The organism is Micromonospora sp. DSM 43699, assembly GCF_055517075.1.
In genome coordinates, this window is the sequence record NZ_JBTMMT010000034.1 from 1 (window position 1) to 57,671 (window position 57,671).

47 protein-coding genes and 5 pseudogenes (1 of these 52 running past the window's edge) are annotated in these 57,671 nt (G+C 72.1%); 30 read left to right on the top strand and 22 right to left on the bottom strand.

Going from position 1 to position 57,671, the window contains the following annotated elements; all coding sequences use genetic code 11:
• The first annotated feature begins 367 nt into the window (after positions 1–367).
• The 4 genes from tsaB to AC0AIB_RS17665 are packed head-to-tail and all read left to right on the top strand — an operon-like array spanning position 368 to position 2,944.
• Positions 368–1,162, top strand: a complete 795-nt coding sequence (gene tsaB, locus AC0AIB_RS17650; protein WP_465097091.1) for a tRNA (adenosine(37)-N6)-threonylcarbamoyltransferase complex dimerization subunit type 1 TsaB — start codon at positions 368–370, stop codon at positions 1,160–1,162.
• On the top strand, positions 1,159–1,635 hold the full coding sequence (gene rimI / locus AC0AIB_RS17655) for a ribosomal protein S18-alanine N-acetyltransferase (protein ID WP_328342962.1): 477 nt from the start codon (positions 1,159–1,161) through the stop codon (positions 1,633–1,635). Before tsaB ends, rimI begins: the two co-directional genes overlap by 4 nt.
• Positions 1,628–2,674 (top strand): tRNA (adenosine(37)-N6)-threonylcarbamoyltransferase complex transferase subunit TsaD, encoded by a 1,047-nt coding sequence (gene tsaD / locus AC0AIB_RS17660; RefSeq protein WP_328342963.1) that lies wholly within the window; start codon positions 1,628–1,630, stop codon positions 2,672–2,674. The genes rimI and tsaD overlap by 8 nt, the downstream gene beginning before the upstream one ends.
• Before the next feature lie 15 nt (positions 2,675–2,689).
• Entirely contained in the window at positions 2,690–2,944 is a 255-nt protein-coding gene (locus tag AC0AIB_RS17665; RefSeq protein WP_328342964.1) for a hypothetical protein, read from the top strand.
• An 88-nt stretch (positions 2,945–3,032) separates the two neighbouring features.
• On the opposite strand, the gene AC0AIB_RS17670 is transcribed toward AC0AIB_RS17665, so the two are convergent.
• From AC0AIB_RS17670 to AC0AIB_RS17705, 8 genes and pseudogenes are all read right to left on the bottom strand, one after another.
• Positions 3,033–3,773 carry a DUF4142 domain-containing protein gene (locus tag AC0AIB_RS17670; RefSeq protein WP_328342965.1) on the bottom strand — a complete coding sequence of 247 codons (741 nt, stop codon included), beginning with the start codon at positions 3,771–3,773 and terminating at the stop codon, positions 3,033–3,035.
• A gap of 155 nt (positions 3,774–3,928) precedes the next feature.
• Entirely contained in the window at positions 3,929–5,110 is a 1,182-nt protein-coding gene (locus AC0AIB_RS17675; RefSeq protein ID WP_328342967.1) for an ROK family protein, read from the bottom strand.
• Between the two features lie 40 nt (positions 5,111–5,150).
• Positions 5,151–6,410 carry a sugar ABC transporter permease gene (locus tag AC0AIB_RS17680; RefSeq protein ID WP_465097092.1) on the bottom strand — a complete coding sequence of 420 codons (1,260 nt, stop codon included), beginning with the start codon at positions 6,408–6,410 and terminating at the stop codon, positions 5,151–5,153.
• Positions 6,407–7,231, bottom strand: a complete 825-nt coding sequence (locus tag AC0AIB_RS17685; RefSeq protein WP_328342970.1) for an ATP-binding cassette domain-containing protein — start codon at positions 7,229–7,231, stop codon at positions 6,407–6,409. Before AC0AIB_RS17685 ends, AC0AIB_RS17680 begins: the two co-directional genes overlap by 4 nt.
• Before the next feature lie 119 nt (positions 7,232–7,350).
• Positions 7,351–8,451, bottom strand: a complete 1,101-nt coding sequence (locus AC0AIB_RS17690; protein ID WP_328342971.1) for a sugar ABC transporter substrate-binding protein — start codon at positions 8,449–8,451, stop codon at positions 7,351–7,353.
• A 222-nt stretch (positions 8,452–8,673) separates the two neighbouring features.
• Positions 8,674–9,153: a Cys-tRNA(Pro) deacylase gene (ybaK, locus tag AC0AIB_RS17695; protein ID WP_328342973.1), complete on the bottom strand. Its 480-nt coding sequence runs from the start codon at positions 9,151–9,153 to the stop codon at positions 8,674–8,676.
• Between the two features lie 10 nt (positions 9,154–9,163).
• Positions 9,164–9,604: pseudogene (locus tag AC0AIB_RS17700) on the bottom strand (THUMP-like domain-containing protein); the annotation flags it as partial.
• Positions 9,605–9,669: 65 nt separating this feature from the next.
• A pseudogene (locus AC0AIB_RS17705) lies at positions 9,670–10,432 on the bottom strand (methyltransferase domain-containing protein); the annotation flags it as partial.
• A gap of 349 nt (positions 10,433–10,781) precedes the next feature.
• Here AC0AIB_RS17705 and groES point away from each other — a divergent pair.
• From groES to AC0AIB_RS17725, 4 genes are all read left to right on the top strand, one after another.
• Entirely contained in the window at positions 10,782–11,096 is a 315-nt protein-coding gene (gene groES, locus AC0AIB_RS17710; RefSeq protein WP_084261531.1) for a co-chaperone GroES, read from the top strand.
• Between the two features lie 72 nt (positions 11,097–11,168).
• Entirely contained in the window at positions 11,169–12,815 is a 1,647-nt protein-coding gene (gene groL / locus AC0AIB_RS17715) for a chaperonin GroEL (protein WP_328342980.1), read from the top strand.
• A 129-nt stretch (positions 12,816–12,944) separates the two neighbouring features.
• On the top strand, positions 12,945–14,624 hold the full coding sequence (locus tag AC0AIB_RS17720; RefSeq protein WP_465097093.1) for a molybdopterin-dependent oxidoreductase: 1,680 nt from the start codon (positions 12,945–12,947) through the stop codon (positions 14,622–14,624).
• A gap of 181 nt (positions 14,625–14,805) precedes the next feature.
• Complete coding sequence (locus tag AC0AIB_RS17725; protein WP_465097094.1) at positions 14,806–16,248, top strand: non-reducing end alpha-L-arabinofuranosidase family hydrolase; 1,443 nt, start codon at positions 14,806–14,808, stop codon at positions 16,246–16,248.
• Between the two features lie 246 nt (positions 16,249–16,494).
• Here the strand turns inward: AC0AIB_RS17725 and AC0AIB_RS17730 are convergent, their stop codons facing one another.
• Positions 16,495–16,878 (bottom strand): WhiB family transcriptional regulator, encoded by a 384-nt coding sequence (locus AC0AIB_RS17730; protein WP_328342986.1) that lies wholly within the window; start codon positions 16,876–16,878, stop codon positions 16,495–16,497.
• Between the two features lie 257 nt (positions 16,879–17,135).
• Here AC0AIB_RS17730 and AC0AIB_RS17735 point away from each other — a divergent pair, with 257 nt between their 5' ends.
• Positions 17,136–17,960: a helix-turn-helix transcriptional regulator gene (locus AC0AIB_RS17735; protein WP_328342988.1), complete on the top strand. Its 825-nt coding sequence runs from the start codon at positions 17,136–17,138 to the stop codon at positions 17,958–17,960.
• A 3-nt stretch (positions 17,961–17,963) separates the two neighbouring features.
• Here the strand turns inward: AC0AIB_RS17735 and AC0AIB_RS17740 are convergent, their stop codons facing one another.
• Entirely contained in the window at positions 17,964–18,374 is a 411-nt protein-coding gene (locus AC0AIB_RS17740) for a DUF5319 domain-containing protein (RefSeq protein WP_328342990.1), read from the bottom strand.
• 196 nt (positions 18,375–18,570) lie between these two features.
• On the opposite strand from AC0AIB_RS17740, the gene guaB reads away from it, so the two are divergent.
• The 3 genes from guaB to AC0AIB_RS17755 all read left to right on the top strand — a co-directional run bounded on the left by guaB (position 18,571) and on the right by AC0AIB_RS17755 (position 22,901).
• Positions 18,571–20,133, top strand: a complete 1,563-nt coding sequence (gene guaB / locus AC0AIB_RS17745) for an IMP dehydrogenase (protein ID WP_328342992.1) — start codon at positions 18,571–18,573, stop codon at positions 20,131–20,133.
• A gap of 31 nt (positions 20,134–20,164) precedes the next feature.
• Positions 20,165–21,283 (top strand): GuaB3 family IMP dehydrogenase-related protein, encoded by a 1,119-nt coding sequence (locus AC0AIB_RS17750; RefSeq protein WP_328342994.1) that lies wholly within the window; start codon positions 20,165–20,167, stop codon positions 21,281–21,283.
• Between the two features lie 166 nt (positions 21,284–21,449).
• Positions 21,450–22,901 carry a M1 family metallopeptidase gene (locus AC0AIB_RS17755; protein WP_465097095.1) on the top strand — a complete coding sequence of 484 codons (1,452 nt, stop codon included), beginning with the start codon at positions 21,450–21,452 and terminating at the stop codon, positions 22,899–22,901.
• Positions 22,902–22,925: 24 nt separating this feature from the next.
• Here the strand turns inward: AC0AIB_RS17755 and AC0AIB_RS17760 are convergent, their stop codons facing one another.
• Positions 22,926–24,044, bottom strand: coding sequence for an LCP family protein (locus AC0AIB_RS17760; protein ID WP_465097096.1), 1,119 nt, complete (start codon positions 24,042–24,044; stop codon positions 22,926–22,928).
• Between the two features lie 130 nt (positions 24,045–24,174).
• Between AC0AIB_RS17760 and AC0AIB_RS17765 the strand changes: the two genes are divergently transcribed.
• Together AC0AIB_RS17765 and guaA are read left to right on the top strand one after the other, a co-directional pair.
• Entirely contained in the window at positions 24,175–25,884 is a 1,710-nt protein-coding gene (locus AC0AIB_RS17765; protein ID WP_465097097.1) for an FAD-dependent oxidoreductase, read from the top strand.
• Between the two features lie 68 nt (positions 25,885–25,952).
• A complete protein-coding gene (guaA, locus tag AC0AIB_RS17770) occupies positions 25,953–27,509 on the top strand; it encodes a glutamine-hydrolyzing GMP synthase (protein ID WP_328343002.1) in 1,557 nt (518 codons plus the stop codon).
• A gap of 7 nt (positions 27,510–27,516) precedes the next feature.
• Here the strand turns inward: guaA and AC0AIB_RS17775 are convergent, their stop codons facing one another.
• Complete coding sequence (locus tag AC0AIB_RS17775) at positions 27,517–27,822, bottom strand: PspC domain-containing protein (protein ID WP_328343003.1); 306 nt, start codon at positions 27,820–27,822, stop codon at positions 27,517–27,519.
• 144 nt (positions 27,823–27,966) lie between these two features.
• Here AC0AIB_RS17775 and AC0AIB_RS17780 point away from each other — a divergent pair, with 144 nt between their 5' ends.
• From AC0AIB_RS17780 to AC0AIB_RS17790, 3 genes are all read left to right on the top strand, one after another.
• Complete coding sequence (locus AC0AIB_RS17780) at positions 27,967–28,914, top strand: NUDIX hydrolase (RefSeq protein WP_328343004.1); 948 nt, start codon at positions 27,967–27,969, stop codon at positions 28,912–28,914.
• An 81-nt stretch (positions 28,915–28,995) separates the two neighbouring features.
• Entirely contained in the window at positions 28,996–29,988 is a 993-nt protein-coding gene (locus tag AC0AIB_RS17785; RefSeq protein ID WP_328343005.1) for an NUDIX domain-containing protein, read from the top strand.
• Between the two features lie 277 nt (positions 29,989–30,265).
• Entirely contained in the window at positions 30,266–31,195 is a 930-nt protein-coding gene (locus tag AC0AIB_RS17790; protein ID WP_328349035.1) for a CDP-alcohol phosphatidyltransferase family protein, read from the top strand.
• Between the two features lie 63 nt (positions 31,196–31,258).
• On the opposite strand, the gene AC0AIB_RS17795 is transcribed toward AC0AIB_RS17790, so the two are convergent.
• From AC0AIB_RS17795 to AC0AIB_RS17805, 3 genes and pseudogenes are all read right to left on the bottom strand, one after another.
• Positions 31,259–32,506: a phosphatidylserine decarboxylase gene (locus tag AC0AIB_RS17795; protein ID WP_328343007.1), complete on the bottom strand. Its 1,248-nt coding sequence runs from the start codon at positions 32,504–32,506 to the stop codon at positions 31,259–31,261.
• A 293-nt stretch (positions 32,507–32,799) separates the two neighbouring features.
• A pseudogene (locus tag AC0AIB_RS17800) lies at positions 32,800–33,069 on the bottom strand (hypothetical protein); the annotation flags it as partial.
• The gene (locus AC0AIB_RS17805) at positions 33,066–34,682 is read right to left on the bottom strand and encodes a PspC domain-containing protein (protein WP_465097098.1); all 1,617 of its coding nucleotides are present in this window, start codon (positions 34,680–34,682) and stop codon (positions 33,066–33,068) included. The gene AC0AIB_RS17805 and the pseudogene AC0AIB_RS17800, both read right to left, overlap by 4 nt.
• 168 nt (positions 34,683–34,850) lie before the next feature.
• Here AC0AIB_RS17805 and AC0AIB_RS17810 point away from each other — a divergent pair, with 168 nt between their 5' ends.
• The 8 genes from AC0AIB_RS17810 (at position 34,851) to AC0AIB_RS17845 (ending at position 44,639) form a co-directional block, all read left to right on the top strand.
• Entirely contained in the window at positions 34,851–36,116 is a 1,266-nt protein-coding gene (locus AC0AIB_RS17810; protein WP_328343011.1) for a PspC domain-containing protein, read from the top strand.
• 1 nt (position 36,117) lies between these two features.
• A complete protein-coding gene (locus tag AC0AIB_RS17815) occupies positions 36,118–36,804 on the top strand; it encodes a response regulator (protein WP_091241742.1) in 687 nt (228 codons plus the stop codon).
• A 189-nt stretch (positions 36,805–36,993) separates the two neighbouring features.
• A complete protein-coding gene (locus AC0AIB_RS17820) occupies positions 36,994–38,190 on the top strand; it encodes a thioester domain-containing protein (protein ID WP_465097099.1) in 1,197 nt (398 codons plus the stop codon).
• Between the two features lie 701 nt (positions 38,191–38,891).
• Positions 38,892–40,535: a peptide ABC transporter substrate-binding protein gene (locus AC0AIB_RS17825; RefSeq protein WP_328343018.1), complete on the top strand. Its 1,644-nt coding sequence runs from the start codon at positions 38,892–38,894 to the stop codon at positions 40,533–40,535.
• 147 nt (positions 40,536–40,682) lie between these two features.
• Positions 40,683–41,609 carry an ABC transporter permease gene (locus tag AC0AIB_RS17830; RefSeq protein ID WP_328343020.1) on the top strand — a complete coding sequence of 309 codons (927 nt, stop codon included), beginning with the start codon at positions 40,683–40,685 and terminating at the stop codon, positions 41,607–41,609.
• Positions 41,602–42,579: an ABC transporter permease gene (locus AC0AIB_RS17835; RefSeq protein ID WP_328343022.1), complete on the top strand. Its 978-nt coding sequence runs from the start codon at positions 41,602–41,604 to the stop codon at positions 42,577–42,579. The genes AC0AIB_RS17830 and AC0AIB_RS17835 overlap by 8 nt, the downstream gene beginning before the upstream one ends.
• Positions 42,580–42,598: 19 nt before the next feature.
• Positions 42,599–43,633 (top strand): ABC transporter ATP-binding protein, encoded by a 1,035-nt coding sequence (locus AC0AIB_RS17840; RefSeq protein WP_328349037.1) that lies wholly within the window; start codon positions 42,599–42,601, stop codon positions 43,631–43,633.
• On the top strand, positions 43,626–44,639 hold the full coding sequence (locus AC0AIB_RS17845; RefSeq protein WP_328343024.1) for an ABC transporter ATP-binding protein: 1,014 nt from the start codon (positions 43,626–43,628) through the stop codon (positions 44,637–44,639). Before AC0AIB_RS17840 ends, AC0AIB_RS17845 begins: the two co-directional genes overlap by 8 nt.
• Before the next feature lie 128 nt (positions 44,640–44,767).
• On the opposite strand, the gene AC0AIB_RS17850 is transcribed toward AC0AIB_RS17845, so the two are convergent.
• The 4 genes and pseudogenes from AC0AIB_RS17850 to AC0AIB_RS17865 form a co-directional block, all read right to left on the bottom strand.
• Positions 44,768–45,136 carry a chorismate mutase gene (locus tag AC0AIB_RS17850; protein ID WP_328343025.1) on the bottom strand — a complete coding sequence of 123 codons (369 nt, stop codon included), beginning with the start codon at positions 45,134–45,136 and terminating at the stop codon, positions 44,768–44,770.
• A 331-nt stretch (positions 45,137–45,467) separates the two neighbouring features.
• On the bottom strand, positions 45,468–47,318 hold the full coding sequence (locus AC0AIB_RS17855) for a bifunctional metallophosphatase/5'-nucleotidase (RefSeq protein ID WP_465097100.1): 1,851 nt from the start codon (positions 47,316–47,318) through the stop codon (positions 45,468–45,470).
• A gap of 105 nt (positions 47,319–47,423) precedes the next feature.
• Positions 47,424–47,618 (bottom strand): aromatic-ring hydroxylase C-terminal domain-containing protein, encoded by a 195-nt coding sequence (locus AC0AIB_RS17860; RefSeq protein WP_442930617.1) that lies wholly within the window; start codon positions 47,616–47,618, stop codon positions 47,424–47,426.
• A 39-nt stretch (positions 47,619–47,657) separates the two neighbouring features.
• A pseudogene (locus tag AC0AIB_RS17865) lies at positions 47,658–48,244 on the bottom strand (FAD-dependent monooxygenase); the annotation flags it as partial.
• 524 nt (positions 48,245–48,768) lie between these two features.
• Here AC0AIB_RS17865 and pcrA point away from each other — a divergent pair.
• Complete coding sequence (gene pcrA, locus AC0AIB_RS17870; RefSeq protein WP_328343027.1) at positions 48,769–51,171, top strand: DNA helicase PcrA; 2,403 nt, start codon at positions 48,769–48,771, stop codon at positions 51,169–51,171.
• Positions 51,172–51,219: 48 nt separating this feature from the next.
• On the opposite strand, the gene AC0AIB_RS17875 is transcribed toward pcrA, so the two are convergent.
• On the bottom strand, positions 51,220–51,990 hold the full coding sequence (locus AC0AIB_RS17875) for a M23 family metallopeptidase (protein ID WP_465097101.1): 771 nt from the start codon (positions 51,988–51,990) through the stop codon (positions 51,220–51,222).
• Between the two features lie 397 nt (positions 51,991–52,387).
• Entirely contained in the window at positions 52,388–53,104 is a 717-nt protein-coding gene (locus AC0AIB_RS17880; RefSeq protein ID WP_328343031.1) for a M23 family metallopeptidase, read from the bottom strand.
• 385 nt (positions 53,105–53,489) lie between these two features.
• On the opposite strand from AC0AIB_RS17880, the gene AC0AIB_RS17885 reads away from it, so the two are divergent.
• The 3 genes from AC0AIB_RS17885 (at position 53,490) to sucD (ending at position 56,438) form a co-directional block, all read left to right on the top strand.
• Complete coding sequence (locus tag AC0AIB_RS17885) at positions 53,490–53,894, top strand: cobalamin B12-binding domain-containing protein (RefSeq protein ID WP_328343033.1); 405 nt, start codon at positions 53,490–53,492, stop codon at positions 53,892–53,894.
• A 475-nt stretch (positions 53,895–54,369) separates the two neighbouring features.
• Positions 54,370–55,548, top strand: a complete 1,179-nt coding sequence (gene sucC / locus AC0AIB_RS17890) for an ADP-forming succinate--CoA ligase subunit beta (protein WP_328343036.1) — start codon at positions 54,370–54,372, stop codon at positions 55,546–55,548.
• A 2-nt stretch (positions 55,549–55,550) separates the two neighbouring features.
• A complete protein-coding gene (gene sucD / locus AC0AIB_RS17895; RefSeq protein ID WP_328343038.1) occupies positions 55,551–56,438 on the top strand; it encodes a succinate--CoA ligase subunit alpha in 888 nt (295 codons plus the stop codon).
• Positions 56,439–56,561: 123 nt separating this feature from the next.
• Here sucD and AC0AIB_RS17900 read toward each other — a convergent pair whose 3' ends face one another.
• Positions 56,562–56,828, bottom strand: coding sequence for a DUF4190 domain-containing protein (locus AC0AIB_RS17900; RefSeq protein WP_328343039.1), 267 nt, complete (start codon positions 56,826–56,828; stop codon positions 56,562–56,564).
• A gap of 156 nt (positions 56,829–56,984) precedes the next feature.
• Between AC0AIB_RS17900 and AC0AIB_RS17905 the strand changes: the two are divergent.
• Positions 56,985–57,671 (top strand): annotated as a pseudogene (locus AC0AIB_RS17905) (cell division protein PerM); its annotated part runs 588 nt beyond the window's last position; the annotation flags it as partial.

Here is a 57,671-nt window from a genome sequence, read left to right on the forward strand (position 1 = left end):
CGCCGCCCGCCGCCCGCCGCCCGCCGCCCGCCGCCCGCCGCCCGCCGCCCGACGCCCGCCGCCCGCCGGGAACCGGTGGGATCGATGGCCGACGCCGACGGCCGAAGGGCGCGGTGTGGGGCGATGGGGCGTGGTGTGGGCGGGGGCGTGGCGTGGCGTGGCGTGGCCGGGCGTAGTGGGGAAGTGTCCCTATGGGTTTCGTCAAAGCCGGGACGGGGCTGGTGGGTGTGGTGTGGGCGGGGGCGCAGTGTGGGTGTGGAGCGCTGTGTGGATATGGGGCGGCGTGGGATGTGGGGCGGGGCGTGGGTTGTGGAGCGGGGCGGGCTGCGACCGGGGCGGCACGGGTGGACGGCTAGGCTGGCTCACCGTGCTCGTACTGGTGGTGGACTCCTCGACCCCCGCGGTCACCGCGGCGCTGACCGAGGTCACGGCGGACGGCGTCGCGTTGCGGGCGCACCGGCGCACGGTCGACGCCCGGGCCCATGGTGAACTGCTCGCCCCACAGGTCGAGGCGGTGCTCGCCGAGGTCGGTGCCCGGCCGGGCGACCTCGGCGCGATCGTCGCCGGGCTCGGACCCGGCCCGTTCACCGGGCTGCGGGTGGGGCTGGTCACCGCCGCCACCATGGGCCAGGTGCTCGGCATCCCCACGTACGGCGTCTGCTCGCTCGACGGCATCGGCCACCCCACCACCGCACCCTCGACCACGCCGGGAAGCCCGGCCGACGCGGCAGCCGGCCACGCTGCGTCTGGCCACGCTGCGTCTGGCCACGCTGCGCCCGGGGACGCCGCGCCGGAAGACGCCGCGCCCGGGGAGCAGCGGGTGCTGGTCGCCGTCGACGCCCGGCGGAAAGAGGTGTACTGGGCGGTCTACGACGATGCCGGCCAGCGGATCGCCGGGCCGGCGGTGGACGCACCGGTGGTCGCCGCCGCCCGTGCCCGGGACCTGGCCGTCACCGTGGCGGTCGGGGACGGCGCCCACCGGTACGCCGACGTGCTCGGCCTGCCGCTGCGCGTCGAGCCCCGTTATCCGGACGCCGCCGCGCTGGTCACCCTGGCCGCCGAGCGGATCCGGGCGGGTGCCCCCGGCGAGGCGCTCACCCCGCTGTACCTGCGCCGGCCGGACGCGGTCGCGGCGACCAGCCGCAAGTCGGTGCTGCCGTGACGGTACGACTCGACCGGTTCCGCTGGTGGCACGTCGCCGAGGTGCTGCCGATCGAGGCGGACCTGTTCGGTGCCGAGCAGTGGTCACCGGCAATGTTCTGGAACGAGCTGGCCAACGGCCACCACTACCGGGTCGCCCTGGACACCGACGGGTCGCCGCTGGGTTACGCCGGGTTGGCCGTCGAGCCGGGCGGCGAGGCGTGGGTGCAGAACATCGCGGTCCGCCGGGACGCCCAGCGGCGCGGGGTGGGCCGGATGCTGCTGGAGGACCTGCTCGCGGAAGTCGCCCGGCGCGGGGTGGGCAGCGTCCTGCTGGAGGTGGCCGCCGACAACGCCCCCGCCCAGCGGCTCTACGCGACGTACGGGTTCGAGCCGATCGGCGTACGACGGGGCTACTACCAACCGAGCAACACCGACGCGCTGGTCATGCGGCGTGACGCGGAACCGGTCGCAGACGGGATGGACCATGGCTGACGAACCGCTGATCCTCGGCATCGAGACCTCCTGCGACGAGACCGGGGTGGGCATCGTGCGCGGGCACACCCTGCTCGCCGACGCGCTGGCCTCCAGCGTGGACGAACATGCCCGGTTCGGCGGTGTGGTGCCCGAGGTGGCCAGCCGGGCGCACCTGGAGGCCATCGTGCCGACCATGGACCGGGCACTGCGCCAGGCCGGCGTGACGATCGCCGACATCGACGCGATCGCGGTCACCTCCGGCCCCGGCCTGGCGGGTGCGCTGCTGGTCGGCGTGGCCGCCGCGAAGGGTTACGCGGTGGCCGCCGAGAAGCCGGTGTACGGGGTGAACCACCTGGCCGCGCACGTCGCGGTGGACACCCTGGAGCACGGCCCGCTGCCTGCGCCGGCGATCGCGATGCTGGTCTCCGGTGGACACTCGTCGCTGCTGCTCGTCGACGACCTGGCCCGGGGGGTGACCCCGTTGGGCGCGACCATCGACGACGCGGCCGGGGAGGCGTTCGACAAGGTGGCCCGGCTGCTCGGGCTGCCGTTCCCGGGCGGCCCGTACATCGACCGGGAGGCCCGTTCCGGCGACCCGGAGTCGATCGGCTTCCCGCGTGGCCTCACCGCCGCCAAGGACCTCGCCGCCCACCGGTACGACTTCTCCTTCTCCGGGCTCAAGACGGCGGTGGCCCGCTGGGTGGAGGGCCGGCGCCGCGCCGGCGAGCCGGTGCCGGTGGCCGACGTGGCCGCGTCCTTCCAGGAGGCGGTCTGTGACGTGCTCACCGGCAAGGCGCTGGCCGCCTGCCGGGAGCACGGGGTGGACACGCTGGTGATCGGCGGGGGAGTGGCGGCGAACTCACGGCTGCGGGCGATGGCCGAGCAGCGGGCGCAGCGGTACGGCATCCGGGTCCGGGTGCCCCGACCGGGGTTGTGCACCGACAACGGGGCGATGGTCGCCGCGCTCGGCGCGCACCTGGTGGCCGCCGGCGTGGCACCGAGCCGGCTGGACCTGCCCGCCGACTCGGCACTGCCGTTGACCACTGTCAGCGTGTGACGGGAGGAGGCCGACGTGATCGTACGGATGTGGGAGGCGCGGGCGGAGTCGTACGGCTTCGCCGACCTGATCACCTGGGTGTGTGAGACCGCGTTGCCCGAGTTCGAGCACGACCCGCTGCACGTGTCCAGTGAGGTCTTCTCGTCCACCGACCACCGGGTGGTGGTCATCTCGAAGTGGCGCAGCAGCCCCCGCGCGCTGCCGGAGCCGCCGGCCACGCTGGTCGCCCGCCCGCCGCACTCCTGGGACTTCACCCAGGTCGACCGCTGACCACAGCGGGCCCCCGGCCGGCCGCCGGACAGCCGGACGGCCCGCGGGCGGTGGTGCCGCCTGCGGGCCGTCGGTCAGGTGCGTGGGATCAGCTGCGGCGCATGATCCGCCAGGTGGCGTAGCCGCCCGCGCCGAGCGCGAGCAGGAAGACCGCCCAGACGACGGTGGTGCTGATCGCGACGGACGGGCCGGCGGCGGCACCGGCCTGGGCGGCGGCGACCAGCGAGTCCTGCTGCGCGGCCGGGATCGCGGCCGGCGGCATCTGCTGCCAGCGGACCAGCCCGGTGCTCTCCAGCATGGCCATGTGGTCGTTGACGAACTTGTTGGCCTGGTCGGCGAGCTTGCGGACGGTGTTGTCCCGGGTGCTGGCCCGGACCGCACCGATCACCGGGAAGATCTTGCCGTGCGCCACCCGGAGCCGGGTCACGAAGATCTGGTCGAACTGAGCACCGGAGGCGTTCTGCATCTCGGTCAGCCACCCCTTCTGCTCGGTGGTGGGATCGCTCGGCAGCGTCGCGCCCAGCTTGTTGGCGGCCTGCACCACCAGCTCGTCGAGGATGCCGTGCTGCCGGGCGATCTCCGCGCCGACCTCCCGCACCCGCGCGGACTGACCCTTGTCGGCGGCCATCGTGCCGGCCGGCATCTCCCACAGGCCGGCGAGCCGGACGCCGTTGAGCAGCGCCACGTCGGCGGCGTTCATCTGGACGCCGGGAGCGGCGACGGCCATGCCGGGTAGCACGACCAGCCCGGCCAGGAAAGCGACGAGCAGCACCGCCACCCGGTAGGTCCGGTGCCCTCGCCGACGACGTACGGAATCCAGCGGTGCCATGCTGCGGTGCCTCCTCGATCCGGGCCGACCTGTCCTGCCGGGCAGCGACCCACAGGCTGCCCGTCCGTCCACTGGTACGGACCACCGGGCCGATCAGTTCATCGGGCCGACCAACTCGCCGGGCGGGGGAGGTGCGGGCGGGACCGCGCGGCGGCTCAGCTGACGTCGAGCGGGTCGGCGAGGAGCCGTTCGAAGGCCAGCTCGGCCGCACCGATCAACGCCGCGTCGTCACCGAGCTTGGGGGTGCGCAGCCGGACGTGTTCCAGGCAGGCGGGCAGCCCGGTCTCGTTGAGCCGGCTGCGGACCTGGGCGGCGGCGGCCAGGTAGAGGTCCCGCATGGTGCCGCCGAAGATGACCATCTCGGGGTTGAAGATGTTGACCAGGTTCGCCACCCCGAAGCCGAGCCAGTCCCCGGCGTGCCGTACCGCGGTCTGGGCGCGGGCGTCACCCCGGTCGGCGGCGTCGAAGACGGCCAGCAGCGCCTCCCGGCCCCGGGCGTCGGAGCGGCCGGCGGCCCGGAGCAGCCCGTACTCGCCGATCTGGGTCTCCCAGCAGCCCCGGGAGCCGCACTCGCAGGGAGTGCCGTCGCGCACCACCACCATGTGCCCGACCTCGCCGCCGTACCCGCCGTGGCCGGTCAGCCGGCGGCCTCCGGCGATGATGCCGGCTCCCACGCCGACGTCGCCGTAGAGGTAGATGACGTTGTCGCAGCCGGCGGCGACCCCCCGGGCGTGTTCGGCGAAGGCGGCGACGTCGGCCACGTTGCCGACCGTGACCGGCAGCTCCACGCCCACCTCGGCGGCGAGCGCCGCGCCGATCGGCTCGTCCACCCAACCGGTGGTGGGGCCGAGCCGGACCAGCCCGTCGGCCTTGCGGACCATGCCGCAGACGGCGACACCCGCGCCGACGCAGATGGACCCCGGCGGCACCCGCTCCCGCATCTGCTTGAGCGCGCCGGCCAGTATCGGGGCGGTCTCGGCGGCATCCAGGTCACGCGGCCGGTCCAGCTCACGGCGGTCGAGCACCTCGCCGCCGAGCCCGACCCGCGCGGCCCGCAGCCGGTCCACCTCGATCGAGTACGCGTACGCGTAGACCCGGGCCGACTCGGGCCGGACGACGAGTGACGGTCGCCCGGCCCGGCCGGTCTCCTTGGGCGTGCCCTCGCTGACCAGCCCGGCACCGGCCAGGTCGGTGGTGAGCGCGCCGATGGTGCTGCGGTTGAGCCCGAGGGCGGTGGTGAGTTCCGCGCGGGAGGTGGCGCCGTGCACGTGGACGTGCCGGAGCAGCGCCCCGAGGTTCTGCCGTCGGATCTCGTCCTGGCTCGGTCCTACCCGCATCGTCGCTGGCACCCCACGTCCCGCCGGTGGTGAACGCGGATCAGCGGGTGCCGGAGGCGTTGGCCCGGCGGCGTGACAGCGCGTCCACGCTGGCCGCGAGGAGCAGCACCACGCCGGTGACCACGTACTTCACCCCGGCGCTGTAACCCATCAGACCCATGCCGTTGTCGATGACGGCGACCACCGCGCCACCGAGCACGGCGTCGAGGACCCGGCCCTTACCGCCGAAGAGGCTGGTGCCGCCGATCACCGCCGCGCCGACAGCGTAGAGCAGCACGTTGCTGCCGCCGGTGTTCGGGTCCACCGAGTTGGCCCGGCTCGCCGCGACGATGCCGCCGACGGCCGCCATCGACGAGCAGATCACGAAGACCGAGATCCGGATCCGGTCGACGTTGATGCCGGCCCGCCGCGCGGCCTCCTTGTTGCCACCGACGGCGTAGACGTGCCGGCCGTAGCTGGTGCGCTGGAGCACGAAGGTCCAGACGATCAGCAGCACCGCGATGACCGGCACCACGATCGGCACGCCCTTGAGCGAGTTGATCAGGACGTTGCGGCTGCGCTCCTGGTTGAGGATGTAGACCGCGAGGCCGAGGATCAGGGTCAGCCCGCCGATCCGGGCGAGCACGACCGCCATCGGGTCGGTGGTCAGGCCCCGGGCCAGCCGCTTACGGTGCCGCAGCAGCTGCACGGCCGCGTACCCGCCGACCGCGATGGCGGCCAGCGCCCAGCCGAGGGTGGGCGGGAGGTTGCGGTTGGCGATCGCCACCAGCACCTCGTCGTTGACCGGGATGTTGCTGCCCCCGCTGATCAGCATCAGCACGATGCCCTGGAAGGCGAGGAAGCCGGCCAGGGTGACCACGAAGGACGGGATGCCGATCTTCGCGACCAGGAAGCCGAGCACGGTGCCGATGACCACGCCGGTGAGGATCGCGGCGAGCACTGCCATGTACCAGGGGTAGCCGGCCTTGGTGGCGACGTTGGCCAGGATGGCCGCGCAGACCCCGCTGGCGAAGCCGGCGGAGAGGTCGATCTCGCCGAGCAGCAGGACGAAGACCAGCCCCATGGCGATCAGGGTGACCGCCGCGCCCTGGGTGAACAGGTTGGCGAAGTTGCCGGCGGTGAGGAACGACGGCCGCATGATCGAGAAGACCGTGCAGAGAACGATCAGCCCGAGTACGGCGGGCAGCGCGCCGATGTCGCCGCCGCGTACCCGACCCCAGTAGCCGCGGAGGTGGCTGCCGACGGTCGGCGTCGGGGTGACTGCCGCCGGCCCTTCCTTGTGCACGGCGGTGGTGGTCATCGAACGCCTCCTGGAGTGGTGTCGGCGGGCCGCGCGCCGTTGCCGTTGCCGGCCGTGACCGGTTCGCCGGTGAGGCCGAGGTTGCCGGAGCGGCCGGCGGTGATCAGCTCGACGACCTGCGAGTGGGTGATGTCGGTGGTCTTCACCTGGGCGACCATCTGGCCGAGGTAGAGCGCGGCGACCCGGTCGGAGACGGCGAAGACGTCGTTCATGTTGTGCGAGATCAGCACCACGGCCAGGCCGTTGTCGGCCAGCCGCCGGACCAGTTCGAGGACCTGGGCGGTCTGGGCGACCCCGAGCGCGGCGGTCGGCTCGTCCAGGATGACCAGCCTGCTGTTCCAGAGCACCGCCTTGGCGATGGCCACCGTCTGCCGCTGGCCGCCGGAGAGGCTGGAGACGTGCTGGCGCAGCGACTTCACCGTCCGCACGGAGAGCCCGGCGAGGGTGTCCGCCGCCATCTGCTCCATGGTCGGCTCGTCGAGCACCAGCCCGCTGTGCTTCTCCCGGCCGAGGAACATGTTCTGCACGATGTCGAGGTTGTCGCAGAGCGCGAGGTCCTGGTAGACGACCTCGATGCCGAGCGTGGCGGCGTCCCGGGGGCTGTTGATGCTCACCGGGCGGCCGTCGAAGAGGAACTCGCCGGCGTCGGCCGGGTAGATGCCGCTGATGCACTTGACCAGGGTGGACTTGCCGGCACCGTTGTCGCCGACCAGTGCGGTCACCTCTCCGGCGTGGGCGGCGAGGGCGACGTCGCGCAGGACCTGGACGGGACCGAAGCTCTTGTCGATCCCGCGCAGTTCCAGCAGGGGGGTCGCGGACACGGGGGTCTCCTTCGGACGGAGGGAAGATCTCGGAGCCCGTCCGGCGTCGAGCGCCGCCCGGCACGAGGCTCCGTGCCGGGCGGCGTCGCGTCGACGGGGTACGACGCTTGTCGTACGGGTCAGCTGATGCCGTTCGCGGTGCAGAGCGCCGCGTACGCACCGGTGCAGAGCTTGGCCTTGTCGACGTAGCCGTCGGCCACCACGTCCTTGACGGTCGACTTGTCGATCGCCTTCGGCTCCAGCAGCACGGACGGAACGTCCCGGCCGCTCTCCGGGTCCTTGACCGTCTGACCGGTCTCCTTGCGCTCGCCCTTCGCCACGGCGATGGCCAGCTCGGCGGCCGCGTCGGCCTCCTTCTTGACGGCCTTGTAGACGGTCATGCACTGGTCACCGGCGAGGATGTTCTGCAGGCCGGTCACGTCGGCGTCCTGGCCGGTCACCGGGACCTTGCCGTTGAGCTTGTTCTTCTTCAGCACCGAGATGGCCGCGTTGCCGAGGCCGTCGTTGGCGGAGAGCACACCGTCGATCTTGCCGCCGGTCTGGGTGAGCATCTGCTCGAAGATGGTGGCACCCTGCGCCGGGTCCCAGTCCGGGACGGCCTGGTCCGGGCCCTTGGTGTATTCCTTCGAGTCGAACTTCGGCTTGAGCACCGAGTCGTAGCCGTTCTTGAACAGGGTGGCGTTGTTGTCGGTCGGCGAGCCGTTGAGGTAGGCGACCGTCGGGTTCTTGACGCCCTTCTCGGTCAGGCACTTGGCCAGGCCCTCGCCCTGGAGCTTGCCGACGGCCTCGTTGTCGAAGCTGACGTAGTACTGGGCGGAGCCGCCCAGGGTCAGCCGGTCGTAGTCGATCGTCGCGACACCCTGCGACTTCGCCTTGTCCAGCACGGCCTTGCCGGTGCCGGAGTCCAGGTTGACGATCATCAGGGTGGTGACGCCCCCGGTGATCATCTGGTCGGCGATGGTCTGGAAGGCGTTCTTGTCGTTCTGCGCGTTCTGGATGTCCGACTCGACACCGGCGGCGTCGAACGCCTCCTTGAGGAACCTGCGGTCAGCGGTCTCCCAGCGGGCGGAGGACTTGCTGTCCGGCAGGATCACGCCGATCTTCGGCTTCTTGTCGGTGCTGCCACCGGCGTCGTCGCTCTTGGAGTCGTCGCCACAGGCGGCCATGCTGCCGGTGGCCAGCAGGCCCACGGCGGCGAAGGTGAGGAAGCCCTTGCGCATGTCTGCACGGGTCCTTTCGAGGGTGGGGGAGGAGTGGTTCGGTGTTTTGTTGTGTCCGGCAACGTATTCCCGCTCGCGTTCCGGGCGCAAGACTGCCGAGGTCAGAAGTTTGTTGGCGGCGGTAACAATTCAGCAACGCGGTTGTCACCCGCAGGACACCCGTCCCGCAATCACGCTGCGTGTCCGTTCCGCGACTACTCTGGTCGCGGTCGGGGGGGCCGGTCAGCCGGCGGCGATCCGCGCGGTGCCGGCCCCGGTGAGGGCCACCAGGTCGGTCGGGGCGAGCTGGAGCTGCAACCCCCGCCGGCCGGCCGAGACATAGACGGTGTCGTGCTCCAGCGCGGAGACGTCCACCACCGTCGGCAGCCGTCGCCGCTGCCCCAGCGGGCTGATCCCACCCCGCACGTAACCGGTGCTCCGTTCGGCGGCGGCCCGGTCGGCCAGTGCGGCCCGTTTGCCGCCCAACGCCGCCGCCAGCGCCTTGAGGTCCAGCTCACCGGTGACCGGGACGACCGCCACCGCCAGCGCCCCGTCCACCTCGGCGACAAGCGTCTTGAACACCCGCTCCGGCGGTACCCCGAGAGCCGCCGCGACCAGCGCGCCGTAGTTCGGCGCGTCCGGGGAGACGTCGTACGGATGGGTGCGGTAGGTGATCTTCCGCTTGGTCAGCAACGCCGTCGCCGCGGTGGCCTGTCCCGCCATGCCGGCCACGTTAGCCCGGCCGGCCCCCGCCCGCGACCGGTCGACCGACCAGCACCGTCGGTGCCCCGGCGACCCGGGTCAGCACCAGGCTGGCCGGGTTCTCCCCGACCAGCCTCAGGTCCCGGCGCAGTTGCTCCGGCGTCAGCGCCGAGCCCCGTTTGAGGATCTCCACCCGGCCGACCCGACGTTCCCGCAGCAGTGCGCGCAGCCGCTTCAGCGAGAACGGCAGCACGTCGACGATCTCCAGGCAGCGGCCGAACGGGGTCGGCTGCGGGGTGTCCGCGTACAGGTAGGCGATCGTCGGGTCGGCCAGCGTCGCGTCGAGGGTGTCGGCCAGTTCGGCGACCAGGTGCGCGCGGACCACCGCCGGGTCCGGGTCGTACAGGTAGCGCCGGACCGGTCCGACCTTGGCCTCGGCCGCACCGGTGCCGGTCAACTGGTGGGCGGCGGCCGGCTCGCCGCCGGCGGGCCGACCGGAGGCGGTGCCGTTCGCCGAGCGCTGCCGGTCGGCGGGTCCCGGCCGCAGCACGGTCGCCCGGCGGGGCACCTCGGCGAGCCGACCACACCAGAGGGCCGCCTCGACCAGGTCGCCGTCGACGCTCACCCACTCCGCCTCGGCCCCGGCCGGGATCAGCGCGTGGTCGAGGCCGGGGGCCACCTTCACCACCGTGTGCGGCACCCGCCCGGCCAGCCCGGTGACGAAGTCCCACGGTGGTGAGTAGGCGTTCGGGTCGAAGATCCGTCGTCCGGTGCCGGCCCGTCGCCGGGCCGGATCGCAGAAGACCGCGTCGACCCGGGTCACGTCGAACGCCGTCGCGTCGCCGCACTCCACGGTGAACATCGCGGCCAGCCCGGCGGCCTCGGCGTTCGCGGCGGCCAGCGCGGCGGTGACCGGGTCGGCCTCCACCCCGTACACCCGGATGCCGGCGCGGGCGGCGGCGAGCGCGTCGGCGCCGAGGCCGCAGCCCAGGTCGGCGAGGGCGCGCACCCCGGCGGCGGCGAGCCGGGCGGCCCGCCGGTCGGCGACCACCCGCCGGGTGGCCTGCTCCAGGCCGGGGCGGGTGAGGAACATCCCGGCCGCCTCCGGGCCGAACTTGCCGACCGCCCGGCGGCGCAGCTCGGCCTGGGTCAGCGCGGCGGCGGCCAGCCCGGCCGGCACCCCGCGCGACCGCAGCGCCGCCGCCGCGGCCAGCGGATCGCCGCCGGCCACCTCGGTCGCCGCGGTGAGCACGGCCGACCCCTCGGGGGTACGCAGCGCGGCGAACTGGTCCAGATCCACCCGCCCATTGTCCGGTCCGTCCCGGAGGTCGACTCGGGCGGGCCGAGGTCGCGGCCTCCGGGCGGGGTCGGCACCGCAGGGTCGCCACCGTTGAGTCGATCATGGCCGGGGTCGGGCCGGGGCGACACGGGAGGTGTCTCGTTGGCACTCTCCTTGACGGAGTGCTAGCCGAGGAATAACCTGCGATTAGCACTCTCACCCTGAGGGTGCCAGCGTCCCGGGCCATCCGGTCCGGGTGCTGAACGCCAGGCGGACCGGCACCCGCGACGACGGCCCCGCCCGGTGGCATGTGGCAATTGACGCTGGTCGGACTCTCGGCCGGCAACGAAACCAAGTACCCCAGGAGGGTATGCCCGTGACTACCGCGACCAAGGTTGCGATCAAGCCGCTCGAGGACCGCATCGTGGTCCAGGCGAACGAGGCTGAGACCACCACGGCGTCGGGCATCGTGATCCCCGACACCGCCAAGGAGAAGCCGCAGGAGGGCACCGTCCTCGCCGTCGGCCCGGGCCGGATCGACGACAAGGGCAACCGCGTGCCGCTCGACGTCAAGGTCGGCGACACCGTCCTCTACTCGAAGTACGGCGGCACCGAGATCAAGTACGCCGGCGAGGAGTACCTGGTGCTCTCCGCCCGCGACGTTCTCGCGGTCATCGAGAAGTAACCAACCGATTCCAGTGTCGTCGCCCCGGTCCGGCTCGCCGGGCCGGGGCGACGTCGCTTCGAAGGGACATTCATGGCGAAGATCCTGAGCTTCTCGGACGACGCCCGGCACCTGCTGGAGCACGGTGTCAACGCCCTCGCGGACACGGTCAAGGTCACCCTCGGCCCGCGCGGGCGCAACGTCGTCCTGGACAAGAAATTCGGTGCGCCGACGATCACCAACGATGGTGTGACCATCGCCAAGGAGATCGAGCTCACCAACCCCTACGAGAACCTCGGCGCGCAGCTGGTCAAGGAGGTGGCGACGAAGACCAACGACGTCGCCGGCGACGGGACCACCACCGCGACCGTGCTGGCCCAGGCGATGGTGCGCGAGGGCCTGCGCAACGTGACCGCCGGTGCCAACCCGGCCGGCCTCAAGCGGGGTGTCGACGCGGCGGCGGCCAAGGTCTCCGAGGCGCTGCTCGGCCGGGCCGTAGAGGTGGCCGACAAGAAGTCGATCGCGCACGTCGCGACGATCTCCGCGCAGGACGCCACCATCGGCGAGCTGATCGCCGAGGCGATGGAGAAGGTCGGCCGCGACGGTGTCATCACCGTCGAGGAGGGCTCCACCCTCACCACCGAGCTGGAGGTGACCGAGGGTCTGCAGTTCGACAAGGGCTTCATCTCGCCGAACTTCGTCACCGACTCGGAGTCTCAGGAGTCGGTGCTCGACGACCCGTACATCCTGATCACCACGCAGAAGATCTCGGCGATCGAGGAGCTGCTGCCGCTGCTGGAGAAGGTCCTCCAGAACAGCAAGCCGCTGCTGATCGTCGCCGAGGACGTCGACGGTCAGGCGCTGTCGACCCTGGTGGTCAACGCGATCCGCAAGACCATCAAGGTCTGCGCGGTCAAGGCCCCCGGCTTCGGCGACCGCCGCAAGGCGATGCTCCAGGACATGGCGATCCTGACCGGCGCCGAGCTGGTCGCCCCGGAGCTGGGCTACCGGCTCGACCAGGTCGGCCTGGAGGCGCTCGGCACCGCCCGGCGGGTCGTGGTCGACAAGGAGAACACCACGGTCATCGACGGCGGTGGCAAGTCCGCCGAGGTTGCCGACCGGGTCGCCCAGATCCGCAAGGAGATCGAGGCCTCCGACTCCGACTGGGACCGGGAGAAGCTGGCCGAGCGGCTGGCCAAGCTCTCCGGTGGCATCGCGGTCATCAAGGCGGGCGCGGCGACCGAGGTCGAGATGAAGGAGCGCAAGCACCGCATCGAGGACGCGATCGCCGCGACCAAGGCCGCGGTCGAGGAGGGTACGGTCCCCGGCGGCGGTGCCGCGCTGGCCCAGATCCGTTCGGTGCTCGACGACGACCTCGGCCTGACCGGTGACGAGAAGGTCGGTGTCTCGATCGTGCGCAAGTCGCTCGTCGAGCCGCTGCGCTGGATCGCCCAGAACGCCGGCCACGACGGTTACGTGGTGGTGGAGAAGGTCGCCGGCAAGGAGTGGGGCCACGGCCTCGACGCCGCCAAGGGCGAGTACGTCGACCTGGTCAAGTCCGGCATCATCGACCCGGTGAAGGTGACCCGCAACGCGGTCACCAACGCCGCGTCGATCGCCGGTCTGCTGCTGACCACCGAGAGCCTCGTGGTGGAGAAGCCGGAGCAGCCGGAGCCGGCCGCCGCCGGTGGGCACGGCCACGGTCACGGTCACGGCCACCAGCACGGCCCGGGATTCTGACCCGGTAGCACGCCTGTTCAGGGCGCATCGTCGTACGTCGGCGGTGCGCCCTGACGCGTCCGGGGGCAGCTGCTTACGGAACGGTGACGTGGTTGGCGGCCGGGGTGGTCGATCGACGACACTGGCCTGATGAGCACCACCTCCCGTGGCTTCGCCGCGCTGGCCGGGGTCACCGCCGCCGTGGTGGCCATCGGTGTCGCCGAGCCGGTCGCCGTCCTCACCGGCCCGCGTTCCGCCCCGCTGATCGCGGTCGGCGGGGTCGTGGTCGACGTGGTCCCCGAGCCGCTCAAGCAGTTCGCCATCGACGTCTTCGGCACGTACGACAAGATCGCCTTGCTGGTCGGGACGGCGGTGCTGCTGGCGGCGTTCGCCGCCGGGATCGGCGTGCTGGCCGCGCGCCGGCTCTCCGTCGGCCTGCTGGGCATCGCGGCGTTCGCCGGCCTCGGTGCCGCCGCCGCGCTCACCCGGGCCGGCGCGGATGTCGCCGACGCCCTACCCGCGCTGGTCGGCGGGGGACTGGGCGGGCTGGTGCTCTGGGCGTTCGTGGCCGGCCCGCTGCAGCTCGACCCCTGGCCCTGGCGGCCACCCACTCCGCTGCCCACCGCCTTCCCGGCCGCCCGCCCCGAGCCGGCCCCGACGGACGAGCCGGCCCCGACGGACGAGCCGTTTCCGGCGCGCGAGCCGTCTCCGGTCCCCGAGCCGTCCCGGGCGGCCGGGCGGGAGCTCGGGGAGCCGAGTGACCCCGAGTCCCGGCGGCGGTTCCTGCGCGGGGCCGGCCTGCTCGCCGGCACGGCGACAGTGGTGGGGCTGGGCGGGCACTGGCTCGCCGGTCGACGGGGGGTCTCGGCGGCTCGGGAGGCCGTCGCGTTGCCCACCCCGTCGGCGGTGGCGCCGGCGGTGCCGCCCGGCGCGGATCTCTCGCTGGCCCAGCTCGCCCCCTACACCACCCCGAACGGCGGCTTCTACCGGATCGACACCGCGCTGGTGGTGCCGCAGGTCGATCCGCGGACGTGGCGGCTGCGCATCCACGGCCGGGTCCGCAACCCGATCGAGTTGACCTTCGCCGAGCTGCTCGCCCGTCCGATGGTCGAGCGGTACGTCACCCTGGCCTGTGTCTCCAACGAGGTGGGCGGGGACCTGATCGGCAACGCCCGCTGGCTGGGCGTACCCATCAAGGAACTGCTCGACGAGGCGGAGCCGGAGGAGGGGGCCGACCAGGTGGTCGGCCGCTCTGTCGACGGCTGGACCTGCGGCACCCCCACGGCGGTGCTGCGCGACGGCCGGGACGCCCTGCTGGCGGTGGGGATGAACGGCGAGCCGCTGCCGGTCGAGCACGGTTTCCCGGTGCGGATGGTGGTGCCCGGCCTCTACGGGTACGTGTCGGCCTGCAAGTGGGTCACCGAGCTGGAGCTGACCAGCTTCGCCGACTTCGACGCGTACTGGGTGCCGCGCGGCTGGTCGGCGCAGGGGCCGGTGAAGACGCAGTCGAGGATCGACACTCCGCGCCCGCGCAACCGGCTGACCGCCGGTGAGGTGGTGGTGGCCGGGGTGGCCTGGGCGCAGCACCGGGGGATCAGCCGGGTCGAGGTACGGGTGGACGGCGGCGGGTGGCAGGAGGCGACCCTCGCCCCGGCGGTGTCGGTGGACACCTGGGTGCAGTGGTCCTGGCGCTGGTCGGCGACCCCGGGTGAGCACACCCTCCAGGTGCGGGCCACCGACCGCGACGGCGAGACCCAGACCGCGCTGGCCGCGCCGGTGGCCCCCGACGGCGCGACCGGTTGGCACCGCGTGAAGGTCACCGTCCGCTGATTCTCCAGCACCCGTCTGTCATCAGGCATGATCGATATGTTGATTACCGGAAATTCCACTGCGGTATCGAGGGTTGAGGCTGTGGGAGCGCTCCCGTAACATACCTGACGCGACTGTTAACGTTCACCTAACAACGACCACCACCAATGTGCAGGTCGCCATCCCGTCAGGAGGGTGTTTTATGTCCAGATCCAGATCGGCCAATGTCGGCCTGGTCTCGGCCGGTGTCGCGTTGCTGGCGTCGGCGTCGATCGTCACCGCGTTGCCGGCGGGTGCCGCGGCGGCGGGTTGCTCGGTGAACTACGCCGTGTCCTCGGAGTGGGGTGGCGGTTTCGGCGCCAACGTCGCGATCACCAACCTGGGCGACGCGGTGAGCAGCTGGACGCTCACCTGGTCCTTCGGCTCCGGGCAGTCGGTGACCCAGGCGTGGAACGCCACCGTGACGCAGAGCGGGTCGGCGGTGACCGCCAAGAACGTGAGCTACAACGGCGCGATCCCGACCAACGGCTCGGTGTCGTTCGGCTTCAACGGGGCCTGGACGTCGAGCAACCCGGTCCCGACGAGCTTCGCCCTCAACGGGGTGGCCTGCAACGGCGGCACGACGCCGACCACCCCGCCCACCACCCCGCCCACCACCCCGCCGACGACCGCGCCTCCCACCACCCCGCCGCCGACGACGCCTCCGCCGACCACCCCGCCGCCGGGTAACTGTTCCCTGCCGTCGACGTACCGCTGGTCGTCGACCGGCCCGCTGGCGCAGCCGAAGTCCGGCTGGGCGTCACTCAAGGACTTCACCATCGCCCCCTACCAGGGCAAGCAGTTGGTGTACGCCACCACCCACAGCAGCAGCGCCACCGGCGGCTGGGGTTCGATGAACTTCGGCCTGGTCGACAACCTCAACCAGCTCGGCTCGGCCCCCCAGAACACCATGAGCCAGAGCACCGTCGCGCCGTCGCTGTTCTACTTCGCGCCGAAGAACATCTGGGTTCTCGCCCACCAGTGGGGCGGGACGTCGTTCTCGTACCGCACGTCGACCAACCCGGCCAACGCCAACGGCTGGTCGGCCGCGCAGACCCTGTCGACCGCGAAGATCACCGACTCCGGCACCGGCGTGATCGACCAGACGATCATCGGCGACGACCAGAACATGTACCTGTTCTTCGCCGGCGACAACGGCAGGATCTACCGCCAGATCATGCCGATCGGGAACTTCCCGGGCAGCTTCGGCTCCAACTACACGACGATCATGAGCGACACCTCGGAGAACATCTTCGAGGCGCCGCAGGTCTACAAGGTGCAGGGCCGCAACCAGTACCTGATGATCATCGAGGCCAGGACGAGCTCCTGGGAACGCTACTTCCGCTCGTTCACGGCGACCAGCCTGAGCGGCACCTGGACGCCGAACGCGACGACCTACAACAACCCGTTCGCGGGCAAGGCCAACAGCGGTGCCACCTGGACCAACGACATCAGCCACGGCGAGCTGCTGCGCACCAGCGCAGATCAGACGAACACGATCGACCCGTGCAACCTGCAGCTGCTGTACCAGGGCCGCGCCACGAACTCGGGCGGTGACTACGGCCTCCTGCCGTACCGGCCGGGTCTGCTGACCCTGCAGCGCTGACGGCGTGACGCAGGTGGGACCCCGCTGTTCCTGACTCCCGCGACCGGCGGCGTACGCCGCACCGGGTGAGCCGTAGGGCGGCTCGGGAGCGGGATCGGGTGGAATGAGGGGCGGGTCCGGTGATGCCGGGCCCGCCCCGCTCTTCGTGCGTGTCGGCCGGCCCGGCGTCGGGGCCGGGGGCCGGGGAAACGACGAGGCCGCGCTCCGGAGATCGGAGTGCGGCCTCGTCGAGGTGTGGTGGGTCGGTCAGGCGATCTTGCGCTGGGCCGGTACGGCGGTCTTGTGCGAAGCGCCGAGCCGGGCCTCCATGCGGGCGATGTCCACCCGGGTCTGCCGGCGGTCGGCCAGGTCCTCCCAGCCGAGGGCGAGCAGGCGGAGCCGTTCCGACTCACTGAGGCCGCCCCAGACGCCGTACGGCTCGCGGACCGCGAGGGCGTGGGCGGCGCACTCGGCCCGCACCGGGCAGGCCTGGCACACGGACTTGGCGCCGGACTCCCGACGCAACCGCGACGAGCCGCGCTCGCCGTCCGGGTGGAAGAACTGGGCGCTGTCCCGGCCCCGGCAGGCGCCGAGACGCTGCCAGTCCCACAGGTCGACGATGGGTCCGGGCAGTCTACGTACGTTCGACATCAGCACCCCTCCTCCCGCGCGGCACCGCGGAGATCCTCGTTGAACCGGCGTCCGGGCTGTGGTCCGCGCTGGCGTACCCCGTTTCCGGCGTGCAGCTTCGGTACCCGAACCCCCGTGGCCTCACACGTGCTGAGATCGAAAAAGCCCGACAGCATGCGGCATATGACCCAAATGCCGGAAAAGTTCGAAGGATTGCCCGGAACCTCCTCCCCGGTGGACCCCGTCATGGTCTGCTCGTGTCCGGAGAGGAGACCACCGTGCGTACCGTTCTCGTATGTGTTCGGACACCGCTCGCCGCACAGCAGTTGACCAATGCGGCGGCGCGACTCGGCCTGGCTGCGGTCGTCCGGACCGCCGTCTCCGATCCCGAGGTGATGCTGCGGCTCGCCGAGCGCCCGGTCGACGTGGTGCTCGCCGACACGGCGCTCACCCGGCCGGACAGCGCCGGCTTCGTCCGCCGGGTGCTGGCCCGCGCGCCGCAGGCCGCGGTGCTGCTGCTCGGCACCGAGGAGTCGGAGGCGGCGGCGGCCACCATCAGCGCCGGGGCGCGGGGCCTGATCCAGGGCGCCGACCACGACCTGACCAGCGCGGTGGCCAAGGCCCTGCTGCTGCTCTCCGCGCCCGGACGCCCCGCCCGGCACCGGGTCGCCGACCCTGCCCGGGACACCGCCGCGGTCGGTGCGCCACCCCGATCCACCACCGGTCGTACGCCGACAGCGGGCTGGTCACAGGCGGCGGCCGAGGGGACGCCCGGAGCGCCGTCGGTGGTGCCCGTGCAGCGCGGTGACGACGAGGTCGACGGGGAATCGGAGGCCACGGCGACCGGGACGGCCCCGGCCGGCGCGTCGCCGCGACCGGCTCCCGGCGCGCGCAGCGGTCGGACCTCCGTCGGACTGACCGAACGCGAACTCCAGGTGCTGCTCGGGATGGCCGAGGGCAAGAGTAATGCGGAGATCGGCCGGGAACTCTTCGTTTCGGAGGACACCGTCAAGACCCACGCTCGGCGGCTGTTCCGCAAGCTCGGTGCCCGGGACCGGGCGCACGCGGTGGCCGCCGGCTTCCGCGCCGGCCTGGTCAGCTGAGCGTCAGTCGTCCGGGTCGGCGTCGTCCCCGGAGGACTCGGTGAGCGTGTCGTGCACCCCGTCGGCGTAGCCACGGGCATAGTCCCAGGTGACGTAGTGGTCGGGGTCGGGGTCGTAGGCCGGCTCGTGCACCCGGGGGCGACCGGAGCTGAGCAGGTGACGCAGGTTGCCCCGGAGCAGGTCCCAGTCGAAGTAGTGCGGCTCGCGGCAGTCCTCGCACTCGATGACCAGCCCGCGGACCCCGATCGGGGCCAGCAGGGCCTGGTAGATCTCCAGGTCGGCCAGGTCTTCCAGCACGTCCTGCCGCTCGACCTCGGTCAGCGGGTCGAGCGGGGCGTCGTCGACCGGGTCGTCCAGCCCCGCAGCCGGATCGGCCGGGTCGCCGTTGAACGGGTCGATGGGCTCGTCGTGCACCCCCTCACCGTAGACCCAACGCCCGCGCCACGCGTCCCCCGCCGGTCGCTGTGGCATCGCCGACCCCGGCCGGTCGCCCACGAGGGCCGCCCTGCTCAGTGGGTACGATGAGACGACTCGCCGTCACCCCGGCGTGCGCCGGTCGCCGCGCGCGCCGCCTCGCTGAATCCCGTCCGAGCAGCTCAGGGGAGCAATCGTGGAGAATTCGCCCAGCACCGATCGTCCGGCCGGCGTCGACAACGGCGAGTTGGCGGGCCACCTGCCGGAGCTGCCCGCCGGGTCGGCGCGGGTGGTGCCGCTCGGCCTGACCTTCGACGACGTGCTGCTTCAGCCGGGCGAGTCGGACGTGGTGCCCAGCCGGGTGAACACCCGCACCAGGCTCACCCGCAATGTCGAGCTGACCATCCCGCTGCTGTCCAGCGCGATGGACACCGTCACCGAGGCCCGGATGGCGATCGCGATGGCCCGCCAGGGCGGCATCGGCGTGCTGCACCGCAACCTCTCCCTGGAGGACCAGGCGCTCCAGGTCGACCTGGTCAAGCGCTCCGAGTCCGGCATGATCACCAACCCGGTGACGGCCAGCCCCGAGGACACCCTCCGCGAGGTCGACGAGCTGTGCGGTCGCTACCGCATCTCCGGCGTCCCGGTGGTGGACGGCGACGGCCAACTGGTCGGCATCGTCACCAACCGGGACATGCGTTTCGTCTCCGACCCGGCCACCCCGGTCCACGCGATCATGACCCGGACGCCGCTGGTCACCGCCCCGGTCGGGGTGAGCAAGGACGACGCGCTGGCGCTGCTGCGCCAGCACAAGGTCGAGAAGCTGCCGATCGTCGACGACGCGGGACGGCTGCGCGGCCTGATCACCGTGAAGGACTTCACCAAGAGCGAGCAGTACCCGGAGGCCACCAAGGACGACGCGGGCCGGCTGCGGGTCGCCGCCGCCATCGGGGTGGGCGAGGACGCCTACAAGCGGGCCCGCACCCTTGTCGACGCGGGCGTCGACGTGCTGATCGTGGACACCGCGCACGGTCACCAGCGGGCCGTGCTGGACATGGTCCGCCGGCTCAAGGCCGACGTCACGATCGACATCGTGGGCGGCAACGTGGCCACCTACGCCGGGGCGAAGGCGCTTGTCGACGCCGGTGCCGACGGCGTCAAGGTCGGGGTCGGCCCGGGTGCCATCTGCACCACCCGGATCGTCGCCGGGGTCGGCGTGCCGCAGGTGACCGCGATCATGGAGGCGGCCCGCGCGGCCCGCCCGGCCGGCGTCCCGGTTATCGGCGACGGCGGCATCCAGTACTCCGGCGACATCGCCAAGGCCCTGGTGGCCGGCGCCGACACGGTGATGCTCGGCAGCCTGCTGGCCGGCTGCGAAGAGAGCCCCGGTGAGCTGATCTTCGTCAACGGCAAGCAGTTCAAGGCGTACCGGGGGATGGGGTCGCTCGGCGCGATGCAGTCCCGGGGGCAGGCCAAGTCGTACAGCAAGGACCGCTACTTCCAGCAGGACGTGCTCAGCGACGACAAGCTGGTCCCGGAGGGCGTGGAGGGCCAGGTGCCCTACCGGGGGCCGCTGTCCCGGGTGGCCCACCAGCTGGTCGGCGGGCTGCGGCTGGCGATGGGGTACGCCGGCGCGGAGAACATCCCCGACCTGCACCACCGGGGCCAGCTCATCCGGATCACCGCGGCCGGGCTCAAGGAGAGCCACCCGCACGACATCCAGATGACCGTCGAGGCGCCCAACTACCACACCCGCTGACCCACCACCCCCCAACCACCTGGAGTCCCTCATGCGTGACGTGGTCGAGATCGGGCTGGGCAAGACCGCGCAGCGCGGTTACCACCTGGACGACATCGCCATCGTGCCCAGCCGGCGCACCAGGGACGTCGACGACGTCTCCACCGGCTGGCAGCTCGACGCCTACCATTTCGACATCCCCTGTGTCGGTCACCCCTCGGACGCCACCATGAGCCCCGCCTCGGCGGTGCGACTCGGCCAGCTCGGTGGTCTGGGAGTGCTCAACGTCGAAGGCCTCTGGACCCGGTACGAGAACCCGGCCAAGGTCCTGGAGGAGCTGGCCGACCTGGGCGAGGACGCCCGCGCGACCAAGCGGCTCCAGGAGGTCTACGCCGAGCCGATCCGCCCCGACCTGATCGCCGAGCGGGTCCGCGAGCTGCGGGCGGGTGGCAGCACGGTGGCCGTCCGGGTCTCCCCGCAGCACACCCTGGCGCTGGCCCCGGTGATCCTGGACGCGGGCGTCGACATCCTGGTCATCCAGGGCACCATCGTCTCGGCCGAGCACGTCTCGACCACCGACGAGCCGCTGAACCTCAAGGAGTTCATCGCCGACCTCGACCTCCCGGTGGTGGTCGGCGGTTGCACCGACTACAAGACCGCGCTGCACCTGATGCGTACCGGTGCGGCCGGGGTGATCGTCGGCATCGGCGGCGACGACTGGTCGACCACCGAGTCGGTGCTCGGCATCAGGGTGCCGATGGCCACCGCGATCGCCGACGCCGCCGCGGCCCGCCGCGACTACCTCGACGAGACGGGCGGACGCTACGTCCACCTGATCGCCGACGGTGACATGCAGACCTCCGGCGACATCGCCAAGGCGCTCGGCTGCGGCGCGGACGCGGTGATGCTCGGCGAGCCGCTGTCGCTCTGCGCGGAGGCCCCGGCCGGCGGCGCCTGGTGGCACTCGGCGGCCAGCCACCCGTCGCTGCCGCGTGGCGCGTTCGAGGTGGCGGGCGAACCGCTCGGCTCGATGGAGCGGCTGCTCTTCGGCCCGGCCGACGAGCCGGACGGCCAGCTCAACCTCTTCGGCGGGCTGCGTCGGGCGATGGCCAAGTGCGGCTACCGCGACCTGAAGGAGTTCCAGAAGGTCGGCCTGGTCCTCGACCGCTGACCCGCCGCAGCGACCGGCCGGCTCCCGGGTCCGGCCGGTCGCTGCGTCCGTTACCCGCCGGGCCGTGCCGATCCGCCACCGGTCCGTCGTTCGGGGTATGTGCGGCCGGTGCTCTCGGTAGGCTGCGCGCACGGCGGGGCGGGTGAACGGGGGACACAGGGTGGCCATGAGCCGGAACCGGCGCGGTCTCGCGCTGCTGGTGGCCGTGGTGCTGGCCCTGGCCGGCTGTACCGCCGACCGGAGGCCGCGGGAGGAATCCCGGCCGGCCCCGACGACCAGCCCGACCCCGGGCGCGACCACCGGCCCGGCCGGCGTCGGCGACCCGTACTTCCCGACCGCGGGCAACAGCGGTTACGACGTCGACAGGTACGCCCTCAAGGTCCGCTACGACCCGGCCGCCGACGAGCTGCGCGGCACCACCACCGTGCGGGCCACCGCCACCGCCGGGCTGCCCCTGTTCCACCTCGACCTGGCCGGCCTGACGGTGCGGCGGGTGACAGTGGACGGCACGCCGGCCCGGCACGCCCGCGAGGGTGCCGAGCTGGTGATCACCCCGGCCACGCCGGTCCGAGCCGGGGCGGTCTTCACCGTCGAGGTCGACTACGACGGCCGGCCGGTGCCGCTGCGCAACGAGACGATCGGCGAGGGCGGTTGGCTGCACACCGCCGACGGAGCGGTCGCGCTCGGCCAACCCGAGTCGGCGAGCACCTGGTTCCCGGTCAACGACCACCCCTCCGACAAGGCCGCCTACGACTTCGAGATCACCGTGCCGAAGGGGCTGGTCGCGGTCGCCAACGGCGTGCCGAAGGGGCAGCGTCCGGCAGCCGGCGGTGGGACCACCTGGCGCTGGTCCGAGGACGCCCCGATGGCCAGCTACCTGAGCACCGTGGTGATCGGGAAGTACCGCACCACCACCGGTGAACACCGGGGCAGACCGGTGTTCAGCGCGGTCGCCAGCACCCTGCCCCGGGGTGCCGCGGACGAGTCGATCGCCCGCACGCTGGAGGTCGCCGACCACCTGGAGAGCGTCTTCGGGCCGTACCCGTTCGGGGCGTACGGCGGGGTGGTGGTCGACGATCCCCGGATCCGGTACGCGCTGGAGACGCAGAGCCGGCCTGTCTACTCGGCCAGCTTCTTCCGGACCGGCGAGAACACCGGGGTGGTCGCGCACGAACTGGCCCACCAGTGGTTCGGCGACAGCGTCTCGCTGGCCCGCTGGGAGGACATCTGGCTCAACGAGGGGCTGGCCACGTACGCCGAGTGGCTCTGGGCCGAACACCAGGGCCGGGACACCGCCCAGGCGGCCTTCGACACGCGGTACGCCTCGTCCAGCGACCAGGTCTGGCGGGTGCCGCCCGGAGCGCCCGGGGTGGCGAACCTGTTCAGCGATTCGGTCTACCAACGCGGCGGGATGACCGTGCACGCGCTCCGGGTGACGGTCGGCGACGACGCGTTCTTCCGGATCCTGCGGACCTGGGTGGCGGAGAAGCGGAACGACAATGCCACCACCGCCGAGTTCGTGGCCACCGCCGAGCGGGTCTCCGGGCAGCAGCTCGACGACCTCTTCGCCGCCTGGCTGCACGGCACCGAACGACCCCCGCCGCCCACCCGCCGCTGACCCGTCCCAGCCCCGCCCACCCGGTCAGTTCTTCACCCGCAGCTCGGGGTGGGCGTCCAGATAACTCTCGGCCTTGCCGGCCTTGAGCGCCGGCAGGAAGCCCTTGCCGACGGTGGTGAGCTGCTCACCCCGGTAGCTGCTGCCCTTGCCCACCCCGTCGCCGGGCAGGCCGACCAGGGTGATCCGGTCGGCGCTCATGCCACCCAGGGCGTACGCCAGGTCGACGATGCGCGGCCCGCCCGCATAGACCAGGGTGTCGCCGAGCGCGGCCACCACCTGCTCCACCCGGTCCGGTTCACGGGCCAGGTTCCCGCCGAGGATCTTGGCGGCCAGCGCCCGGAGGAGTTGCTGCTGGTGGCGCTGCCGGGCGTAGTCGCCGCCGGCGATGTAGCGCTGCCGGGCGTAGTCGAGCGCCTGCCAGCCGTTGAGGTGCCGTTCGCCCTTCTCGTAGACCATCTGCGGGCCGGTGTAGCCGCCGCCACCGGGGGCCGGGTCGCGGTACTTGCCGTCCGGCCTGCGGTGCAGGGAGGGGACCCGCTGGTCGACGTAGAGGTCCACCCCGCCGAGGGTGTCGACCAGCCGGTCGAAGCCGTTGAAGGTGATCACCGCACCGGCGTCGAAGCGCAGCCCGGTGTAGCCGGCGACCGTGCTGCGCAGCAGCTCGTACCCCTGGGCGGCGCTGGGGTTCTTGGGTTTGCCCGGCACCCGGCTGCCGTAGCTCATCGCGTGGGTGAGCTTCGTCCGGCCGCCCTTGTACCCCGACTTCGGGAACGCCGGGATGTCGACCACCAGGTCGCGGGGGAGCGAGAAGAGGTACGCCCGGTCCAGCCCGGCCGGCACGTGCAGCACCAGCACCGAGTCGCCGTGCGGCTCCCAACCGGGCACGCTGACCCGGGTGTCCACCCCGACCAGGAGCAGGTTGAGCGGGCCGGTGATGGCCGCGCCGGGTGGCGGGGTCGGGCTGGGGGTGGGGCTCGGCGTCGGGCTGGCGGTCGTGGCGACCGGCCCGGCCGTACGCCGTGGCCCGTCGTCGCGGACCTGCCGGGTCACCACCAGGGCGACCACCGCCACCAGTACGACACCGATCAGGGCGGCCAGCCCCCACACCCATCGTGGGCGTCCCGTTCCGGTTTCCTGAGTCATCGCTCGCCACCCCCGTCTGCACAACGCGTCGACCGGCCCCCCGGGTTGCGGGCGTCGATCGGCGACGGTGAGCATGATCGCGCGAAATCCGGCACTGGCGCGATGGCTACCCGCCGGTAATGATGCGTTCATGCGGTACGACGTGCTCGTCATCGGCTCCGGCTTCGGTGGCAGCGTCACCGCGCTGCGGCTGGCCGAGAAGGGCTACACCGTCGGGGTGCTGGAGGCGGGCCGGCGGTTCGCCGACGACGAGTTCCCGCAGACCTCCTGGCGGCTGCGCCGGTTCCTCTGGGCACCCCGGCTCGGCTGTTACGGGCTGCAACGGATCACCCTGCTCCGCCCGGCCGACCGGAAGGCCGGCGGCGGCGTGCTCGTGCTCTCCGGTGCCGGGGTGGGCGGCGGCTCCCTGGTCTACGCGAACACCCTCTACCAGCCGCCGGACGCCTTCTACGCCGACCCGCAGTGGCGCGACGTCACCGACTGGCGGGCCGAACTCGCCCCTCACTACGACCAGGCCGCACGGATGCTCGGGGTCACCACGTACCCCCGGCACACCGGCGCGGACCGGGCGATGCGGGCGGTGGCCGAGCGGATGGGGGTGGGGCACACCTTCGGGCCCACCCCGGTGGGGGTGCACCTCGGCCGCCCCGGCGAACGGGTGGCCGACCCGTACTTCGGTGGGGCGGGGCCGGAGCGCACCGGCTGCACGCACTGCGGGTCGTGCATGACCGGCTGCCGGCACGGTGCCAAGAACACCCTGGTCAAGAACTACCTGTGGCTTGCCGAACGGCTCGGCGCGCGGGTCCATCCGCTGACCACGGTGACCGCCGTCCACCCGGATGCCGACGGCGGCTACCGGGTGCACACCACGCGGACCGGAGCCTGGCTGCGGCGGCGTCGCCAGGTGTTCCGGGCCGACCAGGTGGTCTTCGCGGCCGGCGCGCTCGGCACCCAGCGGCTGCTGCACGAGATGAGGCAGACCGGGGTGCTGCCCCACCTGTCGGACCGCCTCGGCGAACTGACCCGCACCAACTCGGAGGCGATCCTCGGCGCGTCGGTCGGCCACCGGCAGGCCGGGCAACGGGGGCTCGACTTCACCGACGGGGTGGCGATCACCAGCTCGTTCCACCCCGACCCGCAGACCCACGTCGAGCCGGTCCGCTACGGCCGGGGCGCCAACGCGATGGGGCTGCTCCAGTCGTTGCTTGTCGACGGCGGCCCGCACCGGGTCCGGCGCTGGCTGGGCGGCCTCGTCCGGCACCCCCTGGTGGCCGCCCGGATGCTCTCGGTGCGCCGCTGGTCGGAGCGGACGGTGATCGCGCTGGTGATGCAGTCGGTCGACAACTCGCTTACCACCCGCTGGCAGCGGGGCCCGCTGGGCCGGCGACGGCTGGTCTCCGGCCCCGGGCACGGCGCGCCCAACCCGACCTGGATCCCGGCCGGCAACCGGGCGGTCCGGCTGCTCGCCGAGGAGATCGACGGCACCCCGGGTGGGGCGTTGACGGAGCCGTTCGACATCCCGATGACCGCGCACATCCTCGGCGGGGCGGTGATCGGTGCCACCCCGGCCGACGGGGTGATCGACCCGTGGCACCGGGTGTACGGGCATCCGGGGCTGCACGTGGTCGACGGGGCGGCGGTCTCGGCGAACCTCGGGGTGAACCCGTCGCTGACGATCACCGCGCAGGCGGAACGGGCGATGTCGTACTGGCCGAACAAGGGCGAACCGGACCCCCGGCCGCCGCTCGGGTCGGCGTACACCCGGATGGGTGCGGTGCCGCCGCGGCACCCGGCGGTCCCGGCGGACGCCCCCGGCGCGCTGCGTCACGGGCCGCGCTGACCGGGTGCGGCGTGCCCGGGGGCGGCCCGTGCCCGGGGCGGGTGTGACTGTCGGTAGGATTTGCGCACATGAGCACGCCTCGCCCCGTCCTCGTGGTGGACTTCGGAGCCCAGTACGCCCAGCTCATCGCGCGCCGGGTGCGCGAGGCGAAGGTCTACTCGGAGATCGTCCCGCACTCCATGCCGGTCGCCGAGATGTTGGCGAAGGACCCGGCCGCGATCATCCTGTCCGGCGGCCCGTCCAGTGTCTACGCCCCGGAGGCTCCGCAGATCGACGCCGGGCTGTTCGAGGCGGGCGTGCCGGTATTCGGCATCTGCTACGGCTTCCAGGCGATGGCCCAGGCGCTCGGCGGCACTGTCGCCCGGACCGGCAACCGGGAGTACGGCGGCACCCCGCTGCGTCCCCGGCTGCTCGACCCGGGCGTGCTGCTGCGTGACCTGCCGGCCGATCTGCCCGTCTGGATGAGCCACGGCGACGCGGTGACCGAGGCCCCGGCCGGTTTCACTGTGACCGCCGAGTCGGCGGGTGCCCCGGTCGCCGCCTTCGAGGACCTGGCCGGTCGCCGGGCCGGTGTGCAGTTCCACCCCGAGGTGGGGCACACCGCGCAGGGTCAGGAGATGCTCCGCCGCTTTCTCTACGACATCGCCGGCATCGCGCCGACCTGGACGCCGCAGAACATCATCGACGAGCAGGTGGCCCGGATCCGGGCCCAGGTCGGCGACAAGGAGGTCATCTGCGGCCTGAGCGGCGGGGTCGACTCGGCGGTCGCCGCCGCGCTTGTCCACAAGGCGGTCGGTGACCAGCTCACCTGCGTCTTCGTCGACCACGGCCTGCTGCGCGCCGGCGAGGCCGAGCAGGTGGAGAAGGACTACGTGGCAGCCACCGGCATCAAGCTGAAGGTGGTGGACGCGGCCGAGCGGTTCCTCGGCGCGCTGGCGGGGGTGACCGACCCGGAGCAGAAGCGGAAGATCATCGGCCGGGAGTTCATCCGGGTCTTCGAGGCCGCCGCCCGGGAGGTCGCCGCCCACGGCGACGTCGAGTTCCTGGTGCAGGGCACCCTCTACCCGGACGTGGTGGAGTCCGGCGGCGGCACCGGCACCGCCAACATCAAGAGCCACCACAACGTCGGCGGCCTGCCGGAGGATCTGAAGTTCGCCCTGGTCGAGCCGCTGCGCACGCTGTTCAAGGACGAGGTCCGGGCGCTCGGCCTCCAGCTGGGCCTGCCCGAGGCGATGGTCTGGCGGCACCCGTTCCCGGGGCCGGGTCTGGCCATCCGGATCATCGGCGCCGTCGACCGGGAGCGGTTGGCGCTGCTGCGCCAGGCCGACCTGATCGCCCGGGAGGAGCTGACCGCCGCCGGCCTGGACCGGGGCGTCTGGCAGTTCCCGGTGGTGCTCCTGGCCGACGTGCGCAGCGTCGGGGTGCAGGGTGACGGGCGCAGCTACGGGCATCCCGTCGTGCTGCGCCCGGTCTCCAGCGAGGACGCGATGACCGCCGACTGGTCCCGGCTGCCCTACGACGTGGTGGCCCGGATCTCCACCCGGATCACCAACGAGGTCGCCGAGGTCAACCGGGTGGTCCTGGACGTGACGAGCAAGCCGCCGGGCACCATCGAGTGGGAGTGACCGGGGCTCAGCCGGCCGTCGGCGGTACCGCCGGAGGCTGAGGCTGCGGCCGGGGTGCCGGCTGCGGCGTCGTCGGGTGCGGCCAGGCCGGGGCGCCGGCCGGCTCCTCCGGCATCAGGAACCACATGACCGGGTACGCCAGGGCGGCGACACCGCCGGTGACCAGGGTCGCCACCGCGAACAACACCCGGACCAGGGTGGGGTCGACGGCGAAGTAGCGGCCGAGGCCGCTGGCGACGCCTGCCACCATCCGGTCGGTGGTCGGCCTGCGGAGCTGCTTGTACGGGGCGTGGGGGGTGCTCGTCGAGGTCATGTCTCCACGGTCCGCGCCGACCGGGCCGCCGACCTCGGTGACTGCCCCGATCCCTACCCTGATCGATCCCTGAGTGGCCAGCTCTGAGTCAGGAATCCGACTCTTTTCCGCACTGGTAACGCGACCCGGGGAGAATTTGGCTCCGTGACCACCTTGCTGGAGCCGCTCCGCAGGATCGCGGCATATGCAGTCTGTGCAGATTCAGTCGGCCGAGTGTTGCTGGTCCGCGCATCGGAGCGCTCCGGCACCCCCGGCGTATGGTCCCTGCCCGGTGGGGCGGTCGACCACGGCGAGGACCCGAACCACACGGTCGTCCGGGAGACAGCCGCCGAGACGGGCCTCTCGGTCGCCGTCGCCGGCCTGGCGGACGTCCTGGCCGACATGCGCGCACTGCCCGAGCGGCGCATCACCATCCACACCGACCGCCTGATCTACCAGGTCTCGGTGCGTGGCGGCACCCTCACCGACCGGGTGGACCGCTCCACCGACCTGGTCCGCTGGTACACCCTCGACGAGGCGCGGGAGCTGCCGCTGCGGGCCTTCACCGCACGCGCCCTGGGGCTGCCGGCCTCCTCGGCCGACGTGGTCCCCGACGAGGCCCCCGAGTTCCCCTCCTTCTACGCCGTGCCCGGCCCGGACGGGCTGCACCGGGCGCAGCGCTTCGCCGCGTACGCGGTGGCCACCGACCCGGCGGGCCGGGTGCTGCTGACCCGGGTCTCCGACGGCTACCCGGGCGCGGGCTGCTGGCACCTGCCCGGCGGCGGCACCGACTACGGCGAGCAGCCGGGCGCGGCACTGATCCGGGAGCTGGTCGAGGAGACCGGGCAGACGGGTCGACTCGTCGAGCTGCTCGGGGTGGCCAGTCACCGGGACGCCGCCTCGCTCGGCCCCGAGGGCTACCCGATCGACTGGCACGGCGTACGCGCCTTCTACCGGGTGATGGTCGACCAGCCCGCCCCGCCGACGGTGACCGACGTGGGCGGCTCCACCTGTGAGGCCCGCTGGTTCGCCCGTGAGGAGCTGGGTGCCCTGCCCGCCGACCGGCTCACCGAGGTCACCGCCGAGGCGGTGCAGGCCGCCCGACTCACCTGACGGTGGCTGCCCCGGTCGGTGCTCGGTCGGGCGACCGCTAGCCTCATGATCGACGGGCGGGCCGCGACGGGGGAGTGCGACGTGCAGGAGCGACGGCGGATCGCGGCGTACGGCTGGGCGGTGGACGACGCCGGCCGGGTCCTGCTGGCCCGGGGGGCGGCCTCCGGCCCCTTTCCGGAGGTCTGGCGGTTGCCGGGCGGGGGCGTCCGGCATGCCGAGCATCCGGTCGACGCAGTGGTCCGCGGGTTCGCCGAGGAGACCGGGCTGGACGCCACGGTCACCGGGGTGCGCGCCGCCGTCGCCGACGTGACCCACCTCCGTGCCGGAAACTCGGACGTGTCGGTGCACACCGACCGATTGGTGTTCGACGTCACCGTCCGGGGTGGTCGACTCCGCTCGGCGGCGGACGGGGGCGCCGACGAATTGGCCTGGTGCACCCCGCAGGAGGCGGCGGTGTCGCCGTTGCTGCCGTTCACCGCCCGGCTGCTCGGCCTGCCGGCCGCGCCGCTTCCCGCCGACCTGCCGCAGGAACCGCCGACCGCGCCTCAGCCGCCGCCCGGGTCGGACCGGCGGCAACGGTTCGCCGCGTACGGCCTGGTCACCGACCCCGACCAGCGGGTGTTGCTCACATTGATCGCGCCCGGCTATCCGGGTGCCGGCAAGTGGCACCTGCCCGGCGGGGGTACCGATCACGGTGAGCAGCCGGTCGACGGTCTGTTACGGGAACTGGTGGAGGAGGCGGGCCAGCGGGGCCGGGTCGACCGATTGATCTTGGTCGACAATCTGCACAATCCGGTCGCAGTCGGCCCCGAGGGTCGACCACTCGACTGGCACGGAGTGCGGGTGATCTATCGGGTGCTGGTCGACGAGCCCGGCGAGGCGGTGGTGACCGAACCAGCGGGGGGATCGACGGCGAGCGCCGCCTGGTTCACGTCTTCGCAGCTCAGCGGCCTTTTGTTGACAGACGTGGCCCTGTTGGCGACCGGGGCGGCGGTCGGATGGCGGTCGCTCGACGAGCCGGTTGAGGGGCACTCCGGTAAAGTCAGGCCTGCGGTTGGCGACAAAAATGGGTGATGAAGCCCGAGATGGGAATAAGGGAGCGGTTCGCGCGGTTTAAGCGGATATAGAACTACCGCCGGCAGCTATCGCCAAGCACCAGGCCCCTGTGCAATGGTGTACTCCGCTTGAACGGCTGCCGGGCCACGAAGCGGTCCGGCACGAGACAGCCGGACATCCGCCCGCACGGGCGGCCAGCCGATCCGGTGATGGAGGAAACGTGCCGAGAGCCCCATGGCGCCGGCGTCGTACGACTGACAGTCCGCGCCCCGCAGGGCGTCGCTGGGCGGGCCGGTTGCGCCGCAGCAGCACATTCGCCCGCCAGGTGCTGCTGGTCCGGGTGGGTCGCCGCGACGGCGACCAGCTCAACAGCACCGACCTGGTCCTTCCGGAGCACCGTGTCGACCGCCAACGTCGCCGGTACGGTTTCGACCGTCGGGGGGTCACCCTCGACCGCGCCGAGATCGAGGCGGTCGTGCCGGTCAGCCCGGCACTCGCCCCCGCCGCGTCGGTCGACGATTCGCCGGCGACGGCGATCCCGCTGCTCCCCGGCGCGCGTACCCCGGCCCGCCGGATGAAGTTCGCGCTGGTCAACGCCTGCACCCTGGCCAGCCTGGTGCTCGGCATCAACGCCATCTTCGTGGCCATGGACGGTCATACCCGGCTCGCCGCGCTCCTGCTGATCGCCTGCGTGGTCTTCGACGGTCTCGACGGCGCGCTCGCCCGGAAGTTCGGCGTGGCCAGCCCGTTCGGTGCCCAGATGGACTCGCTTGCCGACATGTGCTCCTTCGGCCTGGCCGCCCCGGTGGTGGTCTACGCCTCGCTGGCCGGGTCGGCCCCCACCGCCGCCGCGGCGGTCGCGGCGGCCCTCGTGGCGTCCTGCGCCGCGATCCGGCTCGCCCGGTTCAACGTCTCACCCAAGGACGGCCGGTTCTTCTGCGGCGTGCCCACCACCATGGCGGCGGCGGTGCTCGCCCTCACCGTGGCCATCGGGCTGCCGCTGCCGGCGACCGTGCAGATCGGCGGGGTGGCGCTGCTGGCCTTCGCGATGGTGTCCAGCTTCCCCTACGCCAAGCTTGCCCGGCTGGTCAAGCTGCCGCCGTGGCTCTGGCTGGCCCCGGCCGTCGGCGCGCTTGTCGACATCCGGCTCACCTTCGCCCTCGTGGTGATGGGCTACCTGGTCAGCGGGCCGCTGCTCTGGCTGCACCAGCGTCGCACAGCCTGATCCGTCCGCAGCTACGCAACAGGGGCGCCGCGATCGCGGCGCCCCTGTTCGCGTCGGCGTCGCTCAGCTCCAGCGGGCGATGACCGAGGAACCGCCGACCACCTTGTCGCCGGGGCCGACCAGCGGCTCGGCGGCGTCGGCCGGCAGGTAGACGTCGGTACGGGAGCCGAACCGGATCAGCCCGAACCGTTCGCCCCGGGCCAGCAGTGCCCCCACCGGGGCCCGCTGCACGATCCGGCGGGCGATCAGCCCGGTCCGCTGTGCCACCACCACCGTGCCGTGCGCGGTGTCCAGCACCGTGTAGGCGGCGACGTTGTGCTCGGCGTCCGGCTTCATCGCGTTGACGAAGCCACCGTCGGCGACGAAGTAGTCCACCACCTTGCCGGCCACCGGCGAGCGGTTGACGTGCACGTCCAGCACCGACAGGAAGACCGCGATCCGCAGCCACTCACCGTCGCCGAACCGCTCGTCGTGCAGCCGCTGCACCGACAGCACCTGGCCGTCCGCGGCGGCGACCACCGCCGACGGGTCCTCCGGCACGTCCCGCTGCGGGTCCCGGAAGAACGCGGCCACCGGAGCGGCGGCGAGCGCCGGCACCAGCCACAGCTTCGACTTCGGCCGGACCACCCGGGCGACCGCGGCCAGGCCGAGCGCGATGCCGGCCGCCGCCACCCCGTTCGAGTCGATGTGCATGCCCCGGGTCAGCGGCACGCTCGACGGCCGGTACGCCGGGGCGAGCTGGGCCGCCGCCGCGGGGCTGGCCGGGGTGAACCGCAGGTGGTGCACCCGGACCGGCGGGGAGTTGCGCAGCACCAGGTCGGTGCGGACGCCGTGCAGCACGCCGTGCCGGTCCAGCTCGGCGGCGGCCCCGTCGGTGCGGAACACCGGTGCGGCCACGCTCAGCACCGCGCCGTCGGCCAGGTACTTGGTGAGGCCGTCGACGGCGTCGCGGGTCTCCTCGCCGGTGCCGGTGAACGGCTCGGCGGCGATCACCAGCTCGGCAGTGTCCGCCTCGGCGAGGGAGTCGACCACCCGTACCCGGTCGGCGACCCAGCGGCCCTGGGCCGTGACGTGTTCGCGCAGCGTGGCGGCGTCGGTCGCCGGGGCCGGCACGACGGTCAACGTGTCACCCGGCAGCAGCGCGTCGATCGCCGCGGCGAGGACCGCGGCCCCGGGGGCCGCGCCCACCAGCAGGGCGGCCTTCGGGTCGTTGCGTCGGGCGAGTTCGGCGACGAGGGTACGGGCGGCACGCTCGCCGATGCGGACCGGACCGGACGGACCGGAGGGGCGCACGGCGGGGGACTGGGTCATGTCGGGCGGGCTCCTGACAGGGTAGAGACGGACGTCGCGGCGGGACCGCCTCGGGCGCCCCGGACAGTGCACACCCGGGCCGGTGCCCTGGCGCGGCCACCGGCGGACCCGACGGTGTGGCGGTCGGACGGAGGCGGGATCTCCCCGGCCAGCATACGAGCCGCCGGACGCCGGCCGCACCGGTGCGGTCAGCGGGACGGCTGCGGTGGTTCCGCGCCGACGTCGTCCGGCTCTGCCGCCTCCGGGGTGCCGAGGTGCAACTCGGCGGTGTCCTGCCCGCCGATCCGCTGGTCGTCCCCGGCGGCCGGGCCGGCTGGTACACCGGTCGCCGGGCCGTTGGTCGCCGGTACGTCGGCTGGAGGTGCCTCCCGGTCCGGGGTGCGGGCCGACCGCACCGCACCGACCAGGCCGAGCAGGCCGATCAGCACCAGCGCGCCGGCCAGGAACCAACCCACCGCAGGCAGGGCCAGCCCGAGGATCTGGGCGAGCAGCCACCAGAGAGCGAGCCCCACGAAGAGCAGGCCGAAGACGAACGACACCAGGTCGGTGCGATGGACCTTCACCGGGTCACCTCCAGGTTGCCCGCGTTGACGTGGACGGTGAGCCGCAGCGTGCCGCCGCCGGGTCCGTCCGGGCCCAGGTCGGTGAGCTGCCGTGCCTGCCCCTCCAACCCGGAGGTACGTCGTCCGAAGACGGTGGCCTCCCCGGCCTTGACGTTGGTCACCGCGGTGACGTCCACGTTCGGCGGCACCACGATGGTGGCCTCGCCGAAGTTGACCACCACTGTGAGATCGGTGTCCTGCTTGTCGAAGTCCACCGCGCGCAGGTCCAGGGTCGCGTCGCCGAAACTGTTCTCGTAACGGTCGGCGAGCTCCCGATAGCTGGTCGGTGCCCAGGTGACCGCCCCGTCGACACCACGGACCCGGTCGTAGGACTCGGCCACGGCGGCCACCCCGAGGGCGGCGGCGGCGACCAGACCGAGGGCGATCAGCCAGCGGGCCCGGCCGAACCAGGTGCCCACCAGCAGGCCGAGCCCGATGGTGGCGAGCACCGCCGCGAAGTATCCGGCCGCGCCGATCGGGAAGACGTCCAGCAGATCCAGGATGGCTACCACGCCGACGACCATGAAGATCAGCGAGAAGGTCGCGGCACCCAGCGACGACCGCTCCTTCGGCTTCTTCGGCGGCTTGACGGGGGGCGTGGGCGGTGCCGGAGGCGGGGCTCCAACGGCGTACGGGCCGTGTGGCGCGAACGGCGGTCGGTAACCCGTACCGGGCGGTGGTGGGACGGCCACCGGTGCGGTGGTGGGCCCACCTGCCACCGGCGCGCGGGGCGGCCAGCTCGGGGCCTCCGCCCGGGTCGCGCTGATCTCCATCGGCCTGGCCGCTGGCCAGGCCGGCAGCGGGGCGGTCCGGGTCTGCGCGGGCCAGCCCGCCGGTTCCCCGGCCCGGGCCGGCGGCCACCCCGCCGGGTCACCGACCCGACCCGGCAGGAACGGTGGGGCCGGTGCGGCGGGTGCCGGCGGGGTGAACGGGGCGGGCGCCGGGTAGCCGACCGGGGGCACCGGTCCAGGCGGGGGGGCCGACCCGGGTGGAGGTCCACCCGGACCGGCGGCCGGCACACCGGAACGGCTCTCCCGGTTGAGCAGCAGTGCGCCGCCGATGAGGATGGCCGCGCCCAGCAGCACCGCCCGGAACGCGTCGGTGACGATGTACCCGAAGCTGACCGCGACCAGGATGGTCAGCACGATCACGGTGATCGGGGACATGCTCGACCGACCGCGCCCGAGCATCGACTCCAGCGGCGAGGCGCTGTCACCCTCCCCCGGGATGATCAGCCAGGCGGCCACGTACACCAGGACGCCGACCCCGCCGAAGAACCCGAGCACGGCGAGCAGTACCCGCCACAGCACCGGGTCGGTGTTGGTGGCCCGGCCGATCGCCGCGCAGACCCCGGCCAGGTAGCGGCCGTCGCGGGGCCGGACCAGGCCGTACCGTGAGGTGAAGCTGGCACCTCCGGACGGCGGGGGGTAGCCCCCGGGAGGTGGCGGCGCGTCGTCGCCCCCCGTGGGCGACGCGGGCGCCGTCGCGGTCGGCCCGGCGGCGGAACCGGGCGGCGGCGTACCATCCGGTGCCGCCACCGGGGGGTACGGCGGCGGGGCTGGGTCCTCGGTCATGTCCCGATCCTGCGGCGTCACCGGGCCGAGTCGCCTCCGGAACCGACCCTGACCCCACCCTGAGATCCCGGCGGGCGGATGTCGGGGGCGTCCCCGTGGTCGGCACCGCCACGGGCGTGTGACGATCGGAGCGGCACCGCACCGCCCGGTGTCCGTCCGACACCCACCGTGACCAGGGAGCCTCAAATCAGCGCCGTGACCCCGCCGCCGCGCCTCTACCGGGCGCCCGAGCACCGGCTGGCCGCCGGGGTGGCCGCCGGCATCGCCGACCACCTCGGCATCTCGGTGCTGCGGGTACGCGTCGCGTTCATGGTGCTGCTCGGCCTCAGCGGTCTCGGGCTGCTGCTGTACGCGGCGTTCTGGGCGGTGGTGCCGCTGCGCCCGGGTGACACCGCCACGCCGCCCCGGCGCGACCCCGGGCAGCTGCTGCCGTTCGTGGCGATCGGCCTCGGTGTGCTGCTGGTCCAGGTGCTGGTCTTCGACTCGGTCGGCGCGGCGGGCACCGCCGGCTGGCTGGTGGCGATCATCGCGGTCGGTGCCGGGGTGATCTGGCACCAGTCCGCGCCGGAGCGCCGCCGGCAGTGGAGCGGGTCGATGGCGGTGCCCTGGCTCGGCGCGGTGGTGGAGGAGAGCGACAGGCGGGCCTTCGTGCTCCGCTTCGCCGGGGGCGCGGTGCTGGTCGCCGTCGGCATCATCGGCGTGGCGGCTGTCTACTCCCCGGTGCAGAACCTCGACGCGGTGGTCAACGGGGTGATCTTCGCGTTGGTCGGGTTGGCCGGGGTCGGGGTGGTGGCCGCCCCGGTGCTGTGGCGCACCTGGAACCAGCTCCGCTCGGAACGGGAGGGGCGCATCCGCGAGCAGGAGCGCGCCGAGTTGGCCGCCATGGTGCACGACCAGGTGCTGCACACCCTCGCCCTGATCCAGCGCAACGCCAGCGACGTCAAGACGGTGCAGCGACTCGCCCGGGGCCAGGAGCGGTCGTTGCGCAACTGGCTCTACAAGCCCACCGCCTCGCCGACCGAGCGGTTCGCGGCGGCACTGGAACAGGCCGCCGCCGAGGTGGAGGACACGTTCGCGATCACCGTCGAGGCGGTGGTGGTGGGTGACCGGGAGACCGACGAACGGGTGGGTGCGCTGGTGGCGGCGGCGCGGGAGGCGATGGTCAACGCGGCCCGGCACGCCGGGGTGCAGACGGTGTCGCTCTATGCCGAGGTCGAGCCGGAGCAGGTGAGCGTCTTCGTCCGGGACCGGGGGAAGGGCTTCGACCCGGATACCGTGGAGGATCACCGGCACGGCGTCCGAGGATCGATCATCGGGCGGATGAAGCGGCACGGTGGCCGGGCGGAGATCCGTTCCGAGCCCGGGGAGGGGACGGAGGTCCGGTTGATGCTGCCGATCACCGGCACCGGCTCCACGGCGGAAAGGGACAGCTGAGATGGCGGAGCAGTCGATGGAACCGGGTTCGGACGCCCCGGCACGGGTGGAGCGGTTGCGGGTCTTCCTCGTCGACGACCACGCCATGTTCCGGGCCGGGGTCAGGGCCGAGTTGGGCGCGCACGTCGAGGTGGTCGGGGAGGCGAGCACGGTGGCCGAGGCGGTCGCCCGGATCGCCGCGACCGGGCCGGACGTGGTGCTGCTCGACGTACACATGCCCGATGGCGGCGGGCGGGCGGTGCTGGATGCGATGCGCCGCAGCCATCCGCAGGTGAAGTTCCTGGCGCTGAGCGTGTCCGACGCCGCCGAGGACGTGATCGGGCTGATCCGGGCGGGTGCCCGGGGTTACGTCACCAAGACCATCTCCCCGGACGAGCTGACCGACGCGATCCGCCGGGTCGCCGACGGTGACGCCGTGTTCAGCCCCCGGCTGGCCGGCTTCGTGCTGGACGCCTTCGCGGCCCGGCCGGACGCCCCGGTCGCCGACCCGGAGCTGGACCAGCTCACCAACCGCGAGCGCGAGGTGCTGCGCCTGCTCGCCCGGGGGTACGCGTACAAGGAGATCGCCAAGGAGCTGTTCATCTCGATCAAGACGGTCGAGACGCACGTGTCGAACGTGCTGCGCAAGCTCCAGATGTCCAACCGGTACGAGCTGTCCCGCTGGGCGGCGGACCGACGACTCGTGTGACTTCGGCCGGCCCGACCGGTCACACCCCTCATTCCGGGAAGATCACCCCAGGGGCTGACAAGAGATCAATTCGTGTCGGATAATGCCCCGTCGCCTTCGCGCGTGCGGGTGGTGCCACGACCCCGCGGGACGGCGACGCACGCGGCCCACCGGTAGCGGGCCACCCCTGGGGAGAGGTGCACGGAACTGATGTTCGTTGAACGAGGACGACGCTGGGCGGGTCTCGCCGCGGCGCTCGTCACCGGTGGCGCGCTGGTGCTCGCCGCAGCCGGTCCGGCCACCGCCGAGCCGGCCACGAAGGGCGTGGCCCGCGCGGTGCCGGGCACCGGCGTCACGCTGAAGCTGGACGGTCGGACGCAGAAGACCTCGGCGCTGGCCCTGGAGTTGAAGGACGGCACCGTGCCGGTCTTCTGCATCGACTTCCACACCCCGGTGGCCCGCGACGGCGAGTACGCCGAGGGCACCTGGGGTCAGTCGGAGGTGAAGAACCTCGGCCGGGTGCAGTGGGTGCTCACCCACGGCTATCCCAACGCCGACCGGGCGAAGCTGCTCGCCGCGGCCGGGGCCACCCTGCCCGGCGGGCTGCCCGACTCCCGCCGCGACACGCTGCTCTACTTCGGCACCCAGACCGCCGTCTGGCACTTCAGTGACGGCGTCGCCCTGGGTGACTGGGAGCGGGGGCTGACCGCCGCCGCCGAGTACGACGTGATCCGGCGGGTGCACGACTACCTGGTGCGCAACGCCACCGAGCAGCCGGAGCCGAAGGCCGAGCTGAGCCTCGACCCGGCGTCCGCCACCGCGACCACCGGGGGTCGGGCCGGGCCGTTCACCGTGCACGGGCCGGCCGGGGAGATCGCGCTGAAGGTCGACGGTGGGAACGCCGTCGACGCCGAGGGCCGTCCGGTCGGCACGACCACCAACGGCGGCCGGTTCTGGCTGACCGCCACCGCCGCCGGCCGGGTCACCGTGACCGTCTCCGCCCCGGACTCGGTCTCCTTCGGGCGGGTCTTCCTCTTCTCCGGTGGCAAGAACGCCAAGCAGAAGCTGATCCTGGGTGGGAGCACCGGCACCTCGGTCACCGCCGCGGCGGCGGCGAGCTTCGCCGCCGCCCCCGCGTCGCCGTCGCCGTCGGCCTCGCCGTCCGGGTCCCCGTCGCCGTCGCCGTCGGCCTCGCTGTCCGGGTCGCCGTCGCCGTCCAACCCGGCGGAGTCCTCGTCGGCGCCGGCCAGTCCGGCCCCGTCGACCTCGCCGGCCAGCAACGACGGCGGCCTGCCGCTGACCGGGTCGCCGATCGCGCTGGCCGCGCTGGCCGGGATGGCCCTGCTCGCCTTCGGAGCGGTGGCCGTCCTGCTGGTCCGCCGCCGCAGGGTCCGCTTCACCGCCTGACGTACGCGGTACCTTCCGGCCCCGGCACCCGATGGTGCCGGGGCCGGCCCGGTTCTCCGGCCTTCCACCGGCGCGGGGCCGACGGTCGACGCGCCGGTGCTCCCGGCGGTCCCTCTTCCCGGCCAGTGACCCCGCACACAGTGCGCGAGCTGGATTTCTTCGTCCGCCCGGCTGGATCCCGACGCCGCCCGGTGGAAGTCGACATCCCCCGGATGGGCAAAAACGGCCAACGCTCGGTGGACCTCGGAACGTCTCAATCGGGGTGGCGGGCAACCTCACACCGCTTGACCCGTGGTCGTGGGCCGGTCGAGCCGACTTGCTGTCTTTCCTGCTCAGAGCGGTACGACCAGGGCATCTCATGATCTTTTCTCAAGTATCGGCAACGCGGCACCCGATTAACGGCTTGATAACGGCACCTTCACGTAATGGGCCGGTGGGTGTCACAGTTGCAGCACCTCACCCTCGAAGCGAGGCGCCCCGCACGTCCTGCCTGCCCCGCTGCTGCACGCGCGCGTGGCCGTCGAGTCTGCGTGGCGTCGCGCGTGAGAGGTGGGGTGGCCCGGCGGATCGGTCCCCCTGGGGTGTCCCGATTTCTCTGCGGTAAACCGGTGACCTGCGAAAACGAGGTCGTCGGCGGCGTCACCCCCCATACGTGCGTGAAACCCACGACGGAACTGGCTAGAAAGAGGAGGCCCCTCGGAATGAGAGTCTCGAAGCGGGCAACCGGCGTCATCGCGGTCGGCATGGCCGCCGCGCTGGTCGCCAGCGGTTGCTCCAGCAGTGACGGCGGCGGTGAGAGCGACACCGCCGCGACTGCGGACGGTGCGATCACCATCCACGGCGTCCAGCCGCAGAACCCGCTGGTTCCGGCGAACACCACCGAGACCGGTGGCGGCAAGATCATTGACGACCTGTGGACCGGCCTGGTCGAGTACCCGAATGACGGTGGCGCCCCGCGCAACGCGTTGGCCGAGTCCATCGAGACCAAGGACTCCAAGGTCTTCACCATCAAGATCAAGAAGGGTACCAAGTTCCACGACGGTACCGAGGTCAAGGCGGAGAGCTTCGTCAAGGCCTGGAACTGGGCCGCCTACAGCCCGAACGGTGCGGCGAACGGCAGCTTCTTCGCCGACATCGCCGGCTACGACCAGGTCACCTCGGTGGACCCGGACGACGACGGCCCCAAGAAGGCGCCGGAGCCGGCCGCCAAGGACCTGTCCGGCCTGAAGGTCGTCGACGAGCAGACCTTCGAGGTCACCCTGTCCGCGCCGACCGCGGTCTTCCCGACCAAGCTCGGCTACGGCGCGTTCATGCCGCTGCCGGACGTGTTCTTCACCCAGAAGTCCGAAGAGTTCGGCAAGAAGCCGATCGGTAACGGCCCGGTGAAGTTCGTCTCCTGGGAAGACAACGTCTCGATCAAGCTGACCCGGTTCGACGACTACAACCTGCGCGACAAGGTCAAGGTCAAGGACGTCAACGTCAAGCTGTACCAGGACGAGAACGCCGCCTACGCGGACCTGCTCTCGGGCAACCTGGACTTCCTGGAGTCCATCCCCACCTCCGCGCTGGCCGGCGAGAAGTACAAGGCCGACCTCGGCTCGCGGGCGCTGAACACGGTCACCCCGACCACCGCCTTCATCGCGTTCCCGATCTACGACAAGCGCTTCCAGAACCCGAAGCTGCGTCGCGCCGTCTCGCTGTCGATCAACCGGCAGGACATCTCGGACAAGATCTTCTTCGGCACCCGCAAGCCGGCCGACAGCTGGGCCAACCCGCTCACCCCGGGCGCCCCGGCCGGCAACTGCACCTCCTGCAAGTTCGACGCCGCGCAGGCCAAGCAGCTGCTGACCGAGGCCGGTGGCTTCACCGGTGAGATGGTCTTCTACTACAACGCCGACTCCAGCCACAAGGACTGGATGGAGGCCGTTGCCCAGCAGGTCAAGACCAACCTCGGTATCGAGGCGCGGGCCGAGGGCATCCCGACCTTCGCGGTGTTCCGCCAGGGCGTCGACGCCCACACGATGAAGGGCCCGTACCGGTCTGCCTGGCAGCAGGACTACCCGGACATCGAGAACTGGGTGAACCCGCTCTACGTCAAGGGTGGCTCCTCCAACGACGGCCTCTACAGCAACCCCGAGGTCGACGCCGGCGCCAAGGCCGCCAGTGGCGCGCCGAGCCTGGAGGCCTCGCACCAGCAGTTCGCCGAGGTTCTCAAGAAGGTCGACGCTGACGTCCCGACCATCCCGATCTACTTCTACGGCCAGCAGTCCGGCCACTCGGAGAAGATCAAGAAGATCGAGCTGAACAACGTCGGTGAGCTGGACCTCTCCTCGGTCGAGCTCTGATCCGTCCGCGCTGACCCCGGGTCGGGCCCGCCACATCCGGCGGGCCCGGCTCGGGGCAGTTCCGCGAGCAGGGTGTCACCACATCCGCTCGCACGTTGTCACCCCGTGTCGGCCGTCCGACGCGCCCCCTGTCTGGAGGACCACCCCATGGGCCGCTATCTCTTGAGACGGCTGCTCCAACTGGTGCCGGTGTTCATCGGCACCACGTTCATGATCTACGCGCTCGTCTGGGCCGTGCCGGGCGACCCGTTCGCGGGCAAGTGTGGCGAGCGGAGATGCCCGCAGAACTACATCGACTTCATGACCGCCAAGTACCACCTCGACGAGAACGTCTTCGTCCAGTACGCGATCTACATGCAGAACCTCCTCAAGGGCGACTTCGGGCAGACGTACAGCGGCCAGTCGATCAACGACATCATCGCGACGGCGTACCCCAACACGCTGAAGCTCGCCCTGGTGGCCCTGGTCATCGAGGCGGTCATCGGTCTCACCGCAGGCGTGCTCACCGGCCTGCGCCGCAACGGCTTCCTGGACAACCTGGTGCTGGTCTCCACGCTGTTCCTGATCGCGCTGCCGGTCTTCGTGGTCGGCTTCGTGCTGCAGTGGCTCTTCGGCGTGCAGTGGGGCATCGTCAAGCCGACCGTCTCCAGCGAGATGCTCCTCTCCGAATTGATCATCCCCGGCTTCGTGCTGGGCAGCGCGTCGACGGCGTACATCGCCCGGGTGGCACGGACGAGCATCGCCGAGAACCGGCGGGCCGACTACGTGCGTACCGCGATCGCCAAGGGTCTGCCGATGCGCCGGGTGGTCGGGGTGCACCTGCTGCGCAACTCGCTGATCCCGGTGGTCACCCTCCTCGGCACCGATCTCGGTGCCCTGATGGGCGGTGCCATCGTCACCGAGGGCATCTTCAGCATCAACGGGATCGGCCGGCAGGTCTACCGGGCGATCGTCACCAAGGAGAGCGCTACCGTTGTCTCCATCGTGGTGGTGCTGGTGCTGGTCTACCTGCTGATGAACCTGCTGGTCGATCTGCTCTACGCCGCCCTGGACCCGAGGATCCGTTATGAGTGACCCCTCTACCGCCTCGATCGTCAGCACTCCCCGCGCCGAACAGCCGGGCCAGATCGGTGCTCCCGCCGACGCCGGCCTGCCGGAGGGCGCCCGCAAGGAGAAGCCCCGCGGCCTGCTCGACGACGCCTGGCGCGACCTGCGCCGTAAGCCGCTGTTCTGGATCTCCGCCTTCTTCATCCTGCTGTTCGTCGTGATGGCGGCCGTCCCGTCGCTGTTCAGCTCCGGCGACGCGGTGAACGGCAGCCTCACCAACAGCCTGGGCAAGCCCTCGTCGACCGCCTGGTTCGGCTACGACGTGCAGGGCCGTGACGTCTACGCCCGGGTCATCTACGGTGCCCGCGCCTCCATCCTGGTGGCGTTGCTGTCCGTGGCCGGCACGCTGCTCTTCGGCGGACTGATGGGGGTCGTCTCCGGCTACCGCGGCGGCTGGGTGGACGCGCTGCTCTCGCGGATCGCCGACGTCTTCTTCGGCCTGCCGTTCGTGCTCGGTGCGATCGTCATCCTGACCACGTTCAACGGGTCCGGGACGAGCAACAGCAAGTGGAAGATCATGGGCCTGGTCATCGCCTCGCTGGTGCTGTTGAGCTGGCCGGTCGTGATGCGGCTGATGCGCTCCTCGGTGCTGTCCACCAAGGAGGCCGACTACATCATGGCGGCCCGGGCGCTGGGCGCGGGCAACGGGCGGATCATCCTCAAGCACCTGCTGCCGAACTGTCTGGCGCCGCTGCTGGTGTACGGGACGATCATGGTCGGCTCCTTCATCGGCGCCGAGGCGACGCTCTCCTTCCTGGGTGTCGGCCTGAAGAGCCCGGTCGTGTCCTGGGGCATCATGATCAGTGAGGCGCAGAACTACCTCCGAGTCGCGCCCTACCTGCTCTTCTTCCCCGCCGCGTTCCTCGTCACCGCCGTGCTGAGCTTCGTCATGCTCGGTGAGGCCGTCCGCGAGGCCCTCGACCCGAAGCTCCGATAGGGGAACTGAGTTGTCCGAGATTCTCGTTTCCGAGCAGTCCGCGCCCGGCGCCGACGGACCCGGCCGCCCTGCGGGCCGGCTGCTCGAGGTCGACGACCTGCGGGTGGAGTTCCGCACCCGGGACGGCGTCGCCAAGGTCATCAACGGAGTCACGTACCACGTCGACGCGGGGGAAACCCTCGCCGTGCTCGGCGAGTCCGGCTCCGGCAAGAGCGTCACCGCGCAGACCGTCATGGGCATCCTGGACATGCCGCCGGGCTTCGTCACCGGTGGTCAGGTCCGCTTCCACGGCAAGGACATGCTCACCATGTCCGCCGAGGAGCGCCGCCGCATCCGCGGCGAGGGCATCGCGATGATCTTCCAGGACTCGCTCTCCGCGTTGAACCCGGTCTTCACCGTCGGGTTCCAGATCGCCGAGCAGTTCCGGGTCCGGCGCGGGATGAGCCGCGCGGACGCCAAGAAGCGCGCGATCGAGATGCTCGACCAGGTCAAGATCCCGAATGCCAAGGGTCGGTTCAGCAACTTCCCGCACCAGTTCTCCGGCGGTATGCGGCAGCGCGCGATGATCGCGATGTCGCTCGCGCTGGACCCGGAGGTGCTGATCGCGGACGAGCCGACCACCGCGCTGGACGTGACCGTGCAGGCCCAGATCATGGACCTGCTCGGCGAGCTCCAGCGGGAACGCCGGATGGGCATGGTCCTGATCACCCACGACCTCGGCGTGGTCGCCGACGTCGCGGACCGGATCGCGGTCATGTACGCCGGCCGGATCGTCGAGGAAGCCGACGTCTACGACCTGTACGCCAAGCCGGCGCACCCGTACACCCACGGTCTGCTCAACTCGATCCCCCGGCTCGACGAGAAGGGGCAGGAGCTCCGGACGATCAAGGGCCTGCCACCGAACCTGATGAACATCCCGCCGGGCTGCCCGTTCAACCCGCGGTGCCCGATGGCGCAGCCGGTGTGCCGCGAGAAGCTCCCCCCGCTGCTGCAGATCCGCCCCGGCCGGGCCAGCGCCTGCCACTTCGCCGAGGAGCTGGTGAACCGTGACTGAGCACATCATCGAAGTCCGTGACCTGGTCAAGCACTACCCGGTCACCCGGGGCATCGTGCTCAAGAAGACGATCGGTCAGGTCAAGGCCGTCGACGGCGTCTCGTTCGAGCTGAAGGCCGGCGAGACGCTGGGGGTCGTCGGGGAGTCGGGCTGTGGCAAGTCGACGCTGAGCCGGGTCCTGATGAACCTGGAGAAGCCGACCGCCGGCACGGTGCTCTACAAGGGCCAGGACATCTCCAAGCTCTCCGGTGGCGCGCTGCGGCGGCTTCGCCGGCAGATCCAGCTGGTGATGCAGGACCCGTACACCTCGCTCAACCCCCGGATGACAGTCGGTGACCTGATCGGTGAGCCGTTCGAGATCCACCCGGAGGTCGCCCCGAAGGGCAGCCGCCGGGACAAGGTCAGGGAACTGCTCGACCTGGTGGGCCTCAACCCGGAGCACATCCACAGGTACCCGCACCAGTTCTCCGGTGGCCAGCGGCAGCGCATCGGGATCGCCCGCGCGCTCGCCCTGCGCCCCGAGGTGATCGTCTGCGACGAGCCGGTCTCCGCCTTGGACGTCTCGATCCAGGCCCAGGTGATGAACCTGCTGGAGAAGCTCCAGAACGAGCTGGGCCTGTCGTACGTCTTCATCGCCCACGATCTGTCCGTGGTGCGGCACCTCTCCGACCGGGTCGCGGTGATGTACCTCGGCAAGATCGTGGAGATCGGCACCGAGGACGAGATCTACGAGCGGCCGACCCACCCGTACACCCAGGCGCTGCTGTCGGCGGTGCCGGTGCCGGACCCGACGCTGCGGGACAACAAGGCGATCATCCGGCTCACCGGTGACGTGCCCTCCCCGATCAGCCCGCCGTCGGGCTGCCGGTTCCGCACCCGGTGCTGGAAGGCGCAGGACGTCTGCGCCGAGCAGCCGCCGCTGCTGGAGATCCGTCCCGGCTCGGACCACCCGAGCGCCTGCCACTTCGCCGAGAAGCGCGAGATCGTCGCCACCCACGAGGCGTGAGACACCCCGGGCCGCCTGCCACCGTCTGTCCGACGGCGGCAGGCGGTTCGTCATCTCCCCACCCGGTCTGCCGCCCTGCGCCGGCCGGGTGCGCCGTGCCCGGCGCGGGTGCGGGCGCGGTGGCCGGTCTACAGCGGTCCGCGCCCGGCCCGCAGCAGCAGCAGCGCGAGCTGGGTGCCGTCGGCCCCCAGCTCGCTGCGGAAGCGTTCCAGGATCTCCCGTTCCCGGGAGAGCACCAGCCGGGTGCCCCCGGAGGCCATCCGGGTCACCCCGACCTCCTGGGAGAGCGCCGCGCGTTCCTGCCAGAGCGCGATGAGCGTACGGTCGATCTCGTCGATCCGTTCCCTGATCGCCACGATCCGCTCGGCCGCCGCCGTGTCACCGGTGCCGGTGCGGGCAGCAACCGCTCCGGCCGGTTCGGTTCCGGCCGGTTCGGTTCCGGCCCGGTCGTCGTGCCGCGCGGGGCCACCGCTGGACTCCACCACGTCAGTCATCATCGTCGTACCCCTCGGGTCTCGGGTCCGGTGCCCGGATCCCGGGACGAAAAAGCCCCGGGCTCTCCGAGCCCGGGGCTTTCGTAGGTCCTGTCGATCAGGCGCGACCCACGGCTGCCGGACTCCCGGTGCCGTAGTAAAAGTAGGACCGCCTATCGATCACGCTGTCGAGTATGCCGACCGGGGGCCGGTCCGCGCAAGCAGACCTCGGTTCTCCCGCACGGATGGTGCCGGGACGACCGACGGGCACCGGCGGCAGGGGGCCCGTCCGGCCCCGCCCGGGCGGGGTTCCACCGCACGCGGGCGGGAGCCGGACAGGGCCCCTGCGTACCGGTCAGCCGAGGCGGGTGATGCGGTCCGCCGCGGTGGGGGCCACCGGCTCCCCGTTGCCCAGGTACGCCACCAGGGCGTCCACGTCGAAGCCGGGTGCCGTGGTCCGGCCGGCGCCGCCCGCCAGCTCGGTGAACCCGTCCCCGCCGTTGGCGAGGAAGTCGTTCGTGGTGACCCGGTAGCTGCCCGCCGGGTCGACCGGGCTCCCGTTCAGGGTCAGCGCGCTGACCCGCGAACCGGCCGCCGCGGTGCTGTCGTACGAGTAGGTCAGCCCGGCGGACGGCTGGAGGATGCGCTGGGCGGTCTGCCCGTTGAAACCGACGAACTGCTGCTCCAGCACGTTCTTGAGCTGTGCGCCGGTGAACGTCTGGGTGACCACCAGGTTGTTGAACGGCTGCACCGTGAACGCCTCGCCGTAGGTCACCTCGCCCGGCGCCTCACCACCGGTCGACGCCGCATACGACAGGGAGGCCCGGACGCCGCCGGGGTTCATCAGCGCGAGCTGCGCCCCGTCACCCTTCGTGTACGCCAGCTGCGCGTCGGCGATCACGTCACCCATCGGGCTCTCCCCGTTGGGCCGGGCGTCCCGGACGATGTCCGCGCTGATCTTTCCGACCACCCGGTTGGCGATCGGGGCGACGGCGGTGCGGTACTTGTCGGCCAGCGCCTTCGTGCCCGCGTCCACCAGGGCCGGGTTCTTGGCGAACACGCCCCCGGTCTGCTGCCAGCTGCCGTCGGCGTTGCGCACGCCGTTCTCCACGATCACGTTCTTGGCGGTGATGCCGGTGAACCGGCCGGTACGCCGGTCCAGCGAGTAGTCGATGTCGGTGACCAGCTGCCCGTTGTTGCCGGCGCTGGTGACCACGCTCGGCCTGCCCGAGGAGTTCGGCAGCGAGCAGGAGTAGAAGCGGTGGGTGTGCCCGGAGACGACCACGCCGAACTCCGGCCGCAGGCCCTTGACGATGTCCACGATCGGGCCGGAGAAGTTGGCGCAGTCGGAGACGCCCGGGGTGGTCGGCGGCGCGGACTGGGTGCCGCCCTCGTGCACCAGCAGGACCATCGCCTTGACCCCGAAGAGCTTGAGCAGGCCACCCCACTTGTTGGCGGTCTGCACCTCGTCGGCAAAGGTGACGTCCTTGATGCCGGCCGGGTTGACGATGCCCGGGGTGCCCTCCAGGGTGACCCCGACGAAACCGACCGGCACGCCGCCGACGAACTTCACGTCGATCGGGGGCAGGATCGGCAGCTTGGTCTTCTTGTTGATGGTGTTGGCGGCGAGGTAGGTGAACTTCGCACCGGCGAAGCCGTCGCCGTCCTGGCAGCCGTCGACCGGGTGGCAGCCGCCCTTGTTGATCCGGAGCAGCTCCTTGACGCCCTCGTCGAACTCGTGGTTGCCGACCGAGCTGACGTCCAGGCCCACCTGGTCCATCAGTTCGATTGTGGGTTCGTCGTGGAACGCGGCGCTGACCAGCGGGGAGGCCCCGATCAGGTCGCCGGCGCCGACGGTGGTGGTGACCCGACCCTCGGTCTTCGCCTCGGCACGCAGCTTCTTGAGCCAGGTGGCGAGGTATTCCACCCCGCCGGCCGGGGTGCCGTTGACGGTGGCGCCGCTGCCACCGGGTGGGTCGATCGCGCCGTGGAAGTCGTTGTAGCTGAGGAACTGACCCTTGACCTCGCTACCCGTCGCGGTGGCGTACGAGACGGCGACCGGAGCGAGGCCGGCCCCGGGGGCGGCGTCGGTCGGCTGCGTGGTGGCGCGGCCGGTGATGGGCAGGCTGGCCACGACGGCCAGGGCGAGGGCCGGCGCGGCGAGGTGACGCAGCACGGCCCGACCGCGCGAGCGCGGTTGACTCATGGTTGTTCTCCCAAGTCGTCTTCGGGGGAGCAGGCGGGGATTTCCCGCGTCATCGTCGCGCCTCGGGGACGAAGATGCCAGTGGGGCCACCGTGACAGCTTCGTCTCAGTCCCGACCGACGCTCTCGTCGGGCGGCAGGAGTGCCGCTGCGCTCGGCGGATGGTGGCACTGCGGGTCGCCGAACCAGGTTTCCAACGCGGCCAGGAGATGGTGGTCACCGTCCGGGCCGAGCGCCCACGCGACATAGCCGTCCGCTCGGACGAGCAGGGCGCCGGCGGGTGGCGCCGCCCAGCCGTGCACCTGCGCGGCGAGTTTCCAGCCGAGGTTGGCCGCGTCCTGGAGCCCGAGGTTGAGACCGGGCGCACCGACCGCGGGAGCACGTGGGCGGCGTCTCCGGCGAGGAACACCCGACCGCGCCGGTACGAGTCCGCGACCCGGGCGTTCGCGGCGTACCTGCGGCGCAGCAGGTGCGGCCCGGCGGTGGTCGGCGCGGCAAGCGGTAGGTCCCGGCCGAGGACCCGGTGCAGGCTGGCGCGCACCTCCCCGATGCTGACCGGGCTCTCGGCGGCGATCGGGGGCCCGTCCCACTCGATCACCGACACCATCGACACGCCGGGGCCGTGCGGCACCACGACGTGGGCGCCGCGTTCGGTGCGGTGCCAGGCGTACAGACCGATACGGTCCCCGTCGGGCAGCACGATCTCGGCGGTGGCGGCGTCGACCGACGATCCCGGCAGGGTGACGTGTGCGGCACGCGAGACGACGCGCGGATCGGTGGAACCGGAGAACGGAACCCCGATCCTCCGGCGCACCTCGCTGCGGGCGCCGTCGCATCCGACGAGATATCCCGCGCGTATGTCGTAACCGCCGTCGGGGCCCTGCACCCGCACGGTCACGGCATCGTCACCCTGCCGCAGTTCGTGCAGCCGGTGCCCGCGTCGTACCTGGACGCCGAGATCGCGAGCCCTTTCCTGACATGAATCCCGCTCCTGTCACGAACCCCGCTCCTGACACGAACCCCGCTCTCTATGCGGGAGCGGGTGAGAGGTGCCTGTTCCGCGTCCTTTGGAGCTGATGACGTCAACGATTCGGGGTTCCCGAGCGGTCGAGTCGGTAACGTCATCAGCTCCAAAGCCTCTGCCGTGACGGCCGGTCCGGCCTCGGTTCCGGCCTCGGTTCCGGCCTCGGTTCCGGCCTCGGTTCCGGCCTCGGTTCCGGCCGGACGGGGTCGGCGTGGCGCCGGTCCGGTCCGTGGCTCGGTGGTGCGGTGGGCGGAGTGCGGTGGTGGGCGGACTCCGGGTGGTGAGTGTGCGCTCGGCGTCCTGTCGGGCGTGCGCGGGCGGAAAGTGGTGTGCTCGGCGTCCCGTCGGGCGGCAGGCGGTGTGCTCGGCGTCCCGTCGGGCGTGCGCGGGCGGGAAGTGTCCGGCCGTCGGCATAGACTCGCCGTGCGATGCATCCTCTCTTCGACATCCCCGCGTCCCCGCCCGCGCCCGAGCCCGCGTCGGTTCCGCCGCGTCGGCCCGGCCCGGCCCGCCGCCTCGACCCGCAGGAGCTGGTGGAGGGCCTGAACAGCCCGCAGCGGGACGCGGTCACCCACTCCGGCTCACCACTGTTGATCGTGGCCGGGGCCGGCTCCGGCAAGACCCGGGTGCTCACCCACCGGATCGCCTACCTGCTCGCCGCGCGGGACGTCCACCCCGGCGAGATCATCGCGATCACCTTCACCAACAAGGCCGCCGGTGAGATGAAGGAGCGGGTGGCCCACCTGGTCGGCCCGCGCGCCCGGCTGATGTGGGTGTCGACGTTCCACTCCGCCTGCGTACGCATCCTGCGCGCCGAGCATGAGCATGCCGGTCTGAAGTCGACCTTCTCCATCTACGACGCCGACGACTCCCGTCGGTTGATGCAACTGGTCGCCCGGGAGCTGGATCTCGACCCGAAGCGCTACCCGGCCCGGGGGCTGGCCGCCCAGGTGTCCAACCTGAAGAACGAGCTGGTCGACCCGGAGGAGTTCGCCGGCCGGGCGAAGGGGCCCAACGAGCGGGCCCTGGCCGAGTCGTACACGCTCTACCAACGGCGGCTGCGCGAGGCGCACGCGTTGGACTTCGACGATCTGATCATGACGACGGTGCACCTGCTCCAGTCGCACCCGCACGTCGCGGAGAGCTACCGTCGCCGGTTCCGGCACGTCCTGGTCGACGAGTACCAGGACACCAACCACGCGCAGTACACCCTGATCAAGGAGCTGGTCGCCGGCACCGAGGGGATCGCGCCGGCCGAGCTGTGCGTGGTCGGCGACGCCGACCAGTCGATCTACGCGTTCCGGGGTGCGACGATCCGCAACATCCTGGAGTTCGAGCGGGACTTCACCGATGCCCGGACGATCCTGCTGGAGCAGAACTACCGCTCCACCCAGACCATCCTCAACGCGGCCAATGCGGTGATCGACCGGAACACCTCCCGCAAGCCGAAGCGGCTGTGGAGCGACGCCGGGGCGGGCGAGCAGATCGTCGGCTACGTCGCCGACACCGAGCACGCCGAGGCCGACTGGGTGGGCCGGGAGGTCGACCGGCTGGTCGACGCGGGGGAGACCCGCCCCGCCGACGTCGCCGTCTTCTACCGCACCAACGCCCAGTCCCGGGTCTTCGAGGAGGTGTTCATCCGGGTCGGCCTGCCCTACAAGGTGGTCGGCGGGGTGCGCTTCTACGAGCGCAAGGAGGTCCGTGACGCGTTGGCCTACCTGCGTGCGGTGGTCAACGACGACGACACGGTGAGCCTGCGCCGGGTGTTGAACACCCCCCGCCGGGGCATCGGTGACCGGGCCGAGGCGTGCGTCGAGGCGCTCTCCAGCCGGGACCGGATCTCCTTCGGCGCGGCGCTGCGCCGGGCCCGGGACGCGCCGGGCATCTCCACCCGGGCCGCCAACTCCATCGGCGAGTTCGTCGCGCTGCTCGACGACGCCCGCGAACTGGCCGAGGAGGGCACTCCGGAGGACGTGCTGGAGGCGCTGCTGACCCGGTCGGGCTACCTGACCGAGCTGGAGGAGAGCCTCGACCCGCAGGACGCCGGCCGGGTCGACAACCTCCAGGAGCTGGTCAGCGTCGCCCGGGAGTACACCGAGCGGATCGAGGCGCTGGGCGAGGACGGCGAGCGGGCCACCCTGGCCGGCTTCCTGGAGCAGGTGGCGCTGGTCGCCGACGCCGACCAGATCCCTTCCGACGACCCCGACCACCAGGGCGTGGTCACCCTGATGACCCTGCACACCGCCAAGGGCCTGGAGTTCCCGGTGGTCTTCCTGACCGGCCTGGAGGACGGCGTCTTCCCCCATCTGCGCTCGCTGGGCGACACCCGGGAGCTGGAGGAGGAGCGCCGGCTGGCGTACGTGGGGATCACCCGGGCCCGGCAACGGCTCTACCTGTCGCGGGCGGTCACCCGCTCGGCCTGGGGGCAGCCGTCCTACAACCCGCCGTCGCGTTTCCTGGAGGAGTTACCGCCGGAGCTGGTCCGCTGGGAGCGCACCGAGGGGACGTACACCTCGTGGGCCGGTGGGGGCGGCGGCGTCGGCGGCCGTGCGGACCGCGCGTCGGGCGGTCGCGGGGGCTTCACCGGCGGTACGCCGCGGGCGGCGGAGCTGGCGAAGCGGATCGGGGTGGACGCCAGTCGGCTGGCCACCGCCAGCGAGCTGCCACAGGGGCCGAAGGTGTCGGCCGGCGACCGGGTCAACCACCAGCGTTACGGGTTGGGCCGGGTGCTCGCGGTGGAGGGGCACGGGCCGAGTGCCCGGGCGCAGATCGACTTCGGCGACCAGACCATGTGGCTGGTGCTGCGGCACGCCCCGCTCGACAAGCTCTGAGCGGTCGGCCCCGCCCCGGTCGGGGCGGGGCCGTAGCAGCGGCCTGACTCAGCAGGCCACGTCGATGCCCCGGGCGCGCAGGAACGGCGCCGGGTCGATCTGGTTCCACATCTGCCCCTGGTGCACCTCGAAGTGCAGGTGGGGGCCGGTGGAGTCACCTGTGGAACCCTCGTAGCCGATCACCTCGCCGACGCCGACCCGGTCGCCGACGGCGACCTTCAGGCTGCTCTGGTGGGCGTAGTGGGTCAGGTAGCCGTTGCCGTGGTCGAGGAAGACCGAGACGCCGTAGCCGTCCCCGACGTCGCCCGCCTTGACCACCGTTCCTGCCGCGGCGGCGTGGATCGGGGTGCCGGCCGGCAGGGCGAAGTCGATGCCGGCGTGCAGGGCACCCCCCCGTTGGCCGTAGCAGGAGGTGATCTCGGCTCCCGCCATGGGGATCACCCAGGACGGCTTCGGCTTCGGTGTGGCCGTCTTCTTCGCGACGACCTTCGGCTTCGTGGCGACCTTCGGCCTGGCGGGGGCCCTCTTCGTCGGCGCGACCGTCGGGATGGGGCTGGCGGAGGTCGGCCCGACGGTGGGGCTGACCGGGGCGGCCGGCTCCCGGGCGGACCGGTCGGCCCGGCTGGCGGCGTCGGCCCGCGCCGCGGCCTCCGACTGGGCCCGGGCGTCGAGCGCTACGGTCGCCGGCTCACCGGCGTCGCCGCCGTCGAGGGCGATCGCCGAGATCCCGGCCAGGGCCAGGGCGACCAGTGCGCCGGCACCGACGAGGGCGCGTCCACGCCGGGTCCGGCGTCGGTGCCGGATCACGGTGCCGGGCATCCCGGCGCTCCGGGCGGTACCGGCGGCGCTGTCGTGCCGGGAAGTGTCGTCGTCTCGGCAGCTGCTGTCGTCGCGGGGGGTGCTGTCGTTCCGGGATGTGTTGTCGTCCCGGCGGTGGCTGTGTTCCTGCACGGCGGACCTTCACACACTCAGGGGGTTCGGACCGGGACCATCCTGGGTGTCGAAACGGGTCGGCGACGGTGCGGGTACCGGCGGGTAGCCTCAGCCGCCCGCGACGCTGCCCGACTATGCCCCGCCCTCGGGGCGTCTGACCAGTTGTCCGATCGTGGTCGACCGTGTCCTCGGTCACACTGCGGCATGTGACGCAGCAGACATGGCCGCACGAAGAACCGCCCGGATCGGCAGATCCGGGCGGTCGACAGGCATTACCCAGGGGTCAGGAAGCGGCAGCCTCGGTGTAGTACGCCTCGACTTGCAGCTTGATGTCCACTCCGCGCTCCTGCAGCCACGGCACCGGGTCCAGAGGCTGGCCCTTGACATGGACCTCGAGGTGCAGGTGCGCGCCGTAGGAGTGGCCGGTGTTGCCGACCAGGCCGAGCTGGTCACCCGCCTTGACCTGCTGGCCCTCGTGCACGCTCACCGCGGAGGAGTGGCCGTAGATGGCCTCGCTGCCGTCGGCGTGCTGCACGATCACCGCGTAGCCGTAGCCGCCGAACCAGCCGGCCTTGGTGACCGTGCCGGAGTGGATGGCCACGTACGGGGTGCCCTCGGGCGCGACCAGGTCGATGCCGGTGTGCAGCTTGCCCCACCGCACGCCGTACGGGGAGTTGAAGTCGTAGCCCTGCATGGGCAGCAGCCACGGGTCCTGCTCGCTGGCCCCCGCCTCGGCATCCCGGGCATTGTCCCGGGTGGCCCGGTCGGCGGCGTCGGCACGCGCAGCGGCGTCCTGGCTGGTGATCGAGGCCTGCCGGAGCTCGTCGAGGACCGACGGGCTGACGCTCTTGGCGTCCGGCATCGCACCCGCGCCGAGCGCGACGATGCCGGCGCCGACGAATGCGGTGGTGACCACCGCCGCGTAGCGGCTCCGCGGGGGCGTGGGTACGCGGCGACGGCCGCGATATCTATCGGGCTCAGACGACAGGCGCTGGCGCACGCACACCCTCCGTTGTCGGGGATCCGATGCCACCTCCGACCGTTCGGTGCAGTTCATCGAACGGTCGTCGGTAGCGTCATCACCCGTCCGTGGACCTGATGACAACCGTGGACACGTTAGCCCTCCACCGCTCCCGTCACAAGCGGAAGCGCCGAACCGGCGATTCGTTCTGTCCGTTTACGTCCATCATTGTCATAGCTCCGGCCACCGGACGGCTGTCCCCCTTCCTGCCCGTTCGTCGCGGACAGTGACCGTTCGGCGGAGGCGTCCGGCTTCCGGGTGGCCCGCCGGGAGGGTAGGGGTCCGGCCCGGGTTTTCCACACCTGCCCAGTCGGGTTACCGTTCGTTCAGCTGGTGACCGCGGAGCCGTGGAAGGTGTGCGCTGATGAACTCTCGTATCCGGGTAGTCGTCGCGAAGCCGGGCCTCGACGGCCACGACCGGGGTGCCAAGGTGGTGGCGCGCGCCCTGCGTGACGCCGGCATGGAGGTCATCTACACCGGTTTGCACCAGACCCCGGAGCAGATCGTCGAGACCGCCATCCAGGAGGACGCCGACGCGGTCGGCCTCTCCGTGCTCTCCGGCGCGCACATGACGCTCTTCCGCCGGGTGCTGGAGCTGCTCGCCGAGCGGGACGCGCGGGACATCGTCGTCTTCGGTGGCGGCATCATCCCCGACGCCGACCTGCCCGAGCTGGTGGAACTCGGCGTCAAGAAGATCTTCACGCCGGGCGCGACCACCCAGTCGATCGTCGAGTGGGTCCGCGCCAACGTGGCCCAGCCGGTCGCCTGACGGTCCCGGGCGCGTCGCACCCTGTTCGTCCGCCGATGGCGGTGCGCCAGGGTGCCGCCGTTCAGTCGTGCCGCGACCCCGGCGGCGAATCCGGGCAGGGTGAAGGGCCGGACGCACCCCTCACACGCCCGGCCCTTCTATGCACGATGCCCCGCCGCCACCCCTCGACCGACAGGGCATCGGCCGCTCCCGTCTTCGCGCTGACCAGCGCTCCGACATCAGACTCAACGACGCCCGTACGGTGGGGTTACGCATCACGTGGGACAACCTGTGGACGGTTCTGTGCCGTCGGCGAGTCGTCGAGGGCGCGCTGTGCATTACCGCACACCGCGCACCCGCTCGGTTGCCGCCGGTGCCCACCTCGCTAGGCTGCGGCCAATGGCCTGTTTCAACTGATGACAGGCGTCAACGGAGTTTCCACAACGCTGGCGGCGGCGCGACGGCGCGCCGCGGAGACGGGACGGGACGCGCAATCGTGGACCTGTACGAGTACCAGGGGCGGGACCTGTTCGAGCGGCACGGCTTGCCTGTGCTCGCCGGCGGCGTCGCCACTACCCCGGAGGAGGCCCGCGCGATCGCCGAACGCCTCGGCGGTCGGGTGGTCGTCAAGGCGCAGGTGAAGGTCGGTGGCCGAGGCAAGGCCGGCGGCGTCAAGCTGGCCGAGGGCGCCGACGAGACGGTGGCCAGGGCCACCGACATCCTCGGCATGGACATCAAGGGTCACACCGTCCACAAGGTCATGATCACGGTGACCGCGGACGTGGCCGAGGAGTACTACTTCTCGTACCTGCTCGACCGGGCGAACCGCACCTTCCTCTGCATCGCCAGCGTCGCCGGCGGCATGGACATCGAGCAGGTCGCCGCCGACACCCCCGACAAGGTGGTCAAGGCCCCGATCGACGCGGTCGAGGGCGTGGACGAGGCGAAGGCCCGGGAGATCGTGGACGCGGCCGGTTTCCCGGCCGAGGTCGCCGACCAGGTCGTCGCGGTAGCGGTGGGGCTGTGGAAGGCGTTCGTCGCCGAGGACGCCACCCTGGTCGAGGTGAACCCGCTGGCCACGACGGGCGACGGCACGCTCCTGCTGCTCGACGCCAAGATCACGCTGGACGAGAACGCCGGCTTCCGGCACCCGGACCACGAGGCCCTGGTCGACCAGGCCGCGGTGGACCCGCTGGAGCAGGCCGCCAAGGAGAAGGACCTCAACTACGTCAAGCTCGACGGCGAGGTCGGCATCATCGGCAACGGCGCGGGTCTGGTCATGTCCACCCTCGACGTGGTGGCCTACGCGGGTGAGCGGCACGGCAACGTCAAGCCGGCCAACTTCCTCGACATCGGCGGTGGCGCGAGCGCCGCGGTGATGGCCAACGGTCTGGAGATCGTGCTCTCCGACCCGTCGGTGCGCAGCGTCTTCGTCAACGTCTTCGGCGGCATCACCGCCTGCGACGAGGTCGCCAACGGCATCATCCAGGCGCTGGCCCTGCTGGAGGAGCGCGGCGAGAAGGTCACCAAGCCGCTCGTCGTCCGGCTCGACGGCAACAACGCGGAGGCCGGTCGGGCGATCCTCGACGGCGCCGGGAACCCGCTGGTGCAGCGGGTCGACACCATGGACGGCGCGGCCGAGCGGGCCGCCGAGCTGGCAGCTGCGGGGGTCTGACGATGGCGATCTGGCTGACCAAGGAATCCAAGGTCATCGTGCAGGGGATGACCGGGTCCGAGGGTTCCAAGCACACCCGGCGGATGCTCGCCGCCGGCACCTCGGTCGTCGGTGGCGTGAACCCGCGCAAGGCCGGCACCACCGTCGACTTCGACGGCACCGAGCTGCCGGTCTTCGCCTCCGTCGCGGACGCGATGCGGGAGACCGGGGCGGACGTCACGGTGATCTTCGTGCCGCCGCAGTTCACCAAGGGCGCGGTGATCGAGGCGATCGACGCGCAGATCCCGCTCGCCGTGGTGATCACCGAGGGCGTGCCGGTGCACGACACCGCCTCGTTCTGGGCGTACAACGTGGCCAGGGGCGAGCAGACCCGGATCATCGGGCCGAACTGCCCCGGCATCGCCTCGCCGGGCGCCTCCAACGCGGGCATCATCCCGGCCGACATCACCGGCTCCGGCCGGATCGGCCTGGTCAGCAAGAGCGGCACGCTGACCTACCAGATGATGTACGAGCTGCGCGACATCGGCTTCTCCACCTGCGTCGGCATCGGCGGTGACCCGATCATCGGGACCACCCACATCGACGCCCTGGCCGCGTTCGAGGCCGACCCGGACACCGACGCGATCGTGATGATCGGTGAGATCGGCGGCGACGCCGAGGAGCGGGCCGCCGACTTCATCAGGGACAACGTCACCAAGCCGGTGGTCGGTTACATCGCCGGCTTCACCGCGCCCCCCGGCAAGACCATGGGGCACGCCGGCGCGATCATCTCCGGCTCGGCGGGCACCGCCGAGGCCAAGCAGCAGGCGCTGGAGGCGGTCGGCGTCAAGGTCGGCAAGACCCCGACCGAGACCGCCAGGCTGATGCGGGAGCTGATGTCCGGCCGCTGAGCCACCGACCGTACCGCCCCTGTCACCCGGGGCCGGGCCGCCGAGCGGGCGGCTGGGCCGCCGGGCCCGGCACCGGCGGGCGACAGGACCACCGAGGGGGTCGACCGGAGACGGTCGGCCCCCTCAGTTGTTGTTCCAGAGCGGGTACGTCCCGCTGGCCCGCCAGATCGCGGTGCCGATGATGTTGATCACGCCGAACGCGATGGCCAGGTAGCCGAGGACCGGCGACTGGCCGTACCGTTTGGCGTCCCGGATCGACAGATAGCCGAAGATGATGCCCAGGATGCCGCAGCAGATCAGGCCGAGGACGATGCCGAGCACCCCCCAGAGCGTGGTGCGGTCCCGCCCGGCCGCAGCCGGCGGCGGGGGCGGTGGGTACCCAGCGTTCACGACTTCCTCCGGACGGTCGGTGCCGCGACTTCGGTCGCGTCCCTGCGCCGAGGCTAGACCGGATCGGCGCCCGACGGCGGTGGATCACGGAACTCGCCGGGTCCGCGCGGGTCCGACGGGCAGCCACCACCGGTCCGACGTGCCAGAGTAGAGCCGATGTCCTCGAACACCCCTGATCAGCCGCGCCGTCCCGCCGGTGTCCGTGCCGGCGGTAGGCCGCCCGGTCGCGCCGGTGGCCCCCGGGTGCCCGCCCCCCGTCGGCCGGAGCAGTCCGGGCGCTCCCGGGCGCCGCTGCCGGTCGCCGCCGGGGTGGCCGCCGCGGGTGCCGCCCTCACCTCGTACCTGCCGGTGGCGGTGGTGCTCGGGGTGGCCCAGTTCAGCGAGGACGCCGGCTCGGTGGTCGGTGCGCTGCGCGCCGGGCTGGCCGGTTGGCTGCTCGGGCACGGTGTGCCGCTGCAGACCACCGCAGGCCCGCTCGGCCTCGTCCCGCTGGCGCTCGCCGCGCTCGCGTTCTGGCGGCTGGGCCGGGCCGGGGTGCACACCAGCCGGGCGGTGGGCGCGCGCGGTGGCCGGTCACCCCGGCAGACCGTCGCCGTCGCCGTCGCGGTCGGCACCGGGTACGCCCTGTTCGGCGTCCTGGCCGCGCTGCTGGTCGACCACGCCGGACTGCGGGTCTCCCCGGTCCGGTCCGGGGCCACCCTGTTGCTCTTCGGCACGCTGGCCGCCCTGGTCGGGGCGGTCCGCACCACCGGCGTGGCAGGCCTGTTCGCCGCCCGCGCGCCGGCGGTGCTGCGCGACGGCGTCCGCACCGGCCTGGTCGCCGGTCTGCTGCTGCTCGGGGCC

Bases quoted from the DNA above. Each gene is read 5' to 3' on its own strand.
- pcrA (WP_328343027.1), top strand. From the start codon at position 48,769: ATGCATCCTCTCTTCGACATCCCCGCGTCCCCGCCCGCGCCCGAGCCC.
- AC0AIB_RS17755 (WP_465097095.1), top strand. From the start codon at position 21,450: ATGAGCCGGAACCGGCGCGGTCTCGCGCTGCTGGTGGCCGTGGTGCTG.
- AC0AIB_RS17825 (WP_328343018.1), top strand. From the start codon at position 38,892: ATGAGAGTCTCGAAGCGGGCAACCGGCGTCATCGCGGTCGGCATGGCC.
- sucD (WP_328343038.1), top strand. From the start codon at position 55,551: ATGGCGATCTGGCTGACCAAGGAATCCAAGGTCATCGTGCAGGGGATG.
- groL (WP_328342980.1), top strand. From the start codon at position 11,169: ATGGCGAAGATCCTGAGCTTCTCGGACGACGCCCGGCACCTGCTGGAG.
- AC0AIB_RS17725 (WP_465097094.1), top strand. From the start codon at position 14,806: ATGTCCAGATCCAGATCGGCCAATGTCGGCCTGGTCTCGGCCGGTGTC.
- AC0AIB_RS17820 (WP_465097099.1), top strand. From the start codon at position 36,994: ATGTTCGTTGAACGAGGACGACGCTGGGCGGGTCTCGCCGCGGCGCTC.
- AC0AIB_RS17795 (WP_328343007.1), bottom strand. From the start codon at position 32,506: ATGACCCAGTCCCCCGCCGTGCGCCCCTCCGGTCCGTCCGGTCCGGTC.
- AC0AIB_RS17805 (WP_465097098.1), bottom strand. From the start codon at position 34,682: ATGACCGAGGACCCAGCCCCGCCGCCGTACCCCCCGGTGGCGGCACCG.
- AC0AIB_RS17730 (WP_328342986.1), bottom strand. From the start codon at position 16,878: ATGTCGAACGTACGTAGACTGCCCGGACCCATCGTCGACCTGTGGGAC.
- AC0AIB_RS17855 (WP_465097100.1), bottom strand. From the start codon at position 47,318: ATGAGTCAACCGCGCTCGCGCGGTCGGGCCGTGCTGCGTCACCTCGCC.
- AC0AIB_RS17750 (WP_328342994.1), top strand. From the start codon at position 20,165: ATGCGTGACGTGGTCGAGATCGGGCTGGGCAAGACCGCGCAGCGCGGT.
- tsaD (WP_328342963.1), top strand. From the start codon at position 1,628: ATGGCTGACGAACCGCTGATCCTCGGCATCGAGACCTCCTGCGACGAG.
- AC0AIB_RS17875 (WP_465097101.1), bottom strand. From the start codon at position 51,990: ATGCCCGGCACCGTGATCCGGCACCGACGCCGGACCCGGCGTGGACGC.
- AC0AIB_RS17830 (WP_328343020.1), top strand. From the start codon at position 40,683: ATGGGCCGCTATCTCTTGAGACGGCTGCTCCAACTGGTGCCGGTGTTC.
- AC0AIB_RS17720 (WP_465097093.1), top strand. From the start codon at position 12,945: ATGAGCACCACCTCCCGTGGCTTCGCCGCGCTGGCCGGGGTCACCGCC.
- groES (WP_084261531.1), top strand. From the start codon at position 10,782: ATGCCCGTGACTACCGCGACCAAGGTTGCGATCAAGCCGCTCGAGGAC.
- AC0AIB_RS17675 (WP_328342967.1), bottom strand. From the start codon at position 5,110: ATGCGGGTAGGACCGAGCCAGGACGAGATCCGACGGCAGAACCTCGGG.
- AC0AIB_RS17680 (WP_465097092.1), bottom strand. From the start codon at position 6,410: ATGACCACCACCGCCGTGCACAAGGAAGGGCCGGCGGCAGTCACCCCG.
- AC0AIB_RS17815 (WP_091241742.1), top strand. From the start codon at position 36,118: ATGGCGGAGCAGTCGATGGAACCGGGTTCGGACGCCCCGGCACGGGTG.
- ybaK (WP_328342973.1), bottom strand. From the start codon at position 9,153: ATGGCGGGACAGGCCACCGCGGCGACGGCGTTGCTGACCAAGCGGAAG.
- AC0AIB_RS17765 (WP_465097097.1), top strand. From the start codon at position 24,175: ATGCGGTACGACGTGCTCGTCATCGGCTCCGGCTTCGGTGGCAGCGTC.
- AC0AIB_RS17690 (WP_328342971.1), bottom strand. From the start codon at position 8,451: ATGCGCAAGGGCTTCCTCACCTTCGCCGCCGTGGGCCTGCTGGCCACC.
- AC0AIB_RS17885 (WP_328343033.1), top strand. From the start codon at position 53,490: ATGAACTCTCGTATCCGGGTAGTCGTCGCGAAGCCGGGCCTCGACGGC.
- guaA (WP_328343002.1), top strand. From the start codon at position 25,953: ATGAGCACGCCTCGCCCCGTCCTCGTGGTGGACTTCGGAGCCCAGTAC.
- AC0AIB_RS17670 (WP_328342965.1), bottom strand. From the start codon at position 3,773: ATGGCACCGCTGGATTCCGTACGTCGTCGGCGAGGGCACCGGACCTAC.
- AC0AIB_RS17835 (WP_328343022.1), top strand. From the start codon at position 41,602: ATGAGTGACCCCTCTACCGCCTCGATCGTCAGCACTCCCCGCGCCGAA.
- AC0AIB_RS17775 (WP_328343003.1), bottom strand. From the start codon at position 27,822: ATGACCTCGACGAGCACCCCCCACGCCCCGTACAAGCAGCTCCGCAGG.
- AC0AIB_RS17850 (WP_328343025.1), bottom strand. From the start codon at position 45,136: ATGATGACTGACGTGGTGGAGTCCAGCGGTGGCCCCGCGCGGCACGAC.
- AC0AIB_RS17760 (WP_465097096.1), bottom strand. From the start codon at position 24,044: ATGACTCAGGAAACCGGAACGGGACGCCCACGATGGGTGTGGGGGCTG.